Annotated in this window: 47 protein-coding genes, 1 pseudogene and 1 CRISPR repeat array (2 of these 49 cut by a window edge); of the genes and pseudogenes, 7 read left to right on the top strand and 41 right to left on the bottom strand. The window is 35.7% G+C overall.

Annotated elements, in window-relative coordinates:
* From pnuC to IGJ02_RS04540, 8 genes are all read right to left on the bottom strand, one after another.
* Positions 1 to 165, bottom strand: the start of a protein-coding gene (gene pnuC / locus IGJ02_RS04575) for a nicotinamide riboside transporter PnuC (protein ID WP_430603444.1). It extends 525 nt beyond the left edge of the window; the window shows 165 of its 690 coding nt (coding positions 1–165); its start codon is at positions 163 to 165; its stop codon lies beyond the left edge, outside the window.
* Between the two features lie 294 nt (positions 166 to 459).
* A complete protein-coding gene (locus tag IGJ02_RS04570) occupies positions 460 to 1,521 on the bottom strand; it encodes a diacylglycerol kinase (RefSeq protein ID WP_010760636.1) in 1,062 nt (353 codons plus the stop codon).
* Positions 1,522 to 1,537: 16 nt separating this feature from the next.
* Positions 1,538 to 2,968: an Asp-tRNA(Asn)/Glu-tRNA(Gln) amidotransferase subunit GatB gene (gatB, locus tag IGJ02_RS04565; RefSeq protein WP_430603443.1), complete on the bottom strand. Its 1,431-nt coding sequence runs from the start codon at positions 2,966 to 2,968 to the stop codon at positions 1,538 to 1,540.
* Entirely contained in the window at positions 2,968 to 4,437 is a 1,470-nt protein-coding gene (gatA, locus tag IGJ02_RS04560; RefSeq protein ID WP_430603442.1) for an Asp-tRNA(Asn)/Glu-tRNA(Gln) amidotransferase subunit GatA, read from the bottom strand. Before gatA ends, gatB begins: the two co-directional genes overlap by 1 nt.
* Positions 4,437 to 4,742 (bottom strand): Asp-tRNA(Asn)/Glu-tRNA(Gln) amidotransferase subunit GatC, encoded by a 306-nt coding sequence (gatC, locus tag IGJ02_RS04555; protein ID WP_010760633.1) that lies wholly within the window; start codon positions 4,740 to 4,742, stop codon positions 4,437 to 4,439. The genes gatA and gatC overlap by 1 nt, the downstream gene beginning before the upstream one ends.
* A gap of 199 nt (positions 4,743 to 4,941) precedes the next feature.
* Complete coding sequence (ligA, locus tag IGJ02_RS04550) at positions 4,942 to 6,987, bottom strand: NAD-dependent DNA ligase LigA (protein ID WP_010760632.1); 2,046 nt, start codon at positions 6,985 to 6,987, stop codon at positions 4,942 to 4,944.
* 202 nt (positions 6,988 to 7,189) lie between these two features.
* Entirely contained in the window at positions 7,190 to 9,430 is a 2,241-nt protein-coding gene (gene pcrA, locus IGJ02_RS04545) for a DNA helicase PcrA (RefSeq protein ID WP_034683298.1), read from the bottom strand.
* 231 nt (positions 9,431 to 9,661) lie between these two features.
* A CRISPR array of direct repeats spans positions 9,662 to 9,965; the repeat unit is 34 nt; unit sequence TATTTCAATCCACTCACTCAATAAAGAGTGAGAC.
* Positions 9,966 to 10,239: 274 nt separating this feature from the next.
* On the bottom strand, positions 10,240 to 11,727 hold the full coding sequence (locus IGJ02_RS04540; protein WP_430603441.1) for an alpha-amylase: 1,488 nt from the start codon (positions 11,725 to 11,727) through the stop codon (positions 10,240 to 10,242).
* A gap of 185 nt (positions 11,728 to 11,912) precedes the next feature.
* Between IGJ02_RS04540 and IGJ02_RS04535 the strand changes: the two genes are divergently transcribed.
* The 4 genes from IGJ02_RS04535 (at position 11,913) to IGJ02_RS04520 (ending at position 16,666) form a co-directional block, all read left to right on the top strand.
* Positions 11,913 to 12,665, top strand: coding sequence for a DeoR/GlpR family DNA-binding transcription regulator (locus tag IGJ02_RS04535; protein ID WP_010760629.1), 753 nt, complete (start codon positions 11,913 to 11,915; stop codon positions 12,663 to 12,665).
* Entirely contained in the window at positions 12,662 to 13,576 is a 915-nt protein-coding gene (gene pfkB, locus IGJ02_RS04530) for a 1-phosphofructokinase (RefSeq protein WP_430603440.1), read from the top strand. Before IGJ02_RS04535 ends, pfkB begins: the two co-directional genes overlap by 4 nt.
* A gap of 133 nt (positions 13,577 to 13,709) precedes the next feature.
* Positions 13,710 to 15,632, top strand: coding sequence for a PTS fructose transporter subunit IIABC (locus tag IGJ02_RS04525; RefSeq protein ID WP_430603439.1), 1,923 nt, complete (start codon positions 13,710 to 13,712; stop codon positions 15,630 to 15,632).
* A 281-nt stretch (positions 15,633 to 15,913) separates the two neighbouring features.
* Entirely contained in the window at positions 15,914 to 16,666 is a 753-nt protein-coding gene (locus tag IGJ02_RS04520) for an SDR family NAD(P)-dependent oxidoreductase (RefSeq protein WP_010760626.1), read from the top strand.
* A gap of 38 nt (positions 16,667 to 16,704) precedes the next feature.
* On the opposite strand, the gene IGJ02_RS04515 is transcribed toward IGJ02_RS04520, so the two are convergent.
* The 6 genes from IGJ02_RS04515 to IGJ02_RS04490 form a co-directional block, all read right to left on the bottom strand.
* Positions 16,705 to 18,036 (bottom strand): hypothetical protein, encoded by a 1,332-nt coding sequence (locus IGJ02_RS04515; RefSeq protein ID WP_430603438.1) that lies wholly within the window; start codon positions 18,034 to 18,036, stop codon positions 16,705 to 16,707.
* A 164-nt stretch (positions 18,037 to 18,200) separates the two neighbouring features.
* Positions 18,201 to 19,439 (bottom strand): MFS transporter, encoded by a 1,239-nt coding sequence (locus IGJ02_RS04510; RefSeq protein ID WP_430603437.1) that lies wholly within the window; start codon positions 19,437 to 19,439, stop codon positions 18,201 to 18,203.
* 134 nt (positions 19,440 to 19,573) lie between these two features.
* On the bottom strand, positions 19,574 to 20,941 hold the full coding sequence (gene allB / locus IGJ02_RS04505) for an allantoinase AllB (protein ID WP_010760623.1): 1,368 nt from the start codon (positions 20,939 to 20,941) through the stop codon (positions 19,574 to 19,576).
* Positions 20,942 to 20,991: 50 nt separating this feature from the next.
* Positions 20,992 to 22,452 carry an allantoin permease gene (gene allW, locus IGJ02_RS04500; RefSeq protein ID WP_010760622.1) on the bottom strand — a complete coding sequence of 487 codons (1,461 nt, stop codon included), beginning with the start codon at positions 22,450 to 22,452 and terminating at the stop codon, positions 20,992 to 20,994.
* Positions 22,453 to 22,611: 159 nt separating this feature from the next.
* A complete protein-coding gene (locus IGJ02_RS04495) occupies positions 22,612 to 23,895 on the bottom strand; it encodes an MFS transporter (RefSeq protein ID WP_430603436.1) in 1,284 nt (427 codons plus the stop codon).
* A 206-nt stretch (positions 23,896 to 24,101) separates the two neighbouring features.
* A complete protein-coding gene (locus IGJ02_RS04490) occupies positions 24,102 to 25,310 on the bottom strand; it encodes a pyridoxal-phosphate-dependent aminotransferase family protein (protein WP_010760620.1) in 1,209 nt (402 codons plus the stop codon).
* Positions 25,311 to 25,876: 566 nt separating this feature from the next.
* On the opposite strand from IGJ02_RS04490, the gene IGJ02_RS04485 reads away from it, so the two are divergent.
* A complete protein-coding gene (locus tag IGJ02_RS04485; RefSeq protein ID WP_010760619.1) occupies positions 25,877 to 27,517 on the top strand; it encodes a PucR family transcriptional regulator in 1,641 nt (546 codons plus the stop codon).
* Between the two features lie 86 nt (positions 27,518 to 27,603).
* Here IGJ02_RS04485 and arcC read toward each other — a convergent pair whose 3' ends face one another.
* The 8 genes from arcC to allC form a co-directional block, all read right to left on the bottom strand.
* A complete protein-coding gene (gene arcC, locus IGJ02_RS04480; RefSeq protein ID WP_010760618.1) occupies positions 27,604 to 28,542 on the bottom strand; it encodes a carbamate kinase in 939 nt (312 codons plus the stop codon).
* A 12-nt stretch (positions 28,543 to 28,554) separates the two neighbouring features.
* Positions 28,555 to 29,409 carry a DUF2877 domain-containing protein gene (locus IGJ02_RS04475; RefSeq protein ID WP_430603435.1) on the bottom strand — a complete coding sequence of 285 codons (855 nt, stop codon included), beginning with the start codon at positions 29,407 to 29,409 and terminating at the stop codon, positions 28,555 to 28,557.
* Positions 29,410 to 29,412: 3 nt separating this feature from the next.
* Positions 29,413 to 30,681 (bottom strand): DUF1116 domain-containing protein, encoded by a 1,269-nt coding sequence (locus IGJ02_RS04470; protein ID WP_010760616.1) that lies wholly within the window; start codon positions 30,679 to 30,681, stop codon positions 29,413 to 29,415.
* Between the two features lie 16 nt (positions 30,682 to 30,697).
* Positions 30,698 to 32,455, bottom strand: coding sequence for an acyl-CoA synthetase FdrA (gene fdrA / locus IGJ02_RS04465; protein ID WP_430603434.1), 1,758 nt, complete (start codon positions 32,453 to 32,455; stop codon positions 30,698 to 30,700).
* A 37-nt stretch (positions 32,456 to 32,492) separates the two neighbouring features.
* Positions 32,493 to 33,542, bottom strand: a complete 1,050-nt coding sequence (gene allD / locus IGJ02_RS04460; protein WP_430603433.1) for an ureidoglycolate dehydrogenase — start codon at positions 33,540 to 33,542, stop codon at positions 32,493 to 32,495.
* 217 nt (positions 33,543 to 33,759) lie between these two features.
* Positions 33,760 to 34,827 carry an ureidoglycolate dehydrogenase gene (gene allD, locus IGJ02_RS04455; protein ID WP_430603432.1) on the bottom strand — a complete coding sequence of 356 codons (1,068 nt, stop codon included), beginning with the start codon at positions 34,825 to 34,827 and terminating at the stop codon, positions 33,760 to 33,762.
* Between the two features lie 20 nt (positions 34,828 to 34,847).
* The gene (gene allE / locus IGJ02_RS04450) at positions 34,848 to 35,633 is read right to left on the bottom strand and encodes a (S)-ureidoglycine aminohydrolase (RefSeq protein ID WP_010760612.1); all 786 of its coding nucleotides are present in this window, start codon (positions 35,631 to 35,633) and stop codon (positions 34,848 to 34,850) included.
* A gap of 21 nt (positions 35,634 to 35,654) precedes the next feature.
* Positions 35,655 to 36,881 carry an allantoate deiminase gene (gene allC / locus IGJ02_RS04445; RefSeq protein WP_010760611.1) on the bottom strand — a complete coding sequence of 409 codons (1,227 nt, stop codon included), beginning with the start codon at positions 36,879 to 36,881 and terminating at the stop codon, positions 35,655 to 35,657.
* A 324-nt stretch (positions 36,882 to 37,205) separates the two neighbouring features.
* On the opposite strand from allC, the gene IGJ02_RS04440 reads away from it, so the two are divergent.
* Positions 37,206 to 38,069, top strand: a complete 864-nt coding sequence (locus IGJ02_RS04440; protein WP_430603431.1) for an alpha/beta hydrolase — start codon at positions 37,206 to 37,208, stop codon at positions 38,067 to 38,069.
* Between the two features lie 76 nt (positions 38,070 to 38,145).
* Here IGJ02_RS04440 and tig read toward each other — a convergent pair whose 3' ends face one another.
* From tig to IGJ02_RS04400, 8 genes are all read right to left on the bottom strand, one after another.
* On the bottom strand, positions 38,146 to 39,429 hold the full coding sequence (gene tig / locus IGJ02_RS04435; RefSeq protein ID WP_010760609.1) for a trigger factor: 1,284 nt from the start codon (positions 39,427 to 39,429) through the stop codon (positions 38,146 to 38,148).
* A 282-nt stretch (positions 39,430 to 39,711) separates the two neighbouring features.
* The gene (locus IGJ02_RS04430) at positions 39,712 to 40,716 is read right to left on the bottom strand and encodes an SIS domain-containing protein (protein ID WP_430603430.1); all 1,005 of its coding nucleotides are present in this window, start codon (positions 40,714 to 40,716) and stop codon (positions 39,712 to 39,714) included.
* 12 nt (positions 40,717 to 40,728) lie between these two features.
* Positions 40,729 to 41,778: an SIS domain-containing protein gene (locus IGJ02_RS04425; protein WP_430603429.1), complete on the bottom strand. Its 1,050-nt coding sequence runs from the start codon at positions 41,776 to 41,778 to the stop codon at positions 40,729 to 40,731.
* Positions 41,779 to 41,805: 27 nt separating this feature from the next.
* Positions 41,806 to 42,636: a PTS system mannose/fructose/sorbose family transporter subunit IID gene (locus IGJ02_RS04420; RefSeq protein WP_010760606.1), complete on the bottom strand. Its 831-nt coding sequence runs from the start codon at positions 42,634 to 42,636 to the stop codon at positions 41,806 to 41,808.
* Positions 42,620 to 43,408 carry a PTS mannose/fructose/sorbose/N-acetylgalactosamine transporter subunit IIC gene (locus IGJ02_RS04415; protein ID WP_010760605.1) on the bottom strand — a complete coding sequence of 263 codons (789 nt, stop codon included), beginning with the start codon at positions 43,406 to 43,408 and terminating at the stop codon, positions 42,620 to 42,622. Before IGJ02_RS04415 ends, IGJ02_RS04420 begins: the two co-directional genes overlap by 17 nt.
* Before the next feature lie 14 nt (positions 43,409 to 43,422).
* The gene (locus tag IGJ02_RS04410; protein ID WP_430603428.1) at positions 43,423 to 43,893 is read right to left on the bottom strand and encodes a PTS sugar transporter subunit IIB; all 471 of its coding nucleotides are present in this window, start codon (positions 43,891 to 43,893) and stop codon (positions 43,423 to 43,425) included.
* Between the two features lie 19 nt (positions 43,894 to 43,912).
* Positions 43,913 to 44,329 carry a PTS sugar transporter subunit IIA gene (locus tag IGJ02_RS04405; RefSeq protein WP_010760603.1) on the bottom strand — a complete coding sequence of 139 codons (417 nt, stop codon included), beginning with the start codon at positions 44,327 to 44,329 and terminating at the stop codon, positions 43,913 to 43,915.
* Between the two features lie 72 nt (positions 44,330 to 44,401).
* Positions 44,402 to 47,173: a sigma 54-interacting transcriptional regulator gene (locus IGJ02_RS04400; RefSeq protein ID WP_430603427.1), complete on the bottom strand. Its 2,772-nt coding sequence runs from the start codon at positions 47,171 to 47,173 to the stop codon at positions 44,402 to 44,404.
* Between the two features lie 348 nt (positions 47,174 to 47,521).
* On the opposite strand from IGJ02_RS04400, the pseudogene IGJ02_RS04395 reads away from it, so the two are divergent.
* Positions 47,522 to 48,821, top strand: a pseudogene (locus IGJ02_RS04395) (ISL3 family transposase).
* Between the two features lie 173 nt (positions 48,822 to 48,994).
* Here IGJ02_RS04395 and IGJ02_RS04390 read toward each other — a convergent pair.
* The 11 genes from IGJ02_RS04390 to ptsP form a co-directional block, all read right to left on the bottom strand.
* On the bottom strand, positions 48,995 to 49,207 hold the full coding sequence (locus IGJ02_RS04390; protein WP_010760601.1) for a hypothetical protein: 213 nt from the start codon (positions 49,205 to 49,207) through the stop codon (positions 48,995 to 48,997).
* 374 nt (positions 49,208 to 49,581) lie between these two features.
* Positions 49,582 to 49,986, bottom strand: a complete 405-nt coding sequence (locus tag IGJ02_RS04385) for a GNAT family N-acetyltransferase (RefSeq protein ID WP_430603426.1) — start codon at positions 49,984 to 49,986, stop codon at positions 49,582 to 49,584.
* 137 nt (positions 49,987 to 50,123) lie between these two features.
* Complete coding sequence (locus IGJ02_RS04380; protein ID WP_430603425.1) at positions 50,124 to 51,092, bottom strand: DUF1002 domain-containing protein; 969 nt, start codon at positions 51,090 to 51,092, stop codon at positions 50,124 to 50,126.
* A 334-nt stretch (positions 51,093 to 51,426) separates the two neighbouring features.
* Positions 51,427 to 51,579 carry a hypothetical protein gene (locus IGJ02_RS04375; RefSeq protein WP_430603424.1) on the bottom strand — a complete coding sequence of 51 codons (153 nt, stop codon included), beginning with the start codon at positions 51,577 to 51,579 and terminating at the stop codon, positions 51,427 to 51,429.
* A gap of 128 nt (positions 51,580 to 51,707) precedes the next feature.
* Positions 51,708 to 52,205: a hypothetical protein gene (locus IGJ02_RS04370; protein WP_430603423.1), complete on the bottom strand. Its 498-nt coding sequence runs from the start codon at positions 52,203 to 52,205 to the stop codon at positions 51,708 to 51,710.
* Positions 52,202 to 52,501, bottom strand: a complete 300-nt coding sequence (locus IGJ02_RS04365) for a thioredoxin family protein (RefSeq protein WP_430603422.1) — start codon at positions 52,499 to 52,501, stop codon at positions 52,202 to 52,204. The genes IGJ02_RS04370 and IGJ02_RS04365 overlap by 4 nt, the downstream gene beginning before the upstream one ends.
* A 172-nt stretch (positions 52,502 to 52,673) precedes the next feature.
* Positions 52,674 to 52,922, bottom strand: a complete 249-nt coding sequence (locus IGJ02_RS04360) for a hypothetical protein (RefSeq protein WP_430603421.1) — start codon at positions 52,920 to 52,922, stop codon at positions 52,674 to 52,676.
* A gap of 523 nt (positions 52,923 to 53,445) precedes the next feature.
* Entirely contained in the window at positions 53,446 to 53,757 is a 312-nt protein-coding gene (locus IGJ02_RS04355) for a hypothetical protein (RefSeq protein ID WP_430603420.1), read from the bottom strand.
* Complete coding sequence (locus tag IGJ02_RS04350) at positions 53,744 to 55,174, bottom strand: hypothetical protein (protein WP_430603419.1); 1,431 nt, start codon at positions 55,172 to 55,174, stop codon at positions 53,744 to 53,746. Before IGJ02_RS04350 ends, IGJ02_RS04355 begins: the two co-directional genes overlap by 14 nt.
* Positions 55,149 to 55,898: an ATP-binding cassette domain-containing protein gene (locus IGJ02_RS04345; protein WP_430603418.1), complete on the bottom strand. Its 750-nt coding sequence runs from the start codon at positions 55,896 to 55,898 to the stop codon at positions 55,149 to 55,151. The genes IGJ02_RS04350 and IGJ02_RS04345 overlap by 26 nt, the downstream gene beginning before the upstream one ends.
* Positions 55,899 to 56,724: 826 nt before the next feature.
* Positions 56,725 to 57,671: the 3' portion of a phosphoenolpyruvate--protein phosphotransferase gene (gene ptsP / locus IGJ02_RS04340; RefSeq protein ID WP_010760597.1), read on the bottom strand. Its footprint extends 781 nt past the window's final position; 947 of the gene's 1,728 nt are visible here — the last part of the coding sequence; the start codon falls outside the window, past its right edge; the stop codon is at positions 56,725 to 56,727.

Genomic DNA, 57,671 nt, shown 5'->3' with positions numbered 1-57,671 from the left:
AATTAAGTTAACACAAATAATCCCGGACAAACCACCCACTAGTGTAATCCAGCTGGATGGATTAAAAACAAAAGCGATTAATTGTACCAAAATCATTGCAAATAAAAAAAGATAGTTCTTTCTTTTCCATCCTTTAAAGTCATTAATAATAAAATTTGACCTCATATCAAACAACCCTCTCACTTGCCCTATTTATCATTTTCTGCAAAGATGACGACCTATTAAATTTACCCCTGTTTTCGTCCTAAGTCAATGAGAATCCTTCTCAATTATTGATTATGAGATATTTTTTATACAACATATTGTGTTTTTTAATAGTATAAATCTATATATAGTATACCTGCTATCTTTAGCTCATTTTTTATTTGTTATAAACTTATATATAACTGAAGTGCTTCGACCCGCTGCAACAAAAAGTATCCAAGGCAAGTTTGCCTTGGATACTTTTTATTGCTTAAATTATTTTTCTTTATCAGCGATTTTTCCATCACCATCAATATCTTCTTCAGTTAGACGTTCAACTTCTTTTACAAACTCTTTACTTGTTTCAAAATACTCGTCTTCCTCTTCATCATAATCATCTAAAACAGAGCCCATAATCGCATTAGATGGAATTGCATCTGCATTGGCAAACATTTCAATATGCTGATGTAAATTCGTAAATTCCATTGGTGCATCACCACCATATTCACCATCTAAATTGATCATCATACGACTATTTGGTTCAAGTGTTTCCGCATGCAAATAACTGGTTTTTGTATAGATCAAACGATTATCTTCGATATGTTTACCGCCATTTAGCATTAATGCAGCCAAATGTAAAATCTCAAATACATTGGCGGTTTTTACGATGATCAATGAGAATTTCCCATCATCGAGTTTTGCATCAGGTGCAATTTTTTCAAAGCCACCAACTGAATTGGTCAAGCCTAAGAAAAACATCGAAGCATTCCCTTCGTAAACACCTTCATCATATTCCATCCTCATTTTTACTGGTTTGACCCTTGGCAACATTTCTGCTCCTTTTGCTAAATAAGCTAGGTATCCGAAAATACTTTTAAGTTCTGAAGGAACTTCATATGTCAATTCAGTTAAATGACCGCCAGCTGCAATATTGATAAAATAGTTATCTTTTGCTTTACCGATGTCCATCTTGACGGTTTGATTCTTTTTGATAACTTCTGCTGCTTTCACAATATTGTCTCTAGGAATTTTTAGTGCCCTTGCATAGTCATTAGTTGTTCCAGCTGGAATAATCGCCATAGACGGTCGCTTTTCTAACGGAGCAATACCATTTACGACTTCATTGATTGTTCCATCACCACCGGCTGCAACAATTAGATCAAACCCTAATTCAGCAACTCGGCGTGCTTCGTTCTTAGCGGAATTTTCTTCTGGAGTTGTAGCAAAAGCACTAGTTTCATATCCGCATTCTTCCACTATGGAAAGAATATCAGCTAGATTTTTTTTGACTAGCTCTTTACCTGAAGTTGGATTATAAATCACTCTTGCTTTTTTCATAATCATCTGCTGCTTTCTAGCGTTTTGCTAATTCTTCTTGTAGTAATTTATTTACAACACCTGGGTTAGCTTGCCCTTTCGTTGCTTTCATGATTTGCCCAACCAAAAATCCTACTGCACGATCTTTTCCATTTTTGAAATCATCTACAGATTGTTGGTTATTGTCTAATACTTCATTGATGATCGGTAATAATTGTGACGGATCTGATAATTGAACTAAGCCTTTTGCTTCGACAACTTCTTTCGCATCCCCGCCGTTTTCAATCAACTCTTTAAAGACTTTTTTAGCAATTTTAGAGCTGATTGTACCATCTTCAATCAATGTGATCATGCCCGCTAAATTGGCAGGCGTTAATTTCGTATCTGGTAATTCGATTTTTTCACTATTCAAGTAAGCTGACACTTCACCCATCAACCAGTTAGATACTTGCTTGGCATCTGCACCTTCATTTAATGCAGCTTCAAAGAAATCAGACATTTCTTTCGTTAGAGTTAGAACCATTGCATCATATTCTGGTAAGCCTAGTTCGTTGATGTAACGAGCACGACGAGAAGCTGGCATTTCTGGCAAGCTGTGACGAACACGTTCGATCCATTCATCATCGATTGCAAAACGAGGAACATCTGGTTCTGGGAAGTAACGGTAATCGCTTGAACCTTCTTTAACACGCATCAATAATGTTTTATTGGTTGTTTCATCAAAACGGCGTGTTTCTTGTTGAATTTCGCCACCAGATAATAATACTTTTGCTTGACGTTTTTCTTCAAAGGCAAGACCTTTTTTAACAAAACTCATTGAGTTTAGGTTTTTAAGCTCTGCTTTTGTTCCAAATTCTTCTTGACCATAAGGACGTAAAGAGATATTGGCATCACAACGCATTGAGCCTTCTTCCATTTTCACATCTGAAACGCCAGTAAAGAGGATGATTGAACGGATTGCTTCTAAATAAGCATACGCTTCTTCTGGCGAACGCATATCCGCTTCTGAAACGATCTCGATCAAAGGTGTTCCTTGACGGTTCAAATCGACGTAAGAATAACCACCGTCACCGTGAATATTTTTACCAGCATCTTCTTCTAAATGCACACGTTCGATACGAATACGTTTTGTTTTACCTTCCACTTCAATATCAATCCAGCCATCATGACCGATTGGTTGATCGAATTGAGAAATTTGGTAAGCTTTGGGATTATCTGGGTAGAAATAGTTTTTACGGTCAAAATGTGTATCTTTAGAGATTTCACAATTTAACGCAAGCGCTGCTTTCATCCCAAATTCAAGTGCTTGTTTATTCATTACAGGTAATACGCCTGGATAACCCCAGTCGATCACATTTGTATTGCTATTTGGTTCTGCCCCAAAGTGAGCGGGTGCAGGTGAAAAAATTTTAGAATTTGTTTTTAATTCTACGTGGACCTCAAGTCCGATGACAGTTTCAAAATTCATTAGTCATTCCCCCCTAAGATCACAGGTTTTTTCGTATGGAAATCAGTCGCTTGTTCAAACGCATATGCTGCTTTATACATTGTGCTTTCATCGAAAGCTTTACCAATGATTTGTAGACCAACAGGTAATCCTTCTGAGAATCCTGCTGGAATTGACATACCAGGTAATCCAGCTAAGTTAACTGGAATTGTTAGTAAATCATTCATGTACATTGTGATTGGATCATTGATATTTTCACCTAAACCAAAAGCGACAGTCGGTGACGCAGGACCAATGATGATATCGTATTTTTCAAAGACATTATCAAAGTCTTGTTTGATCAATGTTCTTACTTGTCCAGCTTTTTTAAAGTGTGCATCATAATGTCCAGCACTTAATGAGAATGTACCAAGCATAATACGACGTTTTACTTCTATACCAAACCCTTCAGAACGTGAATTTACATACACATCTTCAAGGTTTTTCACGTTTTCAGAACGGTAGCCATAACGAATACCATCAAAACGTTGTAAGTTTGAGCTTGCTTCAGATGAAGCGATGATATAATAAACAGCTACACCATATTTAGAATGAGGTAAGCTAACTTCTTCAACCGTTGCGCCTAAAGCTTTAAATGTTTCTGCCGCTTTAAGGACAGCTTCACGAACGCCAGCGTCCACACCTTCACCAAGATATTCTTTTGGCAAAGCCACTTTCATCCCTTTGATATCTCCTGTTAAACCAGCAGTAAAATCAGGGACTGAAACGCCTGCAGAAGTGCCATCTTTTTCATCGTATCCACTAATTGCATTTAATGCTAAAGCATTATCTTTAACATTTCTTGTCAATGGACCAATTTGATCCAAACTAGAAGAGAATGCGATCAACCCAAAACGAGACACACGTCCATAAGTTGGTTTCATCCCAACGATTCCGTTAAATGATGCAGGTTGACGGATACTACCACCTGTATCAGTTCCTAATGAAACTGGGACTTGACCGGCTGCAACCGCCGCAGCTGAACCACCTGATGAGCCACCAGGAACTTTAGAATGATCCCAAGCATTTTTGGTTTTCTTAAAGTATGATGTTTCGGTACTTCCGCCCATCGCAAATTCATCCATGTTCAATTTCCCAACAGGAATCATATCTGCTTGATATACTTTATCCATAGCCGTTGCATCATAAATTGGGTTGAAATTGTGAAGCATTTTTGATGCTGCTGTCGTTAAAATATCTTTGGTTACAATGTTATCTTTGATCCCAATTGGAATACCTGCTAAAGGATTTGATTCTGTAATACCTTTAAGATCGATAGCTTTTGCAAGCTCTAAGGCTTTTTCATCATTGATCGTAATAAATGAATCCACATCTTTTTCGGTCTCATTGATACGGTTCAATGTAGCTCGCGTTAAATCAGTTGCTGTGATTTCTTTTGACACAAGTAAATCATGCAGTTCTGTTAGTGACTTATCATATAATTTTTCCATTATGCACCAGCCTCCCCATTGTCGATAATTGCTGGCACTTTGATATAGCCATTTTCTGATTCAGGTACGTTTTTCATTAATTCATTGCGATCCATACCAGGTGTTATTACGTCTTCTCTCATTACATTGATCGACTGTGCAACATTAGAGGTAAATGGAACGCCCTCTGTATCTACTTCTTCTAATAATTCTACCATGTCGATGATTTTGCCTAATTGATCAGTAAAGTCTTTTAACTCGTCATTAGAAAAAGACAGTTTAGACAATTTGGCTACATGTTTTGCTTTTTCTTCGCTGATTGCCATGGATACCCTTCTTTCCTTTAGAAAAACTCAATCAAGAGTTCACTAGTTCATTTTTATACTGTTAAACGACATTTCACGTTAAAAAACAGCTTTTTTCTTATTCTATCATAAATTTCTAAGAATTTTTGAAAGAGATGGAAGAAAATAGTCTGAAAATGTAAAAAATAGCACCGAAAATTCGATTTGTTTCATTTTTCAGCTATTCGTCTGACTCTTTTGTATAGCTATTATCTAATGCGGTGACCATTTGTTGTTCATCCCATACCTCAACACCAAGATCTTGTGCTTTGGTTAATTTACTACCGGCATCTTCACCAGCAACCACAATATCTGTTTTCTTTGAAACACTGCCCGTTACTTTTCCGCCTAGATTTTCGATTTTTTCTTTCGCTTCTTCTCTATTATAATGTGTAAGTTTTCCAGTTAAAACCACTGTTTTATCTTTGAATGGCGATTCTACAGCTTCTAATTGAGACGTACGAATCCCTTTGTATTCAAAATTCACGCCTGCTTTGGTCAGCTCGTCCATCAATTCGTGTACTTCTTCATTTTCAAAATAAGTCACTAAACTATCCGCAATGATCTCACCCATTGAGTCTAATGCCACGACTTCTTCTTTAGTCGCTTTGCTGATCGCTCGTAAATCACCAAAATGTTCTGCTAACACTTTGGCTGCCTTAGAACCAACGTGACGAATCCCTAAACCAAAAATCAAGCGTTCTACAGAATTATCACGACTTGCGGCAATTGCTTGATAAATATTACTGGCCGACTTTTCTTTGATTTTTTCTAACGTCATCAACTGCTCTTGTGTTAAAAAGTAGAGATCAGCTACGTCTTTGACCAACTCTTTGTCATACATTTGCTCTAATACGCGAGGACCTAAGCCATCAATATTCATCGCATTTCTAGATACAAAATGATTTAGTCCTTCTTTGATCTGAGCTGGACATTTTGGATTGATACAACGTAAGGCAACTTCTTCATCCAGATGAACTAATTCACTATTACAAACTGGACAGTGCGTTGGAATTTCATAAGGTTGACTGTTTTCATCCCGTTTTTCGGTCAAGACTTGGGCAACTTCTGGAATAATATCGCCAGCTTTATAAATAATCACCGTATCATTCAACCGAATATCTTTCATTGCAATGAAATCAGCGTTATGCAAACTCGCTCGACTGACCGTTGTCCCAGCTACACGAACAGGCTGCATCACAGCGGTTGGTGTTACAACACCAGTACGTCCAATCGTCCATTCAATTTCTTCCACGATCGTTTGTGCTTCTTCTGGCGGAAATTTATAGGCAATCGCCCAACGAGGTGCCTTAACGGTGAAACCTAATTCATCTTGAATCGTAAATTCATTGGTTTTGATTACGATTCCATCAATTTCATAAGGTAATTCTGATCTTTTTTCATGGTACTCTTCTATATAAGCCCAAACTTCATCAATTGTTTGACATAGTTTTTTTTCAGGATTGGTTCTAAAACCGATTTCTGATAATTCATTCAGCGCATCGTACTGCGTTTGTGCCGTCATTGGACCAAAATCAGCTACAGTATACAAAAAGGTACTAAGATTTCTTTTGGCAACCATACTTGTATCTAACTGACGTAAGCTTCCTGCTGCTGCATTTCTTGGATTAGCAAAGACATCTTGTCCAGCTTCTTCCCGTTCTTTATTCAAATTGACAAATGATTGTTTTGGCATGTAGCATTCGCCACGAACTTCAACTGAAATTGGCTTTTTCAACTCTAAAGGAATCGATTTAACTGTTTTTAAATTTTCCGTGATATTTTCACCGACTGTTCCATCACCACGAGTTGCGCCTTGAACAAATTTACCATTTTCATATTTTAGTGAAATAGCCAGTCCGTCAATTTTTAGCTCACAGCAATAACTCACTGGTTTTCCAGCTAATTTTTGGACGCGTTCATCAAAATCGTAAATATCTTCTTTACTGAAACCATCATTCAAACTATACATCTGCACTTCATGTGTGACTTTTTCAAAGCCTTGTAAAATCTTTCCCCCAACACGCTGCGTTGGCGAATCAGAAGTGATCAAATCTGGATATTCGGTTTCTATGTCTGATAATTCTTTATACAAGCGATCATACACATAATCTTCTACGGTCGGTGTATCAGCAACGTAATATTCATGGGAATACTGATTTAACTGAGCTCGTAGTTCTTTTGCTTTGTCTGTTGCTTCGGCTAATGTTAACGGCGCTTGTGCCATGAATAATCCCTCCTAATATTAAAGTGGAGCAAATCAGTTAATCCTCTAGACAATTAGGAACTTAGCAGTGAAACGTTCTTTGTATCACTGCTAAGTTATTTATTGTCATAAGGATTAATTTGTGCAGCTAGATAAACTTAAAAGCTGAAAGAGCACATGCAGTCCTGACAGAAAAATAGGCTTGAAGTACTTTTTACTACCCTTATATTTTTTCAATCGGAGCAAATGCTGCTAATAAACGCTTGATCCCTTTTTCTGGGAACGCAACGTCTAGTTCTAAGTCTTTAGCAGTACCGCCAACTCGCACAACTGTACCTGTTCCCCACGCTTTATGTCTGACTTTATCTCCTGCCTGCCAAGCCATTGATTCCCCACCACTAGCAACTTTATCCGTCACTGGCTGTTTTGTTGGCTGCGCATAAGCAGGTTTAAATACTTTTGGTTCAAAGGTTCTGGAAGGTGCTTTTGGTGCTGCAATCGAACCTTGTAAATCTAATAATTCTTCATCGATTTCATCTAAGAAACGACTTGGACGATTGTATTGCGTTCTTCCGTATAAAGTTCTGGAAAAAGCATTTGTGATAAATAAAATTTCTTCTGCTCGAGTAATTCCTACATAAGCTAAACGGCGCTCTTCTTCTAATTCACTTTCCTCTAACATCGCACGGGATAGCGGGAAGACCCCTTCTTCCATTCCAATCAAGAAAACAACTGGAAATTCAAGTCCTTTGGCCGCATGTAATGTCATTAGTGTCACTTGAGACGTACTTTCTTCCAAATTATCTAGGTCTGAAACAAGCGCTAGATCGTTTAGGAAAACGGCTAATTTTTCATCTGGTGCATCTGCCTCTTCTTCACTTTGACGTTCATAACGTTTATCAAATTCTTGTGTAACCGTTAAAAATTCATCCAAGTTTTCTAAGCGCGCTTGAGATTCTAAATTATTTTGTCTGACTAATTCTTCACGATAGCCACTGCGATCCAAAACTTCTTTCACCAATTCGGTGATTGTTAAATAAGGAATCATCTGTGTCAAATCTTGAATCATCATCCCAAAGCTACCTAACTCTTTACCAGCCTTACCTGAAATATTTGCTAGATCCACATTTTGTGATGCTTCGAGTAACGACCAACCATGCATCTGAGAAAAACTTCTTAATTTCTCAACAGAGCTTTTACCAATACCTCGTTTTGGTTCATTGACTACTCGTTCGAAACTAAGTGAGTCCATTGGATTAGAAATGATATTCAAATAGCCTAAAATATCTTTGATTTCTTTACGATCGTAGAATTTATGCCCACCGACCATCGTATAAGGGATATTTGATTTAAGCAGCATTTCCTCCATTACACGAGATTGAGCATTCGTCCGATATAAAACCGCAAAATCACCATAGATACGATCTTTTTCACGCATTTCTTTTTGGATTTGCCCAACGATAAACTGCGTTTCATCTCGTTCGTTATCGCCACGGTAATAAACGATTTTTTCTCCGTCAGTATTTTCTGTCCATAATTGTTTGTCTCGACGATTGCTATTGTTTTTGATTACATTATTGGCTGCATCTAGAATTTTTTTGGTAGAACGATAATTTTGTTCTAACATGATCACAGAGGCATCAGGATAATCTTTTTCAAAATCTAAGATATTCTGCATATCTGCGCCACGCCAGCCATAAATACTTTGGTCAGCATCACCCACGACACATAAATTTTTGAAGCGTGCTGCTAACATATTAACTAAAGTATACTGAGCATGGTTGGTATCTTGGTACTCATCTACATGGATATAATGGAATTTATTTTGATAATATGTCAATGAATCAGGATGTTCATTAAATAAACGAATCGTATTCATAATCAAGTCATCAAAGTCCATACACTGATTGTTTCTCAATTCTTTTTGGTACATCTTATAGCACTTTGCGACAATTTCTTCATAGGGTGTGCCTTGTAATTCCTCAACTTTTGCTGGCGTCTGCAACTCATTTTTAGCATTACTGATTGTGCCAAGAATCGAGCGAGGATCGTATTTCTTTATATCGACGTTTAATTCATTTAAAATCCGCTTCATCAACGTTCGCTGTTCAGAAGTATCAATGATCGTAAAATTACGATTGTAGCCGATATGATCGACGTCACGACGTAAAATCCGCACACACATTGAGTGAAATGTCGAAACCCAAACATCATTTCCACCAACTTCTAATAGTTTCCCAACCCGCTCTCTCATTTCTTTTGCGGCTTTATTGGTAAATGTGATCGCTAGAATATTCCATGGGTTAACATCTTTTTCTTCAATTAAATAAGCAATACGGTGCGTTAGAACTCTAGTCTTTCCGCTACCTGCTCCCGCCATAACTAATAAAGGCCCTTCAGTATGTAGAACGGCTTCTTTTTGTCTCGGATTCATACCTTGGATCAAGGCGTTTTCTTGTGCCATCATCAACGTCCTCTCTCTTTTTTCAATCTTATACATTATACCAAATATAGCAGGAAAATTCTTTAATAATGATGGAATTCTTGGAACAATATTTTCTTTTTAAAGGATGATAATTATAGTGACAACTCAACTTTACTTATTGTTTTTGTGGAATTAAGGGGGAAATAAAAAAACTCACTCAAATAAAAGAGTGAGACCACTAACAAAAACAGGGACACTAACCAACGCAGGAATTTCCATCCACTCACTCAATAAAGAGTGAGACGAGGTTGCTAAATGGCTAAACGCTTCTAAGATTAAATTTCAATCCACTCACTCAATAAAGAGTGAGACTACATCTCTTCTGGTAATCCCTTCTCCACTCCGTATTTCAATCCACTCACTCAATAAAGAGTGAGACCGAGACTCGTTAAACGAGGTAATTCTTGGCAATATATTTCAATCCACTCACTCAATAAAGAGTGAGACATCAGAAGTTGGGCTTCCTACTAACGGATAAGCTATTTCAATCCACTCACTCAATAAAGAGTGAGACTGTGAAAAAGTAACAAACAACTTACATATTTATTACTTTCTCGCATTGACTTCATCTGAAAATGTGAATACAATGAGAAAAAATCCGATTTAACACCTATTTTCAGCTGAATTCTGGTGCGGATATCCTAGTAATTTCATGTGTACTTGAGATTCGCACCAAATTTATACCAATAACTTCCTACACTTAGTATAATTATTCTTTCAATAGAAGTCACGCTCTAATTTACATGTACCTATGTAAAAATAGCAAGTACTTCTCATCACTATTCTCTTTACAATGTCAAACCATCAATTCCTTTACTCAATTTTTCTACAATTTCTTCATTTACATAAACAGAGATTTCTCCGCCATTAACTGGAAATGTTCCGCCACCTGTTTCATCCAGTATTACTTTCGCATTGTTATTTCCTAAAATATCAACAAATACTTTTCCTGCATGTATGGCACTGATCGTCATTGTTTTTGCACCTGCTTGAGCATTTGTCATGATAACTGCATATCCTGACTTTTCATGATCAAAAGTCCCAGTTCTGATCCAGCCAATCACATTTTGATCGTCAAAATAATCCATTTCACTACCATACGCTAAACGCTCACGAATCTTCAATAATAACTCTAGATCCTTTCCAACAGCATCCACACCTTGAGAAGGAATGCCAAATAAATCACCCCAAAAGACAACAGGAGTCCCAGCTTTACGCAATAAAATCAAAGCATAGGCATGAACTTTAAACCATCCTGCGACCCACGACTCCAAACTTTGTCCTTTTTGAGTATCATGATTATCAACAAACGTTACTGCCCATTCTGAACGCTCTTTAGCCAGTGTATCTTCAAAAATATTCCGCATATCATAGCGACCATCCGAGTTTGCAGCCTCATAAAAATGGTAATGTAAAGGAACATCAAATAAAGAAATCAGCGTTCCAGAACTATCGATATAATTTGTTAATTTCTTCAGCTCACCATTCCAGTATTCACCAACTACAAATAACTCCTTACCTTTTTCTTTTCTTCTATTTAATAACCAATCGACAAAATAATTGAACTGAATATGTTTTACTGCATCTAAACGATACCCGTCAACATCCGTAAGTTTTTGATACCAATGACCCCACTTATTTAATTGAGCAACGGTTTCTGGATACTCCATATCCAAATTACAGCCCATCAAATAATCGTAATTGCCATTTTCGTTATCAACTTCTTCATCCCAACCTTTTCCCTCAAAGTTGAAAATCCCATGATCTTGTCTACGGTCGTCAAAATCAACACCAGAAAAATTCTTCCAAGTCCAGATATAGTCATTGTATTTCCCATTTCTTCCCGGAAAATTGAACTTCGTCCATGCCGAAATTTCTTCTTCCCCGCCGAGTGCTTCATTCCGATTATCCTGACGATATTTCACAGCTGAAACCGTCTCTTCCTCATCAGCTCCCATAAAATGATCAAAAACAATGTCACCATAAACTTCCATTCCATGTGCTTTCAATGCTTTGATACACTTTAAATACTCTTCTATAGTACCGTACTTAGTTGGGACCGTTCCTTTTTGATCAAACTCACCTAAATCGTATAAATCATAAGGTGCATACCCCACATCATCTAGACCATTTGCACCTTTGTATGCAGGGGGAAGCCACACCCCATTGATTCCTTTTTTATGCAATTCTTCTGCTAATTCAGTCAGACGTTGCCAATGCTTGCCGTCAGCTGGCAAATACCATTCAAATCCTTGCAATATTGTACGATTATGCATACGTATCCCTCCGATTTATCCTAACTTCATTAAGCCAAACAACAAACCTCTTTGTCAAATGATAGAATTTTAAGTTCTCTCTCAACACTTTGAACGTTTTAAAACTTTTTTGATCGTTTTTGACCGATATTGATTGCATCGAGAAATTAGATGTGCTATTATAATCATTGAAAAGAGGTGTGAAAATGCTTACAGAAGAAAGACATCAAGCAATTTTACGTTTATTAGATCAACAGTCAGTCGTGAAATCACAAGAATTATCTACTCTTTTAAATGCTTCTGAGTCAACTATACGTAGGGATTTACAAGAACTAGAAGATGCAGAATTATTAGAACGAGTTCATGGCGGTGCAAAGCGAATTTTAAATTTAGGCTTTGAACAAAACATGACTGAAAAATCAGTCAAAAACACGCAACAAAAGCAATTAATTGCTTCATTAGCTGCTCAATTCGTTCATGATGGCGATGTTATTTATTTGGATGCAGGCTCAACTACTTTAGAAATGCTACCATTTTTAACAGGAAAAAATATCACAGTTGTGACTAACTCAGTCCATCACGCAGCTAAACTTGGCGATTTAAATATCAATACCATTATTCTTGGAGGATCATTAAAACTATCCACAAAAGCGATTATTGGTGCAACTGGCATGGAACAACTTAGTCATTTTCGCTTCAATAAAGTCTTTATGGGGATGAATGGCGCCCATCTTGAGTTTGGTTTAACCACTCCTGATCCTGAGGAAGCAGCTTTAAAACGTTTAGCTATTGCTCAAACTGATGAAGCATATGTTTTGATCGACCAAACCAAACTTAATAAAGTAACATTCACAAAAGTAACCGAGCTTGATGATGTCATTATCCTCACCAATCAATGTTCTCCAGAGTTACTTGAACAATTTCAGAAAAAAACAACGATCAAGGAGGCAATACAATGATCTACACAGTGACATTAAATCCTTCAATTGACTATATCGTTCATGTAGAAGGTCTTAAATTAGGCGACTTAAATCGTATGACCAACGACTTTAAGCTACCTGGCGGTAAAGGTATCAACGTTTCCAGAATCTTAAAAAGAATCCAAGCTGAATCGACAGCTCTTGGTTTTCTAGGCGGTTTTACTGGGAATTTCATTTCTGACTGGCTGAAAAAAGAACATATCCAAACGAAATTTACAACAGTTCAAGAAGATACTCGAATCAATATCAAACTAAAATCTGAATCCGAAACTGAAATCAACGGTTTGGGACCTGCTATCAGCAACGAAGAGATGCAAGACTTAAAACAAGCTTTAAGCATGATTTCAGCTGGTGATATTGTTGTTTTATCAGGAAGTACACCTGCAACACTTCGTGAAGGTTTTTATGAAGAGTTGATTCAAATTATCAAAGATAAAGATGCTGAATTTGTCATTGATACCACAGGTAAAGATTTATTAAATGCTCTACCGCAAAAGCCTTTACTTATCAAGCCAAACAACCATGAACTGGCTGAATTGTTTCACGTAGAATTTAAAACTATGGAGGATATCTTGCCATTTGGAGAACGTCTGTTAGAAGATGGTGCACAACATGTCATCATTTCAATGGCGAGCGACGGCGCTTTCTTATTCACCAAAGACGGTATCTATCGATCAAATGTGTTAAAACGACCGTTGAAAAATTCTGTTGGTGCAGGAGATTCGATGATTGCAGGATTTGTAGGGACTTTTTCTAAAACTAATGATCCTATTGATGCTTTTAAATGGGGCGTTGCCTGTGGCAGTGCTACAGCTTTTTCAGATGACTTGGCATCTGCTGCATTTATCAATGAATTGATTTCAGAAGTGGAAATCGAAAAAATCAAGTGACTTTACATTATTTAGCTTCACGATCTCATTTTACTTTTGCTTTGAAACACAGCGAATGAAATGAACTGATGTTAAGAAATAAAAGGTGACGTGAAACAGAACGTTGTTACTTATATACTTAGGAGGAATAAAAATGAACATCAAAGACTTATTAGTCAAAGACGTTATGATCATGGATCTACAAGCGACCGATAAAAAAGGTGCCATCGATGAAATGGTCAAAAAAATGTACGATGGCGGTAGAATTTCTGATATTGAAACCTATAAAGAAGGAATTTTAGCTCGTGAAGCACAAACATCAACCGGTCTTGGTGACGGAATTGCGATGCCCCATGCTAAAAATAGTGCCGTTAAAGAAGCCACTGTTCTATTTGCTAAAAGTAACAAGGGAGTTGATTACGAAGCATTAGATGGACAGCCAACTTATCTATTCTTTATGATTGCAGCTCCAGAAGGCGCTAACGATACTCACTTACAAGCTTTGGCTGCCCTGTCTCGCTTATTGATCGATCCAGATTTTGTTGCGAAATTAAAAGAAACAAAAACTCCTGAAGCAGTTCAAAACTTATTCCAATCTGCTGAAGAAGCCAAAGAAGAACAAGAGAAACAAGAACACTTGGAAGAAGCAGCTAAAAACACTCAAGATTCAACTCGTAAATTCGTCGTTGCTGTCACAGCTTGTCCAACAGGAATCGCTCATACCTATATGGCAGAGGATGCTTTAAAGAAAAAAGCCAAAGAAATGGGCGTTGACATCAAAGTTGAAACAAATGGTTCTGAAGGAATCAAAAATCGTCTAACCGCAGAAGATATTGCACGTGCTGATGGTGTAATCGTTGCAGCTGATAAAAAAGTTGAAATGAATCGTTTTGACGGAAAAGAATTAGTTAACCGCCCAGTGAGTGATGGTATTCGAAAAACTGAAGAATTAATTACTCTAGCAACTAGCGGTACAGCTCCGACCTTCCATAGTTCTGAATCAGATACAAGTGAAGAAGACGGATCAGCTGATGGTTCAGTTGGTTCAAGAATCTACAAAGATTTGATGAACGGTGTTTCACATATGCTTCCATTCGTTATCGGTGGTGGGATCGCGATTGCTCTTTCATTTATGATCGACCAATTTATCGGCGTTCCTCAAGATCAATTAAGTATGCTTGGTAACTACAACGAAGCAGCTTCTTGGTTCAATCAAATTGGTGCTGCTGCATTTGGCTTTATGTTACCTGTTCTAGCTGGATTTATTGCTTCAAGTATTGCTGATCGACCAGGACTAATCGTAGGTTTTGCTGCGGGTGCATTAGCGAATACAGGTGGTGCTGGCTTCCTAGGTGCTTTAGTCGGCGGTTTCTTAGCCGGATATGTCATTCTTTTCTTGAAAAAGCTCTTCAAAGGCTTGCCTAAATCACTTGATGGTATCAAAACGATTTTATTTTACCCCGTTTTTGGTCTACTGATTACTGGTGGTTTGATGCTTTTAGTCAATGTTCCAATGAAAGTTATCAATGATGGTTTAAATAGTTTCTTATTAAGTTTAGACGGAACAAACGCTGCTCTTTTAGGTGCTTTACTTGGTGGTATGATGGCTATTGATTTAGGTGGTCCAATCAATAAAGCTGCCTATGTATTCGGGACAGCTTCGATTGCTGCGACAGTTACAGAAGGTGGTAGTATTATCATGGCTTCCGTTATGGCCGGCGGTATGGTTCCTCCATTAGCTATTTTTATCGCAACATTGATCTTTAAAAATAAATTTACGAAAGACCAAAAGGATGCTGGTTTGACAAACTTAGTAATGGGCTTATCCTTTGTTACTGAAGGCGCGATTCCTTTTGCTGCAGCAGATCCATTACGCGTTATTCCAAGTTTTGTCGTTGGTTCAGCATTAGCTGGCGGTTTAGTTGGTGGTTTCGGCATTCGTCTATTAGCTCCTCACGGTGGTATCTTCGTAGCTTTATTATTAAGCCATCCAATTTTGTATCTATTATTTATTGCAATTGGTGCAATTGTTTCTGCCGTGATTTTGGGTATTGTGAAAAAACCGGTTACTCAATAATTTTTCATAAAAGAAACATAAAAAAAACTGTACTGTCTCCCAAAAAATTAGATTTTTTATAGAGTGGATTTCCACTCTATTTTTTATGCAATTTTTTGATTGAATAAAAGTTTCACATTTTCGGTCTATATCATTAGCTTTAAAAAATGTTCTATATTAAACTTATATATAGGTAATACGCATTCTTTACAGGTTAAATTTTTTCAAGGTCACAATCATCTTTTTTAGAATAATCAGAAAGGATAACTATAATGATTTTTTCATTATAGCGGTTTTTTTATATGAATAGATTATTAGATAAAGTAATGTTGATTACGGAAGCTGATAGCAGCATCGGTACTGTAACTGCTAAATTAGCTGCCAAAGAAGGGGCAATTATTGTTTGTACAGGTAAACACTTAGATAAACTCACACCTGTTGTCTCAGCTATAAGACAAGTTGGTGGTTTAGCCTTTGCTCTTCAACACGATATAAGCTCTGTCAGCAGTTGGCAAAAAGTAGTTTTTGATACAATAAATAACTATGGAAAAATTGACGTCTTAGTTAATAACGCTGGGATTTCCTCTCCAAAAATGATTTTAGATCTATCGACTGAAGATTGGAAAAAAATTCAAGGAGTCGATGTAAACAGTCTCGTATATAGTCTAAACGAAGTGATTCCTTTTATGATAAAAAATGGCGGTGGATCCATCATTAATATTTCATCTATGGAGGGTCTAGTAGGCTTACCAGATAGCAATCCTTATGTGGCAGCTAAAGATGTTATTCGATCAATTTCACTTGATGCTGCATTTGAATATGCGAAAGACAATATTCGAGTAAATTCAATTTGTCCAGGTATTATTGAAACTCCGATGATTGAAACTACTTTTCCAAATACCAGACCTGCTTATAAAAAATCTATCCATTTTCCTTATCTAGGTAAGCCAGAAGATATTGCTAACAGCGTTATTTATCTAGCTTGTGACGAAGCTAGTTTTGTCACTGGTGCTAAGATGGTTATTAATGGAGACCGAATCGCTAAATTAATATAGTTATAGGGGCTGGGATAAATATCCCAGCCCCTATAAATCTACTCACTCACATCGAGCGTATGATTGATTGTCTCTAAATAACTTGAATCCAAAAATACAACACGTAAATGATTTTTAGCCTTTTTCAAATCAAAGCGTGTAGACGCTTCTTTTTGCTTTAGATTACTAATATTCACATCAAATAACTTATCCCATAATGCATCTAAAGGAATTTGCTTAATTGCTTCTTTAGGTAAGTAAAAACGTAACACAGAGACAAATTCATCATATTTTTGATCAAAGACATCAATCTCTAAAAACTGCCGAATATAAAATTCATACGCTGAAAGTCCGTCATCTATCGCCATTTTTGGATCTACTACACGATAATTCATCATTTTACGGCTTTTTTCATCGATCCACGGAAAATAAGCTTGTGCATTCAATATTCCTTTTGTGCGATTTACTACATATTTTTGATGAAGCTTGTCGTAACTTCTTGTGACAAAATACGTGGCATCTTTTTTTTCAACTGGTTGGTAGTAGCTGTTTTGATATTGAACAGTTTGTGTAACGTCTTCAACAAAAGCGTACTCTATATATGGCGGACGTAAAACCCCCGTGCCATTATTCCAAGCTAGTTGATCATAGCCCATTTGATCTCGGAACAAACGCTGATATTTTTGATTAATAGGTAAATCCCAATTAAAAGGATTTTGAAATAATGTTACTTTGATTACTTGATTATCCATTTCCTCTACAGATTGAACTTGTTGCACTTCTAAAAAAATAGGTTTAGGAATAATTTGACAGTATAAACTTGAATAGTACATTTTCCAACACGAAGTCAAACACAAACCTTTAAAATAAATGTCATAGCCCGCTAGCTGATTGCAATCAACGATTACAGTTTTTTTATCATTATATCGTTTGGGAAGCATAGCGATTTCACTATCTGTCTCAAAGGTTCTTTTTTCAATAAGTTCAACATTATTATACAAATATTCATCTAACGGTCTAAGATAGCCATATATGCCATTTTTAATCATTCGGGTGTCGCAATAGTCTTCGATCATCGTTTGATTGTCTAGAAAAATAGTACCATCTAGAATCGTCCGTTCATGAAGTTTTAACTTAGAAATATGAAGCTGAAATTCTCCGCCTTGACTGTTCACCTTGATCCATAAATTTTCTTCTTCTGTCAGTTGTTGAATCTGATGAGTAATTGTTTGTAAATTAAACGGCTGCGCTTTTTCATCACCAAAACGATAGCTTTCAGGTATGGTCACAATGCGTAAAAAGCTTAACCAATCAAAAACATCCTTTTTTAACTCTTCTAAAGAAAAGTCAGCCCGAGCGACTACCATATATATTTTCTCAGTTTTTTCCATTTGCCCCACCTCGTTCCTTTAGATAAGTATAACGAAAATAAAGACAGAGTTCATCTAATATACTTCTAGAATCGTCAAGTTGAGTTTAAACAGCAAAAAAAACACCTTGCTTCTTTCGATTTAGAAAAAACTGAAAGAAGCAAGGTGTCTTTTATTACGCGTTTTCAATACGTGTTTTCATTTGTATCCCTAACAAAACGATTAATCAAGTAAAACAAAAAAGTTCCGATTCCTATAATTAGAATTGCTAAATAAAATGCATAGAGTTTTGAACCAGTGATATCAGAAATTTTCCCAGTTAATGACGGAACAATGACAGATGCAGACATTCCAAAGAAATTAAACACACCATACATTGTTGCAATGCTGCCCCTCGGTGCTGACTCCCCTAACCAAGAAATAATGATTGGCTCAACAGCTAACTTTCCAAAAAAACCATACGCCATAATACCGATCACTAAAATTGTTTGACTCGTTGTAGTCACGGTTATAAATAGCACACTGGCGGCTAGTAGTTCAAGTAAGATGATCATTTGAACTTTTTTCATTGGAATACGATCAGCAATTCGACTAAAAATAAGCGCACCTGGAATTGCTGTGAAAAATACCAAAGAAGAAGCTAAGCCAACTGAAGTTCCAGAAAAACCTTTTTCAGTTTCTAAAAAATTAGGCAACCAAGTATCGATTAAGTAATATGTGTACAATGTTGAAAAATATAAGATATACGCAGAAACCATTCGAGGTTTAAAAAGTGCTCTGAACGACATTGTTTTTTTCTTTTCTGATTTTGTATTAATTGCCTTGTTTGGTTTTTCCAACCGAATAAAATACAAAAACATAGTCACAGCTAGTAAAATCAACACGATCGTTGCAAAAATCAAGGCTTGCCAAGGTAATACACCTGTTCCAACTAGATAGCTTGAAGAAATCAAGCCTAAGCCACTTCCGATTGCTGTGCCGCTATTAACAATAGCTGTCGATAAACTTCTTTTAGAAACCGGTACATATTCAGCGGTCAGCGAGTAAGCCACACCATAATAAGTCCCACAACCTAGTCCGGCTAAAACACTTCCAACAAAAACAATGCCAATATTTTGCGCTAATCCAACAACCAATGCACCCAGACCAAATAATAAAAAGCCCGGAATCAGAATTTGTTTTTTTCCTAATTTATCCACTAGCACGCCAGAAGGAATTTGCATGCAGACATACCCTAAAAAATAAAAGCTTGAAATATGACCAAGCTCTGCATCAGTCGCACCGCCAAAATAATCACTAATGATTGGATAAATAGGTGTTAAAATTGTTCGATAGATCCAAATAACGATCCAACCAATCGTTAATATATAAATAATCTGTTTCCAATATGGCATCTGGCCATTCAGTCTTTTTTTTTCATTCATAATCCACGCTCTCCTTTATCAGGCAAACTCACTTAATAAATGGCTTCTCCATTTTTTGCCACTAAAATAAAAAGGATCAGACAATAAAAATGAATATTTTCATGTCTGATCTCCTTCTTACTCTATTAACTTAGTTACTTCTTGATAAAGGCACCAACAAAGTCAGTTGAAACTCCGTCTTCTTTTGTATAGATAACATGACCTCTTAAAACAGTTTGTACAACCTGAGCACCGATTTCACGACCAATATAAGGGCTGATTTTATTACGATATTCTAAATCTTCAGCTTTTAACGTATAGGGTGCATTCGGTTTAATCAAAACAAAGTCAGCATCTTTCCCAATACTGATTCGCCCTTTTTGATCCAGGTCATAACGATCAGCAGGATTGGCGGCAATAATATCTGCAAATTGTTTCAATGACATCCCTCTTTTTTGAACCCCTTCGTCAAAAAGAACATCGACATTATTTTGAACCCCAGAGATTCCGCCCCATGCTTCAAATGCATTGTCTTTATCTTTTAAATCAGGTGTACATGGTGAATGGTCAGATGTTACAAAATCGATTTCTCCTGATAACACTTTTTCCCACATACCATTTTGATTTTCTTTATCACGAATCGGCGGTGAACATTTTACCACTGGACCGATTGCGTCTAATTCATCTGTTTCAAAGTAAAGATAATGAGTACAAGTTTCACACGTTACATCAACACCAGACCTTCTTGCCTTTGTTACTTCTTCTACACCTTCTGGACAGGCAATATGGCAAATATGGATACGACAGCCCGTTTCTTTAGCAAATAAAATCGCTCTGCGAATAGGTTCAACTTCAGTGAAGACTGGACGACTGGCAACGTATGCTTTCAACGTTGTTTCTCCATTTTTATAGGCAATCTCGCCCAACTTATCTGTAATCGCAGCATTTTCTGCATGAATTGCTAGAACCTTCCCAGTTTTAGCAACTTGTTTCATTCCTTCGTAAAGAGAATAATCATCGACATTCATGAAATCCCCATCAATGCTACGATCTCCACAAGTTGCCATAAAACATTTATACGCTGCAACTCCGCCATCATTTAACTCTTGAATACCACCTGTAAGATTAAACGGCACTAAACCACCAAATGATCCAACATCTGATTTCAATTTGCCTTTTCCAGCAGTATATTTTATTTCTAACGATTCACCATCGACCGTTGCCGGCACTTGGTTTAAAGGCATCTCCATAAAGGATGTGACACCACCTTTAGCACAAGAAGCTGTTCCAGTGATATAACCTTCCCATTGATCTCGATAACCGCCTCCTGGATCAGTAATGTGTACATGTGCATCCACCATACCAGGGCTAACAATTAAACCTTCTGCATCAATGACTTTATCCGCATCGCCAAGATCATTCCCGATAGCTACGATCAACCCATCTTTTACGGCAACATCCGTCTTAACTTCTCCCGAATCCAGAATAACTAAACCATTTTTGATTACTAAATCATGTGTCATATACGTTCCTCCTAAATTTATAAACCGAATGAGATAGCCCAAAAAGTTTATTAGTTTTTATCAAAAAATTTTCTTAATACTAAATATAAAACAAACGCAGATACAAAACCAGAAATCCAAGAAATATCAGAAATCACTTTTAAAGCAGGAATAAAATTACCACTTAAACAAATAACTAATGCCACAACAGTAGCAGCATACGCAGGTTTATTCAATCCTTTATAGATATTCTGACTATTGTCAGCTTTTTGATCCATATACAACTGATTCAAGTCGATCTTTTGTTTCTGTACAAAATAGTAGTTAGCAATCATTGTTCCTGCAACAGGTCCCAAGACCGCACCGATCGTATTCAAGAAAATAAAAATACTATCTGCATTTTCCATTAATTTCCACGGCATAATCAGAAAGCTGATAACACTAGCAAGTAAAACACCTTTTTTATAATCGATTTTCTTAGGAAATAATGCACACAGCTGATAAGCAGCTGGAATGATATTCCCCGTTGCATTTGTAGAAACTGTTGTTAATAAGAATACTAGCATTGCAACAATAATAGCAAATGAATTATCCCAACGATCCACAATGTTTAAAATATTCCATTCTTGGATTCCGTAACGAATAGAACCACCGATTAAAATCACTACACTCGAAAAGGCAAATATGCCGTAACCAACTAAAAAGCTAGCTGTTTGACCAATAGTCTGATCTTTCGTTGATTTTGCATTTTGAGTAAAATCAGACACACTTGCTCCCGGTGCCGCCCAAACGGCTAAAACTGAATTAATGATCATAAAATAGACAAATACAGGTGAAATATTATGTGCTGCTCCCGCAACGTCATATGATAAAATAGGTCCCAAGCCACCTGCTGCTCCAATGGCCCAAATAGCCATACCACCAAACACAATATAAATCAATGGACTTAGAATAGCTGTGAACTTGTTCAGAATCTTTCCACCGCCGAACCCAATCAACATATTCACCGCCCAGAAAATCGTAAAGGCGATCAATCCTGGAATAGAAATTCCTAAGATCATCGTATCTCCGCCAAGAGTTAGAAAACCTGGCCAAATCTTACCAAGTAAAATCAATAATGCCAATGAACCTGTGTAATTCTGCAATCCAAACCAAGCAATCGCAGCAACACATCCCCTAAGAAACCCTGGCAATTTTGCACCTATATCGCCATAAGTTGAACGTAAATGAATCGCAAAAGGAATGCCATATTTTGATCCCGCTCGACCATTAAAGGTCATAAACAAAGCAACTGCCAATGCACTTATCACCAAAGCCAACATAATATTGATTGGTGAAAGTCCTAGAAATAAAAATCCCCCTACGGCTGTATAATTAGGAATATTATGCACTGAACCCATCCAAAGCGTAAAATAGTTCATTTTTCCCATCATCCTTTTAGACAATGGTTTTGGAAGCAGATCTTCATTATAGCCACGCTCTCGATACCTTTGAAGTTCTTCTTCCGTGATTTGGTAATCTTGGTTTTCCATTATTTCGCCTCCTTTTTAAGCGCTTACACACACTAAGATTCCAAATAATATCTTATTTTTATGTATTCTTTTTGACTAAAAAAATATGATGTGTTTAATTTCTATCAACTATATTTAGTTTCAGAAGCTAAACACATCACTATTTATAATCACATGTACTTATTCAGCACTTGCTTTCTTTTTATTCAAGTTTGCTAATAAGAATAAAGCCGTTCCAACTACTAGTAGAATAACTGAAATATAAAAGCCCATTTCTTTTGAACCAGTCGCATCAGAGATTGAACCTGTCAATGTAGGTGCAATAACTGAAGACATCATTCCGAAAAAGTTAAATACGCCAAGTGTTGTACCAATCCCAACTTTGGGTGCATTTTCTCCAAGCCATGAAATAATGATCGGCTCTACAGCTAGTTTTCCTAGGAAACCATATAAAATCAAGCCAATCAATAATAGCGTTGAGTTTGTTGCTTGCACAGTCAATAATAACATTGCTGCTGCTAAAAATTCTAAGATAACAATAAACTGTACTTTTTTATGCATGAATTTATCAGCTAGACGGCTGAAGAATAACGCACCTGGAATTGAAGCAAACGCTACAAGAGACGCAGAAAATCCGATTGCTGCTCCTTCAAATCCACGTTCAGTTCCCAAGAAGTTTGGTAACCAAGTAACTGTCATATAATACGCGTAACAAGTAGCAAAATATAAAATATAAGCAAATAGCATTTTTGGTGAGAATAATTTTTTGATTGAAACATGTTCTTTTTCAGCAACAGGAGCTTCTGGTGCAGCTGCTGCGGCTTCAGCTGCCTCTGCCGCTTCAGATTGTGCTAAGAATTCAGCATCTTCTTTATTATTACGAATAATTGCAACAAATGCCACTAGCATCACAGCAATCAATGCTACAGAAATATACATCATTGTTTGCCATGGGAATTTTAATTGAACAACTAAAAAACTAGATAAAATCAAACCTAAACCAGAACCAACAGCTGATCCGCTGTTTACAATTGCAGTAGAGAAACTTCTTTTTTCACGTGGAATATTTTGAGAAGTTAGTGAATATGCTGATCCGTAGAAAGATCCACAACCTAAACCTGCTAAAACACTACCAACATAAATCATTTGAATATTTGTTGCTTGAGAAATTAATAAAGCAGCTACTCCGAAAACGATAAAACCTGGAATCAATACTTTTTTCTTCCCGATCTTATCTACTAAGAAACCTGCTGGAATCTGCATTGCTACATATCCAAAGAAGTAACAAGTAGAAATAAAGCCTAACGCTGTATCCGTGATATTTCCGCCAAGTGACTCATTGATTTGCGGATATGCAGGTGATAAAGCTGAACGATATACCCAGATCGTTACCCAACCTGCACATAACAAAATAACAATTTTTTTCCAATAATCCATTCCTGAATTCTTACTTTTTGCATCCATGTCTTTTCCTCCATATGTTATCTTTTAAATGCGCGATACTAAAAATGTTTGTGCAATTTTTATTTCGAACATCTAATAAATAACTTCCTTATTCCTTTTAATTGTAAGCGGTAGCAAACTTTCATGCATCATTATTTTTCACAAACTTGTTAAAAAGTTTGTGCAAAACGAACAATCACTTGCTCTTTCACACAAACTAGTTTAATTTATTTTTTGTAGATTGATAGTGCTGCTTTTACCGCTTCGCCTTTATTGATATCTGCCCCGTAATAGTTAAGAGCACCTTCTAAAGCAGATAATACATGAAGAACATTAGATTTTCTGCTACTATACCCCATATTTCCAATACGCCAAACTTTTCCTTGCAAAGCCCCAAAGGAAGACGCAATTTCCACACAAAATTCGTCTAGCATAAGCGCACGAACTTTTTCACCATCGATTCCTTCAGGAATCATGATCGGTGTAACTGTTGGCATTTTAGTCGTCAAATCACCATAAAAACCTAAACCCATCGCTTTTATACCAGCAACAATTGCTTGGTCATTTTGCGCATGGCGCGCGTAGACATTATCCATCCCTTCTTTGATCATCATTCTAAGGCCTTCATGCAGTCCGTAGATCATGCTTGTCGCTTCCGTATGATGATTGATTCGCTCTTCGCTCCAATAACGCTGTAACTGGCTTAAATCAAGATAATTACTGCTAATATGATTTTCATTGCGAATATCCTTACTTAACCCTAATTCTTTTTGGTAGCGGCTAGTAAGAACCTTTTCTACTCGGTCGTTATAAGTGATCAACGATAAACCAGAAGGGACGCTCACACATTTTTGTGTTCCCGCAATTGCGATATCGACTCCCCAGGCATCTACTTCAAGGGGCACGCCACCATATGTTGCAACCATGTCTACAACAAAGAAAATATCATTTTCTTTACAGTGTTGACCAATTTTTTCCATTGACTGCATTTGTCCATTGGCTGTTTCACCATGAACCATAGCAACAATTTTCGGTTGAAATTTTTTGATCTCTTCAATTACTGTTTCTTGTTCAAATGGTGAGTCCCATTCTTTTTCAAGATAATGAATCTCGGCTTGTGCTCGCTCACAGATTTCTCCTAAAAGATATGCAAAACGGCCATATACCGGAATCAGCACTTTATCTCCTGGTTCGATCAATGCGATTAAAGCAGCTTCTAAACCAGAACGTGATGTTCCATCAATTGCAAATGCTTGCTCATTTTTTGTGCCGAAAGGAATTTTGATCATTTCCTTCACTTCATCCATAATTTGTAAAAAAGCTGGATCAAATTGACCTAAAATAGAAGCTGACATTGCTCTTAATGCGACCGGATGAGCCTCAACTGGCCCTGGTGTCATGATTGTTCTGCTTGGTACTGATATTTCTGAAAACATAACTATTCCTCTTTTCCGTTTTAATTTCATCCTACCTTTATATCCAAAAAAGTCATTGTCACTTTTGAATAAAAAAAATGAATTTTCGGTTATTATGTACAAACCATTCTTGAATCTGCATGCGCTATCATTTAGAATAGAGATATGCTAGGAAATACAATAATATTATGAGTTGATACTTCCTCATCAAAAATTTATCACATGTCTGCATTTTTACTATATACTCTATAGCTTATCAGAAAATGAGAAACTATGCTTGTGAAATTTCCTATTTTTCTGCCAAAGCTGAACGAACCCACTTTACTTTTTTTTATCTAGCTACGCGGATTAGCTCTTCGCAAAAAAAGAGAAACTATAAATTAGTCAAAAATGCCTCAGTTAGAGTTTCCTATTTTTCTGCCAAAGCTGAACGAACCCGCTTTGCTTTTATTTTTATCTAGCTGTACAAATCAATCCTTATGAAAATGGCTAAATTAGCAGTAAAATAACGTTCGTATTAATGCTAACTTCCTAATTTCTACAGGTATAACCAATTTGTTCCACATTTAATAATAGGAGGAAATCCATTGACTACTTTAGAAGATTTATTAAAAATACCAAGATTTTCCGATCTAAAATTATTAACGCATCCTACAAAAGCCAACACAGTTGTTGAAAGTATTGAAATTTCTGAAACTCCTGATGTGGCAGATTTTATTCCAAAAAAGATTTTTCTTTTGACGACTGCCATGGTATACAAAGAGAATCAAAAAGAACTAATTACCTTGATTGATTCTTTAAAGGAACAAGAAGCTGCTGGAATCGGTATTAAAGTTGGACGTTTTATTGAAGCAATTGATCCTGAAGTAGTGGCTTATGCTAATAAAATTGATTTTCCGGTTATTCAAGTACCAAGTACCCAACCTTTAGGTGCTTTGTTGCATCAGCTATTAAATTACTTATGGGATACTAAAACTGAGCAATTAAGCTATGCTCTAGACATTCAAAAACGTTTTTCAGATTTATTAATTCATGATGTGAGCATTGCACGTTTTACCGCTGATTTTGGTAAAATGATTAATACGCCAGTTATTTTAGTAAGTCCTTATCGTAAAGTGATTGCGCACTCAAAACATTTTACCCAAACTTCAAAACCAGCAGAGTATTATGTTGAGCAACTCGTCAGTAAATATAAGACTTGGACCGAAGACAGCCACGCTTCATTTGTGATCAAAGATTTAAATCAAACTCCTTTGCAAATTGCAGGGTTTTCAGTTACAGTAAATAGCTATTTCCCACATTATTTATTGGTTTTAAATCCTGAACAAGTGCCTTATCCAATGTCTGAATTCGCTGTAGAACAAGCCTGTTTAGTCCTGTCATTCATGTTGTATAAAAATCAAAAGGTTCAAGAGTCATTAGATTTTCTCAAAAGTGATTTTTTAGCTCAACTAGTTGAATATCAACAAACGCCTCATCAAACTAAACGCGATTGGCTTGATCTAGGAGCAAATTATGGCTTAAAGAAAAGTACACAATATCAAGTTGTTTATGCTGTTTGCAGTCAAACAACCACCACTGCAACGAAAATCAAATATCAACAAGAAGAAAGCGACGTTGCTTTCCAATGGCTACATGAGACTTTGCCACTTCGAATCAAAGATATTAGTATTTTTAAAGTAAAAAATACAGATCACTTAGCCATTTTAATCCAAAGTAGAGTAAATGATTTAGATAAAATTTTAACTGAATTATCCTTAGAATTATCTAAAAAACTTCCAATTACGTTAACTTTTGCTTTAGGAAATTTATATGAAACTACTGAACAAATTGCTAATTCATTTATCGAAGCCAAAACGGCCTATGAAGAGATGCTCACAATGACAGATAGTCCTTTGATTCATCGATACCATCCTAAAGGAATGAAAAGTCTATTTGAAAAGATGAGCCTTGAAGATATTCATTATTTCTGTGAAACAACGTTAAAAGAGCTTGCTTACCCTGTGGAAGACTCGTTTATAGAACTTCGTAAAACCTTACAATGTTATTTGAGTTTCCAATGTGAGATTTCAAAAACGGCTAAAGCAATGTACCTACACCGCAATACCATAAAATACAGAATCGATCATTGTGCCAAATTACTGGGGAAAAATATCCAAGATCCAACAAATAGCTTGAATTTCCGTTTAGCCTTAGAATTATCTGAGCGATCGAATCAGCATCAATAAGTAAAAGAAAAGAAGCTGTGATTTAACCACAAGAGTCAAATCACAGCTTCTTTTTGGAAAAAAGTGCCTTTTCTATTTGTATTCGTTTAGCCTGTAATTCTTGTTCCTGCTCTACCTAATAACGCTTGGTCAGCCTCTTCTAAAGAACAAATAATAGCGGTCTTGCCTTGTGCTGCAAATCCAATTGCCGCTTCCATTTTTGGACCCATACTACCGTCAGCAAAATGACCGGCATCCATATATTGTTGTGCTTGTTTTACAGAAATTGTTTCTAGTTTTTCTTGATTTTCTTTACCATAATTAATATAAACATTGCTTACATCTGTCAACATCATGAAGACATTTGCATCGATTTGTTCCGCTAGTTTTTTACCTGTGCGATCTTTATCAATAACAGCTTCAATTCCTTTTAACAAACCATCTTGGTTGCGAACAACAGGAATTCCTCCGCCACCGCCAGCGATAACAATCGTATTTTGATTTAATAGCTTAACAATGGCATCTACACCATGAATTGCTTTTGGTTGTGGAGAAGGAACAACACGGCGATATCCGCGACCAGCGTCTTCCATCATCACCCAATTTTTTTCTTGTTCCATTTGTTTCGCTTCTTCTTCTGAGTAAAAAATTCCGATTGGCTTATTTGGATTATCGAATGCTTCATCATCAGCTGAAACTTCTGTTTGCGTTAATAATGTAATAACATTACTTGTCAACCCTTTTGTTTCCAATGAGTTTTTCAAACTTTGTTCTAACATATATCCAATAAAACCTTGTGATTCAGCGTTACAAACATCTAGTGGAAACGGTGGAACTACATCTTTTGCTTCCTCGTTTTGTCTTAAAATATTCCCAACTTGAGGACCATTTCCATGTGTCAAAACGATTTCATAGTTTAATTCTTCTACTTTTGCAACAAGCTCTGTACTTGCTTTTACATTCTCTAATTGCACCTCAAGTGTTGCTTCTTGGTTTGGTTTTAAAATTGCATTGCCTCCCAATGCGATCACGACACGATTTGCCATAATTATCCTCCTTCATTTAATGCTTATTAATTTAATTGTTGTTAAAAAGCCTGCCAGTAAATCAACACCTGATGTGTGACCTACTGAAATAAGTGATTTAACAACTTTTATAATATGTTCTTCACTGCTATTTGTCGTCAATGCTTCCATCAATTTAAGAACTGGTTCGCTAAAATGTCCTGCTAACGCGCATAACAAATAATGCTTGCTGATATCTGTTGTAACAGAACGTTCTGATAACAGTTCAGTAAGTAATAGGTTCGTTAATATTGAGCTTTGTTTATCCAGTAGCAGTCTCACAGCAAGATGTCCAACAATCATGTCATCTCCAGAAGGGGTTAGCCCCATTCCTCGACCTAAAAGAAAATCAAGACCTGATTTTTGTTGTGACTGATTTTCAGAACAGAGCTGAATAAGCGCATTTTTAAATGAGTGTTTTCCTTCTAAAAACTGAGCTAAAGACTGTTGATTTCCCGTTACCTTTACTAATGAATTTGAATATGAAAATAGTCTTTCTTGACTTTTCCCCTCTAAGTTTCCGACCACCACAGCTACTGACGAATACCGTTTCCCATGTGTCAGTAATAGATGATTTTTTGAAAAATGCAAACATTTTTGCTCCCAAGTAATTTGTTCTCCAATTTCGATTGTTGATAACACGTGTGAAAAATCACTAGCTTGTAAGTAAATACCATTCGGCATAAAAGGATAGTTAGTGGTCGTCACGACCACTAACTGTTGTTTCCTCTCATCTTGAATATTGAAGCTATTCTTATATTTACTATGGACCCGCCATTTTAGTTCTTCAAAGTTATCCATTAAAAGAAGTTGATCAATAAAACAAGCATTAACAAACAATATCTTCACCTTTTATTCTGTAAAACCTAATTTTTTTGCATAAGCTAAGACAGCTTTTTCAAAACAGTCGATTGGTGGTGTTACAGTTCCGGCACCAATTTGACCTAGACCAGCTTTTTTATTTGCGATGCCTGTATTGATTACTGGAAGAATTCCAGTTTCTACAACTTTTCTCGCATCAATTCCGAGACAAATTCCTTTAAAGTCCCAAGTTGGAACTGGAAAGTTAGGGTTAGTGTCAATACAAATTTCAGTCATTTCATTACTTGTATTCAATGCATCATAGAAACCACCTGAACCAACAAAACGAGTAACTGCTGGAGCTGCGATCATGGCCATACCACCGACACCAAATGTTTCAGTGATAGCACTATCTCCCATATCTGGCGCTGCATCTGCTTCACTAAAGCCAGAGAAATATAACCCTTGCGGTGTGTTAACAGGTCCTGTGAACCATTCGTCACCCATTCCAGCAATACGGATACCAAACTCATATCCATTTCTACACATTGCAGTTACGATTGTTCCTTCTTGAATTTGTCTTGCCCCATCCATTACAGCTTTCGCAGAAGCCATCATGATATTTAAGAAGAATTGATCTGTATCCGCTAAGAATTGTACAACTTCTTCACGTTTCGTTTGATCGATTTCAGTCAATCCAACAATGATCGGTGCCATTTCTTTCAAGAAAGCTAATGATGCTGCAATATTACGTTGGTGGAATTCATCCCCCATAGCAATTGCTTTAGCAACCAACACATTGATGTTTAATCCGTCTTCTTTTGTTTTTAATGCTGCACTTAAAACAGGTGCCAATGTGTCTCTCATCCATCTCAAACGAGTGATTACTTCATCAGAATAAGCACCAAAACGTAATACTGCACCAATTCCTTCGTTCATCGTACAGAAAGCACGATTGCCATCTGTTTTATTTTCAACAACTAAAACAGCCATATTTGCTGATGTGATTCCACCCATTGGTCCTACAGCATTTACATGATGACATGGAATCAGTTTTACTTCGCCAGATTCTAGCATTTTTCTTGCTTCTTCTTCAGTTTCACACCATTCTTCAAATAATGCTGCTCCCACACAGGCGCCTTGAATTGGATCAACCATTTTATCGTAAGTGATTGGAGGTCCTGCATGAAGTAATACTTTTCCTTCATTTAATTCTGGGATTACTGATTTTGCTGGAACTACATCTAATAAGAAAGGAGAACCAGCAACGATTTTTGCTGCTACCGCTTGGTTTGCTTCATCGATTGTTTTATATGCCATTTGATTTTTTTCTCCCTTATTTAGCTAATGCTACTTTATTTAAGAACTGTAATGCTTTTTGCAAAGTGATATTTCCGCCTGCAACAGGTTGCCAGTCATATTGAACCACTTTACCACCATGATTGATGATCGCTTCAGAGAAACTACGTAAACCAACGTTGATAAAACTTTGATTTGTTAATAATGCTAACATTGCTTCTGTTGGCTCAATTGTAACTGGATTCACTGCTGGTGCTGCTTCAATTGCTTTATCTGTTTGTGTCAATGGATGATCTAGGATCGCTAAAGCTAAACGAACTGCTTGTGCATTACTGTCACAAAGAATAACGCCAGCCTCTTTCATGATTGTTTCTTGCTCATGAATGTTTTGAGGATCTTCATCCGTTCCCACAATCGTACTGATCACAAATAATTCTCTACCTTCAGCTTTTGCATTTGCTTTGATTTCTTTGATAGTTGGTGCTAATTCTTGTGCCATATTTGCATGAGAACCGTAGCCTAATACAACATCTAATAAAATGATTGCTGTTTCAGGGTCTTTTCCTGCTTCTTCTAACATTTCTTTACGTTTTGATGGATCGATCATTGGATGAGGTTTACCTTGTGTATAAACATCATCTCCTAAATCGATGATTTCATGGCCTTGATTTTTTAAGATAAAGCCTTCAGATGCATGCTCGTCACCTGTTAAAGCTAAACCTTCTTTGATCAACATTGCTGCTTCATAAGCAAGTGTTCCACCAGAGTACAAGCCTTTAACATATTTTTGTTCTGGTTTGAAAGAATGTACTGGCACAGATAATGTTTCTTTCACCGCTGTAACAGCTTCTTTATTCAATAATTGAATAGCCGTTTGAGCCGCTTCTTCTAATGTATAGGCACGATAAAGATTTTCTTCATGTGACGTTGGTTTTTCGCCTAGGAAAATCGTTACAGCAGGTTTTGAGATGCTTCTTAAAAGATTTAAGACTTCATCACGAACTTCTGGTGCAGGTGGTTTAGAGATCACGACAACCACTTCTGTGTTAGGATCTTTCTCTAGTGTCATAATACTGTCTTTTAAAGTGATTCCGCCAATTTCAGCTTTCAAGTCACGTCCACCAGTACCGATTGCATTCGTCACACCGCCACCTAATTTGTGGATGATCGTTGTTACTTCTTGAATACCTGTTCCAGAAGCACCAACAACGCCGATTTTCCCTTTACGAACAGCATTTGTGAATGCCACAGGAATACCATTGATAATCCCAGTTCCGCAATCTGGTCCCATTAATAGCAAACCTGCATCATGTGCTTTTTCTTTTAGACGTTTTTCATCTTCGATTGCGACATTATCACTAAAACAAAAGACATGCTTGCCTTCATCTAATGCTTTTTCAATTTCAAGTGCTGCATGGGTACCAGGTATAGAGAAAACAACTACGCCAGCATCTTTACCAAGCTCAAAGGCTTTATCCCACGTTTTTACGACTTCTTCACCAGTAGTGTCGCCGCCACCTTTTGTTTGTTCTTCTAAAAATACATCGATTTCAGTTAAGACTTGATCGATCAATGAGTCGTCTTCGATGTCTAAAACGATCACCATATCATTAGACGATGCCTTTTCTAATTCATCGGTGTATAAGCCACCTGTTTTAAAAATATCTTTATTTGCAGGTGTTCCCATCATAACTGAAACATTATGAACGCCATCGATTGTATTTAATTTGTTGGTTAATAACATCAAGACGATTGAATCTTGATAGCTATTTGCCTTAATAATTGTGTGCAGCATTGAAATTCCTCCATTTATTTATTTTGCTTTGCAAAATTTATTCCGCAAACTTATTTTTATGATCATAATGATCATAATGAATATCGTCACTGATTAAATATTCGTAAATATCATCCACAATTTCGATTCCATTTTCTTCATAATTTTTTTCACGTGCACGTCCTCGTTCACCTGGATAGTTTACTTCAGTAAAACCAGGACTTGGGCTGATTTCTTTTAATTCATCCAACATTGTTGAAATATTCTTTTTAAAGACGTCTAAACCAATGAAGAAATCTGGATTGATCACAATGTGAAGCTGACCTAATTCGCGGCCTTTAGATAAATCATGATACATGGAAGAAACGTGTTTGCCAAACGGCACGCCTAGTAAAATCCCCGATAAAATATCTACCATCATCATCAAACCATACCCTTTTGGTCCTGCAATCGGCAATAACGCGTTCACTGCTGTAGAATCCGTTGTTGGATTTCCTTTGGCATCGACTGCCCAAGAGTCTGGTATAGCTTCTTTTTTAGATCGAGCATGCAATATTTTCCCCCAAGCTTGAACGGTTGTTGCCATATCAAATGTAATCACACGATCGTCATTACTAGGGGCAGCAAACGCAATTGGATTTGTACCGAAGTAAGGTTCACTTCCTCCAAATGGTACAACCATTGGGTCAGATTGGCAAACAGAAAGGGCTACCATATCTTGTTCTGCAGCTCTTTCTACATAATAGGCAAGCGCTCCGCTATGAGAGATATTACGAACCCCGACAACAGCAACACCATTTTTCTTTGCCATTTCAATGGCTAAGTCCATTGCTTTTTCTGCAGCAACAAAACCAGAACCATTATCGCCTTCAAACATACCACAGCTAGGAGCTGTTTGCTCAAAAGAAAACGTAGGATCGTTGGTGATACCGCCTTTCGCAATTCTTTCCGAATAATATTCCACACGCATCGCACCGTGAGAATGAATTCCTCTTGCATCTGCAAACGTTAAAACATCACTTACGATTCCTGCATGTTCTTCCGATAAACCAGCTTTTTGTATTTTATCTTTGATTAGTTGATGTAAATCCGCTTTTTTTACTCTCATTTTAAAACGCCTCCTTTTATTAGTGGTAACAACGTTCCGCTTCGACAGAAAAATAGGAAAAATTGACTGAGGTGCTTTTGGCCTCATTCAATTTTTATCTTTTTTCCGAGAAGCAAGCCCGCGGAGCTAGATACCATACGACAACAATTCTCCGCTTCGCTAATACTTATACAAACCAACAACATTTTTTATACTATATCTTAATTCCAAAACAATTTTATTTTTTTTCACCAAAAGCATTCGTATTTTCATATCGATCAAAATGAAGTGTGTCACTCTTTAAATAGTCATAGATATCTTTAACGATGTCGATACCATCTTTCATTGATTTTTCATAATTGATTTGATTGATTTCGCCTGGATAATATACTTGCTCAAACCCATCAGCTGCTGGAATGTCATGTAACTCTTCTACCATACCATCCACTGATTCTTTGAACATATCCAAGTCAGTAAAACGTTTTGGATCGATCAAAATATACATTTGACCAACATTACGTCCTTTGCTTATATCGTCATACATTGAAGAAACGTGTTTCCCAAATGGTAAGCCTAAAAGCATACCTGATAAAATATCTACCATCATCATCAAGCCATAGCCTTTTGGTCCTGCAATCGGTAATAAACCATTGACTTTATGGGGATCCGTTGTTGGTTTTCCTTCTTTATCAACTGCCCAAGTATCTGGGATATCTTTATTTTTAGAACGAGCATCCAAGACTTTGCCCCACGCTTGAACAGTAGTTGCCATATCAAAAACAACAGGTTCATGACCTTTTCTAGGCGCTGCAAAAGCAATCGGATTCGTTCCAAAATAATTTTCTTTTCCTCCGAATGGTACGACCATCGGATCAGATTGACACATTGCAATAGCAATCAAATCTTGTTGCGCTGCCTTTTTCACATAATAAGATAACGCTCCGCTGTGACTGATTTTAGAGATTCCCACAGCCGCAACTCCTGATTTTTTTGCCATATCTATAGCATAACCAAGACCAACATCTGCGACGAATTGTCCAGCGCCATTTTTACCGTGAACGATTCCTGAACTTGGGCCAGTTTCTTCAAATTCAATTACTGGATCAAGCGTCACACCGCCTTTGTCGATTTGTTCTGCATAATATTCTACCCTAACGGCTCCATGTGAGTGGATACCGCACGCATCTGCAAATACCAAATGTGTCGCCACTTCATCTGCATGCTCTGGTTTTAAACCAGCTGTTGTTAATTTTTTTTCGATCAAATCATGCAATTCTTCTGGTTTCACTACAACAGTTTCATTCATTCTTAAACTTCCTCTTCAAATTAAATTTCTGGATCACGGTTGCAATCTTTTGAATAGACATACATCAATGGTTCGTCACGTCCTACAGCATAGGCTGCTTGTTGTACGTATGAACTCATAAAGATATAATCTCCCTTTTCGACTGGCATCCACTCATTGTCTAAGTTATACATGCCTTGTCCAGAAAGTAAGTACGCACCGTGTTCTTGATAGTGTGTTTCAATATAACCATGACTTGCTCCTGGTTCAAATGAAAGAATGTGGAAGTTCATATCAAAGCCTAGATCTTTCGGTAAGAAGTCCCATAAAAGAACGTCTTTCATGCCTTCATATTCGATTGGTTCCATATCATTGACATTACCGACTACTTTATGTGCTTCATAGCCTTCTAGTGGTTGATAGCGTTTTTTGTATAAGAAAATTTCAGTATCCGCATCTTGTCCGTTTTCCAAATACATCAATGTGCTAGCAGGTAAATAGACATAACCACCTTTTGTTAGTTCATGTGTTTCTGTACCATCATTGACTTTTAGGACACCATCAATCACATAAACAATTGTTTCCACACCGTCTCCGCCAAAGCCACGTTGGTTTTTACCATCTTTGTGTAGCGTAATAATATAATCGACAAAATTTGCACCTAATTGTTTTGATCCTAAAATTGAACAATCACAGTTTTCAAAGCCTGGAATCACATTATTTACCAATCCATCATGAGGAATCAATGCATAATTATTTTTTTTGATCACAGCTCTAGATGATAATAAACCATCAAGATAACCTGTTTGATTATTTTTATAACCCATTTTTATTTTTCCTACTTTCTTTTATTTATATGCTAATTCGTATAAGGCACTTGCAAGTACTTTGACACCGTTGACCAAGTCATCGATATCTGTTGCTTCTGCTGGGTTATGACTAATACCATTAATACTTGGTACAAAAATCATAGCCGTTGGGAAGTGTGGTGCAATAACTTGTGAATCGTGACCTGCTCCACTGTGCATCACTTTATATTTCATGTTTTCAGCAATAGCTGCCGTTTCAATCGCAGTCACAATTTCTTCATTCATCGGTACTGGCGCTTCATCCATCCATAAATCGATATCGATTTCTAAACCATGTTCGGCAGCAATTTTTCTCATTAATTCTTCAATTTCTTTAGTAAATGCATGCAATTCTCCACTATCGGTATGACGACAATCCATTGTAAATAGAACTTCACCAGGTACTACGTTTACAGTATTTGGTTTTGGTTCAACTTTACCGAAAGTCAATACTAATGGATCACCGACTTCTAATGCACGATCGATTGCTTGTGAACAAATCTTAGCAAAAGCATAAACAGCATCTTTACGATAGCCCATTGGCGTTGTTCCAGCATGATTTGCTTCACCTTTTAGAACGATCGTATAGCGTCTTTGACCTGCAATATTATTCACAACACCTATTTGTAAGTTTTCTTTTTCAAGCACAGTTCCTTGCTCGATATGAATTTCTACGAATGCTTTAATATCATCTCTTGCAGCTTTGCTTTCATCTCTAAAGTCAAACCCGTGACGTTGCATTTCTTCAACGAATTTCAAACCTTCAAAGTCAGAGATTTCAATAACATCTTCTTTTTTCGCTTCGCCGACGAAGTTTTTACTTCCCCAGAAAACCGTTGGGAAGCGACTGCCTTCTTCTTCAGCCATTGAGATAACTTCTAATGAACGTTTTGGTTTACCGTATGTTTCTAATAAATATTGGATGGCAACATATGCTGCGATGACACCAAATTGGCCATCTAAGTTCCCACCATTGACAACAGTATCAATATGAGAACCTGATAAAATCGTTTCTTCTGGATGTTCTGTTCCTTCTACTCTACCAAAGAGATTACCGATTTCATCAAATGAAGCTGTCATGCCTATAGCTTCCAAATTTTCTTTCACAGTTTTTTGCGCTTTTAACCAAGAGTCAGAATACAATAAACGTGTCATTCCACCTGTTGGATCGTTACCAATATTAGAAATTTGATCGATATTTTCCTGTAAAACTTTTTTTAAATCCATTAGATACATCTCCCTCTTTTATTATCATAACCATTGTAAGCGGTTGCCGACTTTCATACACTATCCATATTTCACAAATTAACTACTATCTTTGTGCGCATTAAACATAAAGACTGAGGCTATTTGGGTTAAAATAGAAATAAGTTAGTGAAATTATCTTTATTCATAGGCTAATCTTTGGAAAAAAGATAAAATAGTAGTATGACATAATAATATAAATTCACATTTTTCTGTTAAAAGCTGAAAGAAACATTGCTTCCATTTGTTGCTTGATATTGAAATACACTCGGAGCATTGTTTCTTATAATTCAAGGAGGACTTTTTATGATAAAACAAGAATTCTGTTATAGCCAACTGAATGATTTAGACTTGTCTGTGACCTTTTATTCAAAACAAAATGACTCTTCTGCCAAAGCTACACTGATTTATTTGCATGGTGGCGGACTTCTCTACGGTAGTCGGGATGATTTACCAGAAACCTATTGTGAGCTTTTAGTGGAGAAAGGCTATAATTTGCTGACCGTTGATTATCCTTTAGCACCTGAAGTCAAACTGCCAACTATCATTAATTGTTTAAGAGAAGCCATTGATTGGTTCTTAAAAAATTACCAATCGATTTTAGGCTTGGAGCGTTCAGATTATTTCTTGTTTGGTCGTTCAGCTGGTGGGTTTCTTTCCTACCTATTATCTGCTCGTTATGCTTTACCAGAGCAAAAAGGATTGATCAGCTTTTATGGTTATTATGATTTGATAAACCCGACTTTCAGTCAGCCAAGTAGTTACTATAATCAATTTCCTAAAATAGCACCGCTAACTGCTCAAGCTTTGATTCAGCCAGAACCAATTGCAGGTGTTTCTATCAATGAACGATTTTCACTTTATTTATCTGGTCGACAATTTGGTAACTGGTTGAGTTATCTAACTAACTCTCCTAGTGAAAAAGAAACGTTTAGTTTAACTGATGCAGAACTTGCCCAACTTCCACCTACATTTTTAGCCCACAGTTCTGCTGATCAAGACGTTCCAGTTGAAGCATCTCGTATTGCCAGTAATAAAATCTCCAATGTTACTTATGAAGAAGTCGAAAAACTTCCTCATGATTTTGACGGTGATCTTACTAAAAATGAAGGGCTTAACGTTTACCATGCTTTGATTGAATGGCTTGACAAAGTATTAGCCACAACTTGATTTTAACATAATTGATTGATTCTTTAACTTAAAAAAAGACATTCCCGATCACTCAGGAATGTCTTTTAAATTTCGTTTATTTTTCAGTTGCAGTTTCAGTGATAACTTCTACTGCACGTTTCATGCGGATATCATGTTTTAACATGTCTTCTGTTAAGACTTTTTTAACTTGATCGATCGGCATGTTGTATTGTTCTGATAGTTCTTTGATTTCATTATCCATATCTTCTTGAGATACTTCGATATCTTCTGCTTTAGCGATCGCTTCGATTACAAGGTTTGTTTTCGTACGAACTTCTGCTTCTGCTTCAAATTGTTTGTGCAAGTCAGCTTCTGTTGTTCCAGTTAATTGATAGTACATATCTGGAGCGATTCCTTGACGTTGCATGTTGTTTAAGAATTCATCCATTGAACGGTGAACTTCATCATGTACCATTACGTGTGGTAATTCAACGATTTCAGCATTATCAACAGCTTGACGGATAGCTGCTTCGTCTTTTGCTTCTGTTGCAGCAGCTTCTTTAGATTCTGTTAATTCGTTACGGTATTTTTCTTTTAATTCGTCTAATGATTCTACTGAATCGTCAACATCTTTCGCAAATTCATCATCTAAAGTTGGTAATTCTTTCGCTTTCACTTCGTGAACTTTCACTTGGAAAACAGCTTCTTTACCAGCTAAATCTTCTGCTTGGTAATCTTCTGGGAATGTTACTTTTACTTCAACTTCTTCGCCAGCTTTTTTGCCAACTAATTGTTCTTCAAAGCCTGGGATGAAAGAGTTAGAACCTAATTCAAGAGAATAGTTTTCGCCTTTTCCACCTTCAAAAGCTTCGCCATCTTTAAATCCTTCAAAATCGATTACGACAGTGTCGCCTTCAACAGCTGCTTCGTCTTCTTTGATTACTAATTCAGCTTGTGCATCTAATTCACGTTGGATGCGTGCATCTAAGTCTTCGTCTGTTACTTCACGGTCTTGTTTTTCAACTGTTAAGTTTTTGTATTCGCCTAATTTAACTTCAGGTTTTACAGTCACTTCAGCAGTTACAACCCAATCTTCCCCTTTATTCATGCTTTCAACATCAATTTTAGGTTGTGATACAGGATCGATTCCAGCTTCTTTCACAGCTGCTTCGTAAACTTCTGGTAACACTGCGTTCAAAGCATCTTCATATAATGCTTCTTCGCCGTACATACGGTTGAATACTTGACGTGACACTTTCCCTTTACGGAATCCTGGTACGTTAAGATTTTTTTTAACTTTATCGAATGCTTGTTTCAAGCCTTTTTCAATTAGAGTTTGATCAACTGAAAAAGTTAACACACCATCATTGGTGCCTTTTTTTTCAAATTTCGCAGACATTTGTTTCCCTCCGAATAACTTAATTTTATACATGAATTTATGTTATGCATACCTTTAAATAGTACACTATCACTGGATAAATGTAAACATTTTAGGTGAGAAGAAGGGAAAATAAACTGATTTTTTGAATTGTAAAATGAATTACTTGATAAACGAACTAGATTAACTTACTTATTTCCTAGTATTTTCCAATAAATTTTAAAAAGGCAATATTACTTATCTGCTATTCAATCAAACTGAAAGCGGCCTGTAACTTTTTAGTTGCAGGCCTTTTCTTTCATTTTAATAATCAAACTGACGATAATAACGTCTAATATCTAACGGATGGCAATTCAACTGTTCAACATGAGCATCAATACGTTGTGTCACACAATGCATCAGCAAGAATGGCAAAACTCTTCCACGATATTTGTCACTGATTCCTGCGACTGGATAATCCTTTGAATCAATAATCGTATAGTTAGCGCAAATACGCGGTAACAAATTCGCTACTCTTTCAGACAATGGACGTTGTTCATCCTCACCAATAAATAAAGTGACTGCCGTTGTTTCCTCCACAATTTCTAACGTTCCGTGTAAAAACTCAGCAGCATGGATTGATTTTGAACGTAGCCAACTTTGTTCTTCCCAATAGCACATTGCATAAGAATAAACTGCGCCCCATTGATTACCCGCTCCGATAAAATAATGCATATCATCGTGACGATGGGCTTGGGCAAATTTTAACCCAAAGTCATCCGCTTTTTTCTCAGCTTCAACTAAACCAACAGGAAGATATTCTTCTAGTTCTTGATAATATTCTTCATAATCATCAAATTCGCTATTATTTTTCATCAATCGATCTGCTATCATAAAGAACTTGATTTGTTCCGTTCCTGGTGCTGGATACGTCACAACATAATCACATTTTTCTGCTAGAATACTTCCTTTTGCATCAATAAAACCGATCAATGTTGCCCCAACTGTTTTAATTTCTTCCACCGCTTTGACAACTTCTTGGGTTGTGCCAGTTACTGAAGACAAAATAACGATCGAATCTTTGGTTAAGCGACGATTGCCAGTTGTATAATATTCAGCGGCATGCTGTACATAAGCAGGTAGATTACTTTTTCCATTAATGTACGTCACTGCTTGCATCGCTGAAGCATAGGTTCCGCCAATACCAAGATAATAAATAGAGTCAAATCCTTTTCCCCACACTTCATCAACTATTTTTTCGACTTGCGGACGTAGTGCTAACGCTCCTTTGATATCTTCGATTTGCTTTATTTCGTTAAATTTTAACATTGTTTACGCTCCTTAAATTTTACTTTTTAATACTTGGTCAAAATCATCAAAAATTCGTTTATTTAAATCAATTCCTTTACCTGTCGCAATTTGATACGCGAGGTATTGGAAGGGAATCACCAATAAAAGTGGACTGATTTTTTCAGGTGTTTTAATTGATAATCCTACTGTTTTTGAATCAGTTTTCGCTTCCGTGGTAATCGTGTAGCAATTCCCAACATCGTTTCTTAGATAATTTTTTAACGCTTTGCTTCTTTCATTCAGTACATTATCATTTTCTATAAAAAATAGTGAATGTGTGTTGTTTGCTTCTAGATAAGGTCCGTGCATATAGGCTTCAAGTTCAAATCCTTGTGAGGGTAAACGTACCGTTTCAGTAAATTTTGTTTCAAATTCTTTAGCTGTTCCAATGTTAGGTCCGTAGCCAATCGTTATAAAACGTAACCCCTTACTTAGATCCGCTTGATTTTCCAACCAAAATTCACTCGTTTTTTCGATTACCAGATTGATTTGACTGATTGCTTTCTTTAAAGCCAACAGTTCATTTTTTACTGTAGATTGATCAATTGACTCGCTTTGATAAGCGATACGTAACCCTAATAACATTAAATTCAACACAGTTGCTAAATAGCCTTTTGTAACAAACCCAACCGTCTCGATTCCCATATTTAAATCTAGCACTTCATCCACTACTTGACTGATTGGGCTACTTGTATTGCTAGTTAGAGCAATCGTTTTGATTTTTCTAGTTTGTGTTAGCTTTTGTACTGCCTGAATGGTTGATGCACTTTTGCCACTTTGTGAAACTGCTATGATCAAGTCAATACTCGGATCGATTTTCCCATAGTGGAGAAAATTAAAGGGTTCTTCTATTTGAACGTATACAGGTGCCGTTTGTTCTATATAATATTTTGCAGATAGACAAGCATTATAAGAAGAACCTGTTGCTAAAATCAAACAGTGTTTAACATTTTTCACCTTGATTTGTGTGATATCAAATGAATTGATAATCGTTTCTAACGTTTCTTGTTCTTCATTGATATAATCCAACATCGTTTCCACTGAATCTCACCTCACTCTACTTTTCACTTAAAAAATTCCAATCAAGGAACCTAAAATTCCAACAACTGCCATCCCTCCAAGAATTGCTAAAGGTTTTACTTCTTTTTTCAAAAGATAGAAAACTGCTCCAAAAGTTGCTAATGGCAATAGTTTAGGCATGATATCATCAAAAATACTCTGCACTGTTACTGCTGTTTCTCCACTGCCACTTATTGTGACTGGAATCGAAATATCGATCATCGAAGCCGTCATTGCGCCAACTACCATCAATCCAATGATTGAAGCGCCTAAAGTCAAGCTTTCCATCATCCCGTTCGCTTGAATCTTTTTCAAGAAACCAGTTCCTAATTTATAGCCCCAACCAGTAAATAGGTAGCGCAAAATAATATGTGGTACGTTAAAAATCAGCAAGAATAAAATGGGGCCTAAAATATTTCCTTGTAGAGCTAGTGACGTTCCAACTCCGGTCGCAATCAAACGTAATGTTCCCCAGAAAAATGAATCTCCTAACCCTGCCAAAGGGCCCATCAATGAGGTTTTAATACTATCGATTGTACTCACATCAAATTGTTCATCTAGTACATTTTCTTCTTCCATCGCCGTATTGATCCCTAATATCAAGGTCACAATATGAGGTGTGGTATTGAAAAAGGCTAAATGTCGTTTCAGAGCGTGAGCCATATCAGACTTTTTAGGATATAATTTCTTCAAAATTGGAATCATCGCAAACACATATGCCATATTCATCTGACGCTCGTAGTTCCAAGAAAATTCCATTTGGAAAGACCGCCAGAAAACACTGTTCAATTCTTTTTTCGTGATTAACTTTTCCGTTTGTTCTTTAGAAGTCTTCGTCATCGTCCATAACCTCCCCGTTTGATGTTTGGATCATTTCATTGCCTTTATTGTGGTTCATGATATTGACCACGATTACAGCTGTGATCGCCCCTAAAATTGCAATCCCTGTAACTGGTATTTCTAAATAAGCCATCAAAGCAAAACCTAGAAAGAAGTATGGTGCTACTTGTTTATTGATCAATAAACGTGCCAACATTGCAAAACCAAGTGCTGGAATAATACCCGTTGCAACGGATAAACCATGTTGAACAAACTCAGGAATCATATCCAATAATCCCTTGATCGTGTTACTCCCTACAGCAAATGAAATGGAAACAATAAGTGCTAACATCAGAGACAAACCAAAACCTGCCGCCAAGTGCATTCGTTCTACTCCTTTATAATTCCCATCATCCGCGTAATTATCTGCTTTTTGGCTCATCGTTGGAATCACCAAACCCAGATAGACATTTTTCAAAATCAGCGTTAATGTTGCGATTGGTAAACCTAAAACCAATGCAGTTTCTGTTCCAGCGCCAGCCGTGATTGCAAATGCTGTTCCTAAAATCCCCCCTGTCACCACATCTGGGGGAATCGATGCTCCTACTGAAAAAGAGCCAATAAATGCTAATTCCAAGGTTGCGCCCATAATAATGCCCGTTTTAATATCCCCTAAAACAATTCCTGTAAACAATCCCGTCACGATCGGTCGGGACAAAAGTGATGTACCTAAGGCATACTCAGACTGAGCAATAAATGCGATAACTCCTAACAAAATTGCTTGTACAATCATTTTAATCTTCCTTTCTAAAATGCATCTAAAGCAGCAACTTTTTTATCATTAGGGACTTGTCTAATCTCAATATCAACTCCTTCAGCGATTAATTCTTTAACCAAACTTTCTTCATCTGACGTTATATTTACCGCCTTAGAAATGTTTCTAGTTCCTTCTCTGACTTTCATTCCACCAAGATTAATATGCTTGATTTCAGGACAAGACTTCGCCAATTTATACGCATCTGCCACACTTTCAACGACGATAAATAACTTATATTTATCTGTCACGCCACTTTTTAAAGCACTGATTGAATCTTCGATCGTTTTAATCACTAATTTAACGCCTGCAGGCTTGGCTAACTTGATCGTCGTTTTGCGAATATCATTTTGCGGTACATCATCATTGGCAATCAAAATACAATCTACCCCTAAACTTTGGGTCCAAGAAAATGCCACTTGTCCATGTAATAAACGGTGGTCTACACGTACTAATTTAATCATGATTGATTTCCTTTCTCTTTTAGAATTCTTCTTCTTCGTCTTTTGCTTTCAATAAGTTACAATACTTGATCGTTTCTTGAGACGTTTTTATTGCTTGTATAATCAAATTTTCTAAAGAGTCTGTGATTTCTAATTGAGTATAAAGTTCAATTAACAAAGACAAATTCAATCCAGAAATTAAATACACATTTGGCTCTTCGACATACTTAAAAAACTCATTGTTTACGCTACCACCAAAAATATCTGTGATTACGACCAATTCATTTTTACGATTTTCAGCTATAATTATTTCTACCGTTTGAGCTAAATCAAAGTCTTCTCTCATATAGGCACAAACAACTTCTACATTTGTTGATTTCCCACAAATCAGTTCTAAAGACGTTCTGATACCTTGTGCAAAATTCCCATGTGTTGCTAAAATAATTTTTCTTGCCATCCTGCTCACCTCACTTACACTTTATTAATAGCAAAAAGGGTGCCAACTTTAGTGGCACCCTTCGTTTAACGATTAAAAATCACTTTCATCGCTGATATATTCAGTGTTTTCAAATAAAACATCATGAACATAAGAAAGTTCTGAATCTGGAATATCGACACTATAGACTTTCTCTATGACACTAAATGCTTCTTTAATCTCTTGTAACTCTTTTTCATGACACTCCTGCAACATGTCAAAACCACTATATACTTCGATTGGTACATTGCGAATTAGGCGTTCGACTAAACAACTTACATGAACATACAAGGCCAATTTCCGATCATTACTAATCCGATGACCCCAACCTTCTTCTAACTGTTTCAAAAATCCCTCAATTTGTTCGATGATTTTTTCTGTATCCAAAATCGTCACAGATTGAATCACGCGATCCAACGAAAAATTACGAATCAATTGATTGCTAAACTCTTCTTGAGAATCTAATACTAAATTGTTTTTTAACCAATCCAACAAGCTCTCAATCCCGATACCAGCAATCAAATCCTCTAATGAAATGAACGGTACACCTTCCACAGCTGGATTAGCTGTCCCGACGATTCCTAATACATCATACAAGGAAAATGCTTTTTCAAATTCGACTGGATTGCATAGTTGCCTGAATTCACAGGGGATAAGTTTTACAGAAGTCGTATCTGGCAAACTTTTTTCAAGTAAATTACTAATTTGAACAGCCGTTCCAATGCCGGTGGCACAAGTCGTGAGGATGATTTTTTCTTTTTTCATTTCTGGCTGAATGATTTCCCATTGAGACTGATGACTGCTTATCGCTTTGGCTGGGATTTCACCAAGTTGCTGTTGTCTTTGAATGCCTTCTCCCACTGCAATCGCTAAACTAGTGGTTACATTGTTCATCAATACGATTGGTGCCGTGGTTTCTTTTGAAAAATAACGATGGATTTCTTTTAGAGAGCCCATATCAAATAAAATAATCAACCCGTTTGACGTATCATTTCGCTCAATATATTGCATTAGTTTCTCAGCAATTTTCTTTGGCGTAACATCTAATGGCATATCAAAGGATTGAAATAATAGTTCATTTAACATCCGATTCGCTACATTAGCAATACTGCTAGCAGTGGCGTAGCCATGTGCCACAATTACTGCTTTAGGATAAGAAGTTTCTTTGGTATAGCCTAGATTATCAATGTAAATTGATAAAATAATCCGATCCATACTGGAAACTTCAATATCCAATGACGTCTTGACTAAGTTTAAAATCTGTTCTGCATATCGATAACTATTTGGTAACTGCGCTTTGATATCCAGTAACAACATCTCGATCAGCTGAACCCTCTCAATTTCTGGTAACCATTCCACGTATCGTCGTTGAAATAGATAATGACTGATCGCATAAACTAAGCTGCCATTAAAACTAATTTGATAAGCCGATTCAATTTTTTCAAGCATCTGCCGCATATGCTGTGTAATAAATAGCAACATCTCCTGTTTTTGATCTCTTTTTGTTTCAAATAATAAATAATCAAAAAGATAATCGATTTCTTTTGAGATCAAACCAACCGAGGCGTTGATCACTGATTGATTATTAAGATAAGTTAACAAGATTTTTTCGTAACTTTGGATAATTCTCTTTTGTTCTGGTTCACTTTCTTCAAGTAAATACTCCAAGTTACTTTGACTATCGATTCTCAAAAGCGATTCTGATTCTGAAAAAGTAGTTTCTTGATTTTCTTTTAGTACATAATTAGGCAAAGAATGAAGGGTGATTGGAATTTGTGCTTTTGCATGATTGACTGTAAAACTTTTAGCTGTTATGATTTTAATCAAATTTTTTAATTCCCCTACGTTGCCTTTGTATGAACGATTTTCTAACATGCTGATAACCTGTGGTGAGACGATCAATGGTTTTAAAATTGTTTGCTGTTCTTCAAAGAACGACCGAATGATCAATTGTTTTCGTTCTGATTGAGTTCGTTCATTAAGCGCTGGAATTTTAATTTGTACTGGAATTCGTCTTAAAAAAGTAGTTAAAAAGGTACTGCTCACCTCTTCGGTCGTTGCAAAAGCTAAGCGACAATTCACTGTGATTGGATGATTACTTTCCCCCATTTTGTAAATAATTCCTTGATCTAAAAAGGTAAATAATTTTTCCTGACCTTCCGCACTTAGACGGTGAACTTCATCCAAGAATAAAAAACCATTTGCAGCAGCTTCAAAGGCGCCCATTTTTTCATTATCTGCACCTGTAAATGCTCCTTTTACATGACCAAATAAATGACTGGTCAATAATTCTGGGTTATCTGCGTACTGAGCGCAATTCACTGTGATAAAAGGGGCATCACTAGTTAATAGATCGTGGGCTAAACAAAATTGATATAATAATTGAACTAAATAACTTTTACCTGTACCACTTTCTCCAGTTAACAATAGCGGCAACCCACCATTAGGATACAACGCCGCCATCTTTAATTGCTCAATGGTTTGTGCTAAACTGCCTCTATTACCAATCACGTTCTGAAAAAAATCTATTTTCTTATCAAAAATTGGTTTTTCCTTTTCGATCTCTGATAAGTTTTGATAAAACGAATTTATTAATGGATAGTTTTGTAATTCAAATGTTTTTTTATGAAAAAAGTAAACAGGACGTGTATTGACTTTGACTAAGATTCCTTCGTCCGCAAGCTGATTCAAATAATGACTCGCTGTATTTCGTTTAATTGAGAATTTTTCAGCAATATCAGATGCCGAAAAAATATCGCTTACATTTTCAGGATTGAAAAAAGATGTTTGATTTTTTAGATAGTCTAACAGTTTTTCTTTTAACATATGATCCCTCCTACCTTTATCATAGCGAAAGTTTTTGGAAAAATATATCTCTTTTTTTGCCAGACATAAAAATTATTTTCTTATTCTGACGATACGTTGACTATACGGGCAAAAAGTGAATTATTTGGCTCTGTCATTGCTCCCTTAAAAATGTACTGAGAATAATCATCTAACTTTATTTCCTCTTATTTTTAACATAGAGAACAAAAAATGGCTCTATAATTTATGGGACTGATGAATCAGAATTGATTCTTCAGTCCCATTTTCATTTTAGATATTAAAAAACATATCGTTCTCTAGTATGATTAAATCACCACAAAATAAACAACTGAGAGGACGATATGCTATATGAATGATTCTATCAAAAAAATGCTACGATTGACAGATAAAGATTTGATGATTAATGAGGTCTCTTACGAGACTTTTCAGAATACAAAGACATTGATCGTCTATGCTGTTCTCTCACCTGCTCCATATGCCTGTAAAAATTGTGGTTCTTCAGTGGTAGCTGGGAATGAATGGGAAATCGATTGTGGTTAAAAATGGCAAGAAAGAAACCATTATACGTTTTGAACAATACAATCATATGCCAATGATTATGCGTCTAAAAAAGCAGCGCTATACCTGTAAAAACTGTCAAACCCATTGGACCGCTCAAAGTTATTTTGTCCGTCCAAGACATTCGATTGCGAATCATGTCAGATATAAAATTACTTCTTTACTGACTGAAAAAGTATCTTTATCTTTTATTGCGAAAAGTTGTCTGGTATCCTTGACAACCGTTATTCGTACATTGAAAGAGTTGAAAAGCTATTTACCAAAGTCTTCCAAAAGGATTCTACCCAAAGTATTGATGGTTGATGAATTTCGTTCTCACACTTCCACTGAAGATAAAATGAGCTTTATTTGCGCAGATGGCGAATCAGGAAAGTTAATTGACATTTTACCTACACGAAAATTGCCTCGATTAACAAGCTATTTCCGAGACTGTATCAACCCTGAAAAAGTAGAATTCTTAGTTACAGATATGAACGCCGCCTACTTCCAGCTCACCAAGAGTGTTCTACCAAATGCGAAATTAGTGATTGATCGGTTTCATATTGTCAAACATATGAATCAAGCATTCAACGATTTACGTATCCATGAAATGAAAGAACTACGTAAATCAGGTCAAAACAGTGAGGCTGAAAAACTGAAAAAGAACTGGCGCTTTCTGTTAAAAAATCGTGCAAACATTAATCATTATGAATACAAAACATGGCTAAGTTTTCGAGCGCCTAAATATCCGTTTCTTACCGAAGCGATGATGATCGATCGATTGCTTGGTTTTTCCACGCCCCTGAAGGAGGCGTATCCCTTTTTTCACGAGTTGGTTGAAGCCTTTCGAGACAAAGAGTCCGAATTGTTCTTCTCCTTATTGAAAGAACTTCCAGAAACATTAAATGACAGCTTCCGTGAGAAACTTCAAAACCTTCTGACCTATGAAGAAGGCATTACCAATGCGATGATCTACCCTTACTCTAATGGGAAAATAGAAGCGAAGAATACCCATATAAAGACAATGAAACGAGTATCATACGGATTTAAATCATTTGAGAACATGAGAATCAGAATCTTTTTGATCAATCAATTAATCAAAGTGAAATAACAAAAAATCTGAGCCAGAATGAGATTCATTCTGACCCAGATTTGATTTTGCACAACTCATCAGTCCCTATTGACAAAGAGCCCAAAAAATCCCTGGAAGAGTTAAAGTCTCTTCTAAGGATCTGATAATCATTTATTTAAGTGTCTTTTTGGCATACTAAAACAACTTATTTACTAATTAAACAATGTATCATGTAACTTTTTTGCATAACCATCTGTCATATTACAGATAAAATCAACCGCCATCTTCAAACGATAATAATCTTTTTCAATATCGGAACTAGATTTAGTTTCTCTTTTATACAAAGCTTCTGCACTTCTCGATAAGTTGTTAAATAAGCGTTCCTCATATTTATTCATTGATTCTTTATCATACTTTAGAACCACTGGAATAAACTCAGACAATAGTCTATTAATAATATTAAATCCTAATACTTCTTGATCTAGTATTGTTTTTGTATGAAAAACATTTTACTTCATCACACTCTTCATTAATAATCTCACCATAAAAAGTGCCTGCCATAATCTCTTCATATGACGGAATTACCTGTAATTTATAACTTTATCTTACCGCACCGAATTAACATTCGGCTTCATTTTCTACCATTGTTACAAATTTTATGTAGGCACAATCAGTTAAATTACCAAAGGATCTAACTTTTTTCGGTAACATTAATAAAATTCAACGAATTTTGTATCATCTTCTTTTTCTAATCTTTTATTTCTTGTTTAATAACTTACCTATTCTTACTTCATAATAGTTATTGTTTCAATTCTTTTACCATTACTATTTCATAAGGTTCATTTGTCGGGAAAAATCCCCCAACTGTTTTAAAACCCAATTTAAGATATAAATGCTGCGAATACTCTTCACTGGAAGTTGACAGCATAAGTTCTTTAAACCCTTGAACGATCATTTCACGCTCAAAAAAATGCATTACATCTGTCCCATATTGTTTACCTCTAAAAGGTTCCAAGATAAACAACATATCCACAAATGGAATAGACTCCCAAAAGAAACTAAATCTAAGCCAACCAATCATTTCGTTTTCTTCAATAATCAGAATTCTATTTTCCTCAATGGCTAATCGAAGTCTTTCCTGAGGTATGTGAGTATCATGTATCGCTAATAAATCTAGATCCATTAATGTTGCATTCCGTATCATCCTTGATAACCTTCTTTCATACAGCTTTATAGATTGATTATACAATAAAAAGTATGTTTCATTTCTTTATTATTCACACTTACAAAAAAATGAGCCAAAACTATTCAATAGTTTTAACTCATCAATCTTTGCTTATCTTATTTCCCAGTAATCGAATCCCAAAGTCCGCTAAAGAAGCCCTTAATATTCTCCCAAAGTCCTTTAGATTTCTCCTGAATTTGTTCTTTCGTTTTAGACAAATCTAGTTGATTAACAAAATCTTCAAAAATATTTTTGTCTTTCATATCACTCATCAACGTCGTTAATTCTTTCACCTGATCTGATGACATTACATCTTTGATTCCTTGACTTTGCAACGCACTTTCAACTGTTTTTTGAATATCTGCTTGCGTCAGATTTTTACCATCAGCCGTTTTTGCTGCCAATTCTTTTTTCGCTTGTTCTTGCGCTGCATTCAAGGCTTCATCGGAATAACCATCTTTGTCTTTATTTTCTTCTGTGATCTTAGATAGTACGTCCATTTCGTCCTGCGCAACACCTACGCGGTCTCGATTGATGATTCCACCAGATTCTTCGACGATTTTATAGACACCTGCTAAAGCTCCTGAACCATCAATTGGCACAGCAGATGCAACGGTTAATTTAGCATCTGTGATTCCTGCTGTCAATGCTGCATTTTGATACTGAGCTTCTGTGATTTTCGTGATATTTTTAGGTGTAGCAATATCTACAGAGATTCCAGCCCCTTTTTTCTGAGTTTCCATCCGAACAGAACTATACACCGCCCATTCTGGTGTGAAGCCACCATCAGGGATAAAACTCATCAAATCTTTCCCAGTTGTTGTGTATTGAGGTGTTTCACCTTTAATTCCTAATTCTTTTAACGTAAAGTCCTTTTGCTCTTGCGTTAATGCATTACCTAAGGCAACTGCGTTGATTTGTAGAGTCTGCTCAGAACTTTGCGTCGTCTCTGTATTACTAGAACTTACTGAAGTACTTTCTGCTGTGCTACCTTGTGTCGCCAATGCTGTTTTACCAGTGTATAAACCTGTAGTGATCAAGAGTAGTGCCATCGCTACAGTGAGTTTTTTTTGTTTGTTTTTCATAGAAGCCTCCTAAAAGATTTACTAGTTCCTTACTATACAACAATAGTTTTAGTTATTTCTTAAGATACATCAGGTTTAAGAAATTTTTATTGATTTTCTTTTAACACTCTCATTCTACCATCTTCATAAGGTTTACAGCTTCTAAAAAGCACTAACTTATTTTTTCAAAAAATATCTTACACTGCTTACTCCGCTACATAATAGTAGAGTCAATAATATTCCTAAAGCCATCCGTAATTCGATGATAATGTTCATTCGTAAGTTCGAACATATAACATAAATGACAAGCAATCAAAACTGTTACTGGGTTTGTACCTAGCATTAACAACAGCGTCTAACTGACTGTCGTTATCTCCACACTAATAAAAACCGACTTTTTTGCATCTACTTTATCGAATAATTTACCAAATATTGATGAAAGAACAGCTCCAACAATTGCACCAGTCAGCATCGCTAGACCAGAAATAAAATCACTTTGTCTCTTCACTATTTGGATAAAGTTTGGTAATACAAAAAATATATCTAAAAGTAAAAACTGATAAACTAAAAAGCGAAATAATCAATAAATAGCCATCAACTTAGACTCTACGCAAAATTGAAGCCAATTCATAATCTTTAGTTTTCCACTATTCTTTTTACATCTCGGATTGTCAATGGTTTGTCTGGCATCCATTGTGCTTTTCTTTTTTGTTTTCCATCAATATAAAGTGCAATTGTTGGTGTGTATTTAACCTCATACTTTTCCTTAAACATTGCCCATTCTTTGTCTGATTTTCGCAAAGCTGCTACATTTAAATAAACTAATTTATTTTTTACATCCTTGTTTTGGTCTAAATAATTTAAAAGTAACAAATCAAACAAATTACAATCACTACAATCTGGTCTTCCTATATACACGAGCATTTCTTCTTTAGACGCCATTTTATTTTTAAAATGCTCAGGTGTGATAGAATCTAATTGTGCAAATATGTCAACTGACTGTTCTAACTCGTTTAATTGCTCTTCCTTCTTTTGACTTGTTAACATTGCTTGATTGCATTTGTAATATGTAAAAGCCCAACACAGGGATAAGAAAACTATGATTCCTCCCACTACCAGTTTATTTTTTTTCATGAGTCACTCTCCATGAACAGTTTGAATCCTTTCAACTCTTTGATTCCATCTGTTTTTTCAGTCATTTTTCCATCAACTATTTTTGAAAATGTCGGTACAGTCACAATATCATACTTTGTAAGAAAATCTTCATCTACATTTTCTATTTCACTTAAATCAATGCCTTTTATGTTATACTTTTTCAAGTTATTATCTTGAAGTTTTCGAGCAAGCTTTTTACATGAAATACAGTCTGTCTTGTAAAAATAAACAACTGCATCTCCCTTTTTATCCATTATTTGTTTTAACTCTTTCATTGAACTCTCTTCATAAAAAGTTTCTAGCTGACTCAATTTTTGTTTTACGGTAAACATCAATCCAATAATACAAGAAATAAACAATAAAACCACTATCTTTTTTTTCATCTTTAATAATTGGCAGAACAGCTAAATAATTGCTGTTCTGCCACCTTTCTTTTTATATTTAAAATTAATTACACTCTACGTTAATACTAAGACCTGTTTCTGCCCAATTCCAGTTTCCTGTGAATTTTTTCCCTTGATATACTACACACCAAATGGCTAAAGCGGTTCCAATTGCAAAAGCTAATCCCAGTAAAACTGCTACAAAAACCAAAAACCAGGCATCATACTGTACAATTTTTTCATCTACTTTTCTAATCACACTCTCTTTCAACGACGAAACCACACTTGCTGACTGCATTACAACATTATTCATTCTTTTTTCCTACTTTCTTTTTATTTTTTTTATCAACACTTTGAAAATGACCTTGCCATCTCCAAAGATTGGTAACAGGTTTATGATGTGAAATCCGTACAATAAACTCAGACTTCTTAGTAATACGTTATTATCAACAAATAAAGATAAACTATAGAAAATAAAGCTCACTATCAAACACGAACCAGGACCAAGTAATGCCACCCATAATTGCTTATTATCAGAAAGTTGGCTACTATCAATTTTTAATGAAAATCGAAAGCACGTTACTTGTATTTCCATGCATTTAACCCCCGCTTTCCGTGCTCCTAAGACATGCATATATTCATGCAGGAAAGTCGAAAAAATCACTCCTATAAAAAATAATGTAAAACAACTGATTGTGAACTTAATCAACTCTACGTCTCCATAATATAGCCCTAGTCCTATCGTAATTAACGAGCTTAAAGTTACAAAAACGTTTAATAAACGAAAATATTTAATCACTATCAATCCAAAAGTCAGTGGCTTTAATTCATCAGTTTTAAAAATCATTCGTCAAATTTTTTTTTCGTTCAAGTAAAACTTTGTACGAAACCTGACTAAAATATAAGATTGCGAATAGTACTAAAATAACTATGATTAAAGGCCGATAATTTTGCGTTAGGCCAAAACTCATTGTTGTTTTTCCAAAAGAATCAGTCACACTTTTAAAAAATAACGTATTAAAAAATATTTTTCTTGTTCCGTCATCAGAACTGCTAAATAAAACAAGCAAGAAATTCACTGTCATCAAAACAGCCGTGAGTATTACCGAAACCATCAAGCTATTTATTGCTATTTTAATTTTTTCCATGTCTAATATCCTCCTTCAATTTTTTTAATCCGTTTAAACTATAGTAAATCGTTACTATGATCAGCAGTAACATTATCAATCCATTGACAATTGATGGCCAATTAAAGATCAGCAAAATCACTGCCAAAACAAAAGTTATCGTTATTACAACAACAAAACCTACAAATACACTAAATGGATTTTCCCTTTTGGGCGGAAATAAAATTCCTATTAGTGTAAAAAGGAGAATCGATAAAAATAGAACACAATAAAATGAACCCATTTCTTTTGCATTCCTTTTAAACAACAGTTCAACTAGAACAAACGGAGTACTCACGATCCACAAAAACAGATACTGGCTAAAAATCAAGTTAAAGTAGTCACAAACAACATTGTATTCTTTTTTTGAGTAATACCAGCGTATATCTTCTGTTTGAATAAACAAGTAAATTCCAACTATTGTAGGAATTAAGAAAGCTAAACTTGCTTGAATGTTGGTAAATAAAAATAAATATAAATAGATAGTCAAACTAATCATCACATAAGAGTAATTTTCAATATTTCGATAAAGACAAAGGAAATACAACTTAAACATATTTACTTTGTTTATTTTGATTGTTAAAGGTAAGTACTTACTGTCCGTAATATACCCATTGTTTGGTATGAACAATATGCCAACAGCCAGACAAAAGTTTATCAGTAAAAATACTAGCGACGTAACTAAAAAATTCGTCTGTTTTAGAATAAAACTATACCCTAATAACACATTTTCATTTCTTATGTTATCTAAATAGTTGATCAACATATTATCAATAACGATCGGATAACAAACAAAAAATAGAGAGACAATACTTAATAAACTAAAAAATTGGATCAATGTTTTAAACTTTTGGAGATGTAAAACAATAACACACCAAGATAATAATGAGAAAATCAACTGCAAGATCAAATAGATCGTGATACTTGTAAAAAATACATTTGCAAATATCTTAGCAATGTAGATCCATTTATATTTTAGAATAAATGCAATCACAACGCCTGAAGAAACAAGCAATATACTAATCATAGATAAAACTAGCTCAAATAATAATAATGCAGTATTTCTTTCTTGATTTTTAACTGGTAACTGAAAGGTCACTTGTAAAAATTGAGTTGATTTCATAAATAAAACTTTTAAAAATATAAATATTATGGATGTCCACATAAGAATATTTCCAGTATATACATCTAAAATCAATTCAGCTTCTAGCCTTTGATTGCCAATCTCATTTAAAAAAAGATAGATTCCAATTGTAACCACACTAACAAGAGATAAAATAATAAACAGTAGCAATACACGAAACATTTTTTTCTTTAATAATCCAATATTGGTCACTTTTCTGATAAAGAACAAGTAGAATAATTTGAATAGGCTAATAACTTTGGTTAATCTCATCATACAACTGCTCATAATCTATTAGATTTTTAAAAATAGTAACTAATCGTTCATTCTTTTCAAGATATTCTTTTGAATCATATTTAATTACTCCCTCATTTAGAAGAAGGACTCGGCTCTCAATTTCTTCTACTAGTTCTAGATCATGTGTGCATAAAATTGTAGCACCACCATTCTTTTGATGGTTTTTCAGCAATAATTTACTAACTTCTTTAGCTTCAATATCTATCCCATTGAGCGTTTCATCAATTATTATTAATTTAGGAGCAATTAAAAACGCAGAAATCAATTGAATTTTTTTCTTCATCCCATGAGAATAGTTTTCAATCAATTGATGCAACCTGTTCTCCATCGTGTAATAACTAGCGAGTATTTGTACCTTCTCTTGGTCAATTTCCTTATCATATAATTCCGCAAGCATCAAAAGATATTCATATCCTGTTAAAAATTCTGGTAAATAGTCGTCACTAGGTAAATAGATTAAATTTACCTTTGTTTGAATGTTTTTGTTGTCATGACCGTCAAAACGTATACTTCCACTTTGGAGTTCTAATAAATCGGTTACAAGTTTTATTAATGTTGTTTTACCACTACCATTCGGACCAGCTATAGATAAAAAATCACTTGAGGTCATTTCAAAAGTAATATCAAAAAGAACTTGTTGCTCGCCATAAGTATACGATACATTTTTAACCGAAAAGAAATCATTACCATCGATATCCGTCACACTTATTCCCCCAATCTTTCGTAAATTGTATTTTACTTACCAATTCCACAATCGCATATACCAATTTTATAATCTAAAAAATACTACGGTTAAAAAGTAACATTTTATTACATATATGTAAAATAAAAACTTTAAAAAATAATAAATAACATATATTATATATGATAATACCAATGATACCTTTATGTTTTTTAATTAATAACAATAACAATTTAATCTTATTATTCCTAAATTACGCGAATTGTACTTATCCAACTAATTTTTCTATAATTTAAATAATAATTTTCTAATTTTTAAATATTATCATTATTTTACTTAAATCTTCAATGTAAAATAACTACTATCTCTTTCATAATTCAATCTTTTTTCACAGAAAAAAAGACGCTGGTACAATTCACCAACATCGGAAATTAACGTTTAAATGTTTTGTTTCAATTATAAAATCATTTTTAGTCCGTTGAATAGAAATTGATTAAAACTATACTTGTAAACGAGATTCTATCACGTTTCGCAAGTTTTCCCTTGAAATCTAAATACATAAAACGAGCGGAAAATAAAAGTATAGCTATTGAAAATAATATAGAAAATACATTTTATATAATTATGCTCCAACACTCAAATCTTAACATCATAAACCAAAGTACAAGCCATTTTTAAACTGATTCCTCAGAATCAAATAGAAAAATCTAGAGGAACGTTCCTCTAGGAATCACATTAATCAATTTAATTCTTTAGATTTTCTTCACCAACATTAGTTGACAAAGAGCCCAAAAAAGCTTTCGCAATTCAGAATAAATTCTGAATAACGAAAGCTTCTAATTACTATTTATTTCGTATACTCTTTAACCAAGTCAATAACTTCTTCCATTGTATCGCAGTCATTCAACGCACGATCCGCAAGTTCAGCCATTTTCTTAGTGTCTAGACGTTTCATTAAGCTACGAGTTTGAAGAATAGATGTCGCACTCATTGAGAACTCATCTAAGCCCATTCCTACCAATAATGGTACAGCCATTTGATCGCCACCCATTTCTCCACACATACCAGTCCATTTACCTTCTGCATGAGATGCATCAATCACGTTTTTAATCAAACGTAGAATTGATGGGTTATATGGTTGGTAAAGGTAAGAAACGCGTTCGTTCATACGGTCTGCTGCCATTGTGTATTGAATCAAATCATTTGTTCCAATACTGAAGAAATCAACTTCTTTGGCGAATTTATCCGCAATTACAGCCGCTGCAGGAATTTCAATCATGATACCAACTTGAATCGTATCAGAAACTTTTGTTCCTTCAGAAACTAATTTTGCTTTTTCTTCTTCAAAGATTTTCTTCGCTGCTCTAAATTCTTTTAACGTTGCAACCATCGGGAACATGATACGTAAGTTACCGTGAACAGAAGCACGTAATAATGCGCGCATTTGTGTACGGAACATCTCGTCGCCACGTTCAGACAAGCTGATACGTAAAGCACGGTAACCTAAGAATGGGTTCATTTCATGCGGTAATTGAAGATAAGGTAATTCTTTATCTCCACCGATATCCATTGTACGAACCACGACAGGTTTGCCGTTCATGCCTTCAAGTACTGCAGTATAAGCTGTATATTGTTCATCTTCTGTTGGGAAATCTGGAGAATCCATGTAAAGGAATTCTGTACGATATAAACCAACAGCTTCCGCACCATTGTTGTGTACGCCATCTAAATCTTTAGGAGTACCAATGTTTGCAGCTAACTCGATGTGTTTACCATCAGCAGTTACTGTTTCAG

The organism is Enterococcus sp. DIV0724b (genome assembly GCF_050531475.1).
Taxonomy (GTDB): domain Bacteria; phylum Bacillota; class Bacilli; order Lactobacillales; family Enterococcaceae; genus Enterococcus_L; species Enterococcus_L haemoperoxidus.
The sequence above is the reverse complement of the archived record's forward strand: the minus strand, read 5'-3'. Positions and strand labels throughout refer to the sequence as shown.

Coding starts and splice junctions, on each gene's coding strand:
- IGJ02_RS04570 (WP_010760636.1), bottom strand. CDS start 1,521: ATGAAAAAAGCAAGAGTGATTTATAATCCAACTTCAGGTAAAGAGCTA.
- gatB (WP_430603443.1), bottom strand. CDS start 2,968: ATGAATTTTGAAACTGTCATCGGACTTGAGGTCCACGTAGAATTAAAA.
- gatA (WP_430603442.1), bottom strand. CDS start 4,437: ATGGAAAAATTATATGATAAGTCACTAACAGAACTGCATGATTTACTT.
- gatC (WP_010760633.1), bottom strand. CDS start 4,742: ATGGCAATCAGCGAAGAAAAAGCAAAACATGTAGCCAAATTGTCTAAA.
- ligA (WP_010760632.1), bottom strand. CDS start 6,987: ATGGCACAAGCGCCGTTAACATTAGCCGAAGCAACAGACAAAGCAAAA.
- pcrA (WP_034683298.1), bottom strand. CDS start 9,430: ATGGCACAAGAAAACGCCTTGATCCAAGGTATGAATCCGAGACAAAAA.
- IGJ02_RS04540 (WP_430603441.1), bottom strand. CDS start 11,727: ATGCATAATCGTACAATATTGCAAGGATTTGAATGGTATTTGCCAGCT.
- IGJ02_RS04535 (WP_010760629.1), top strand. CDS start 11,913: ATGCTTACAGAAGAAAGACATCAAGCAATTTTACGTTTATTAGATCAA.
- pfkB (WP_430603440.1), top strand. CDS start 12,662: ATGATCTACACAGTGACATTAAATCCTTCAATTGACTATATCGTTCAT.
- IGJ02_RS04525 (WP_430603439.1), top strand. CDS start 13,710: ATGAACATCAAAGACTTATTAGTCAAAGACGTTATGATCATGGATCTA.
- IGJ02_RS04520 (WP_010760626.1), top strand. CDS start 15,914: ATGAATAGATTATTAGATAAAGTAATGTTGATTACGGAAGCTGATAGC.
- IGJ02_RS04515 (WP_430603438.1), bottom strand. CDS start 18,036: ATGGAAAAAACTGAGAAAATATATATGGTAGTCGCTCGGGCTGACTTT.
- IGJ02_RS04510 (WP_430603437.1), bottom strand. CDS start 19,439: ATGAATGAAAAAAAAAGACTGAATGGCCAGATGCCATATTGGAAACAG.
- allB (WP_010760623.1), bottom strand. CDS start 20,941: ATGACACATGATTTAGTAATCAAAAATGGTTTAGTTATTCTGGATTCG.
- allW (WP_010760622.1), bottom strand. CDS start 22,452: ATGGAAAACCAAGATTACCAAATCACGGAAGAAGAACTTCAAAGGTAT.
- IGJ02_RS04495 (WP_430603436.1), bottom strand. CDS start 23,895: ATGGATGCAAAAAGTAAGAATTCAGGAATGGATTATTGGAAAAAAATT.
- IGJ02_RS04490 (WP_010760620.1), bottom strand. CDS start 25,310: ATGTTTTCAGAAATATCAGTACCAAGCAGAACAATCATGACACCAGGG.
- arcC (WP_010760618.1), bottom strand. CDS start 28,542: ATGGCAAATCGTGTCGTGATCGCATTGGGAGGCAATGCAATTTTAAAA.
- IGJ02_RS04470 (WP_010760616.1), bottom strand. CDS start 30,681: ATGGCATATAAAACAATCGATGAAGCAAACCAAGCGGTAGCAGCAAAA.
- fdrA (WP_430603434.1), bottom strand. CDS start 32,455: ATGCTGCACACAATTATTAAGGCAAATAGCTATCAAGATTCAATCGTC.
- allD (WP_430603433.1), bottom strand. CDS start 33,542: ATGAGAGTAAAAAAAGCGGATTTACATCAACTAATCAAAGATAAAATA.
- allD (WP_430603432.1), bottom strand. CDS start 34,827: ATGAATGAAACTGTTGTAGTGAAACCAGAAGAATTGCATGATTTGATC.
- allE (WP_010760612.1), bottom strand. CDS start 35,633: ATGGGTTATAAAAATAATCAAACAGGTTATCTTGATGGTTTATTATCA.
- allC (WP_010760611.1), bottom strand. CDS start 36,881: ATGGATTTAAAAAAAGTTTTACAGGAAAATATCGATCAAATTTCTAAT.
- IGJ02_RS04440 (WP_430603431.1), top strand. CDS start 37,206: ATGATAAAACAAGAATTCTGTTATAGCCAACTGAATGATTTAGACTTG.
- tig (WP_010760609.1), bottom strand. CDS start 39,429: ATGTCTGCGAAATTTGAAAAAAAAGGCACCAATGATGGTGTGTTAACT.
- IGJ02_RS04430 (WP_430603430.1), bottom strand. CDS start 40,716: ATGTTAAAATTTAACGAAATAAAGCAAATCGAAGATATCAAAGGAGCG.
- IGJ02_RS04420 (WP_010760606.1), bottom strand. CDS start 42,636: ATGACGAAGACTTCTAAAGAACAAACGGAAAAGTTAATCACGAAAAAA.
- IGJ02_RS04415 (WP_010760605.1), bottom strand. CDS start 43,408: ATGATTGTACAAGCAATTTTGTTAGGAGTTATCGCATTTATTGCTCAG.
- IGJ02_RS04410 (WP_430603428.1), bottom strand. CDS start 43,893: ATGATTAAATTAGTACGTGTAGACCACCGTTTATTACATGGACAAGTG.
- IGJ02_RS04405 (WP_010760603.1), bottom strand. CDS start 44,329: ATGGCAAGAAAAATTATTTTAGCAACACATGGGAATTTTGCACAAGGT.
- IGJ02_RS04400 (WP_430603427.1), bottom strand. CDS start 47,173: ATGTTAAAAGAAAAACTGTTAGACTATCTAAAAAATCAAACATCTTTT.
- IGJ02_RS04385 (WP_430603426.1), bottom strand. CDS start 49,986: ATGATACGGAATGCAACATTAATGGATCTAGATTTATTAGCGATACAT.
- IGJ02_RS04380 (WP_430603425.1), bottom strand. CDS start 51,092: ATGAAAAACAAACAAAAAAAACTCACTGTAGCGATGGCACTACTCTTG.
- IGJ02_RS04370 (WP_430603423.1), bottom strand. CDS start 52,205: ATGAAAAAAAATAAACTGGTAGTGGGAGGAATCATAGTTTTCTTATCC.
- IGJ02_RS04365 (WP_430603422.1), bottom strand. CDS start 52,501: ATGAAAGAGTTAAAACAAATAATGGATAAAAAGGGAGATGCAGTTGTT.
- IGJ02_RS04360 (WP_430603421.1), bottom strand. CDS start 52,922: ATGAATAATGTTGTAATGCAGTCAGCAAGTGTGGTTTCGTCGTTGAAA.
- IGJ02_RS04355 (WP_430603420.1), bottom strand. CDS start 53,757: ATGGAAAAAATTAAAATAGCAATAAATAGCTTGATGGTTTCGGTAATA.
- IGJ02_RS04350 (WP_430603419.1), bottom strand. CDS start 55,174: ATGATGAGATTAACCAAAGTTATTAGCCTATTCAAATTATTCTACTTG.